The sequence below is a fragment of the Streptomyces sp. NPDC028907 genome (assembly GCF_055564995.1).
Window position 1 is genome coordinate 395101 of record NZ_JBVHVE010000007.1, and the last position, 56563, is coordinate 451663.

Here is a 56563-nt window from a genome sequence, read left to right on the forward strand (position 1 = left end):
GTTGCTCGGGCTCGCACGGGCCGTGGCCGACCGGTACGCCGGCGGGCTCGCCGATGTGCTCCAGCTGGCCGTGCCGCCGCGCAGCGCACGGGCCGAGCAGCGGCCGTCACCGGAGCCGCTCGCACCGCCCGACAGGCCCGAGGTGGGGTCCTGGGGTCGGTACGAGCGAGGAGCCGTCTTTCTGGAGTCGCTGGCCTCCGGGGGCGCGCCCCGTGCCGTGTGGAACGCGCTGCCCGGGCCCGACTGGAGCGAGGAGCTGGCGCGGGCCGTCGTCGCGACGCTGGCCTCCGGACGGGGAGCGCTGGTGGTGCTGCCGGACGGGCGTGCCGTCGCGCGGGTGGACGCCGCGCTGACGTCGCTCATGGGCAAGGGACGGCATGCGGTGCTGACCGCCGACGCCGGGCCCGAGAAACGGTATCGGGAGTGGCTCGCGGTACGCCGGGGGAGCGTACGTGCGGTCGTGGGGACCCGGGCGGCCATGTTCGCGCCCGTGCAGGATCTCGGGCTGGTCGCCCTCTGGGACGACGGCGACGACAGCCACAGCGAACTGCATGCTCCGCAGCCCCATGCGCGCGATGTGCTGTTGCTGCGCGCGGCGCAGGACAAGTGCGGCTTTCTGCTGGGGAGTTGGAGCTGCACCGTCGAGGCCGCCCAGCTCGTGGAGAGCGGGTGGGCCCGGCCGTTGGTCGCCGGGCGGGAGCAGGTGCGTGGCGCGGCTCCGCTCGTACGGACCGTGGGAGACGCAGATCTCGCACGGGACGAGGCCGCGCGGGCCGCTCGGCTGCCGACGCTCGCCTGGCAGGCGGTGCGGGAGGGACTGCGGCAGGGACCGGTACTGGTCCAGGTGCCCCGACGCGGCTATGTGCCGCGGATGGCCTGCGCCAACTGCCGGGCGCCCGCTCGGTGTCGGCACTGCTCCGGGCCACTGGAGGCGCAGGGCTCCGGAGCCGATCTGCGGTGCGGGTGGTGCGGACGCGAGGACGGGGCCTGGCACTGCTCCCAGTGCGGTGGGTTCCGGTTGCGGGCCCAGGTGGTGGGGGCGCGGCGCACCGCCGAGGAGTTGGGGCGGGCCTTTCCCGCCGTACCCGTTCGGACCTCCGGCCGTGAGCATGTGCTGGACACCGTGCCGGGGACGCCCTCGCTGGTCGTGAGCACGCCGGGCGCCGAACCCGTCGCCGAGGGCGGTTATGCGGCGGCCCTGCTGCTGGACGGCTGGGCCATGCTCGGGCGGCCCGATCTGCGGGCCGGGGAGGACGCGTTGCGCCGCTGGATCGCGGCCGCCTCGCTGGTGCGGCCGCAGAGCGCCGGTGGGACTGTGGTCGTCGTGGCCGAGCCCACGCTGCGGCCGGTGCAGGCGCTGGTGCGCTGGGACCCCGTCGGACATGCGGTACGCGAACTAGGGGAGCGTGCCGAGCTCGGGTTTCCGCCGGTGTCCCGGATGGCTTCCGTGGCCGGGCCCGGGGAGGCGGTCGCCGAGTTTCTTCGTACGGCCGAACTTCCGCCGGAGGCAGAGGTGTTGGGTCCCGTACCGGTGCCTGTCACGGCGGTGGGGCGACCGCGGCGGGTGGGGGCGCCTCCGCCGGGCGAGCAGTGGGAGCGGGCGTTGGTGCGGGTGCCGCCCGGGAGCGGGGCCGCGTTGGCGACCGCGTTGAAGGCTGCGCAGGCGGCGCGGATGGCGCGGGGAGGTGGGGAGGCTGCCGTGCGGGTTCGGATCGATCCGCCGGACATCGGGTGAGCCGCCGGCATCGAGTGAGCGCGATGGGCCCTGGGTTCTGAAGGTCGCGATGAGGGCGCGGCGCGGCTGAGGGCAGACGGGCTGCTGACCCGGTTCGGACATGCCTCTGGACATGCCTCTGCCCTCCCGGGTGCGCTTCGGGAGGGCAGAGCGTGAGGGGAGTCAGCCGTTGCGAGGGCCGGGGAACGCCGTGGGCCTGGCCTCGTCGCGGATGGCTGGACTGCCTGCCGTCGGCTGCGTCGGCATGGAGCGGGCCGCGGGGACGGTCGGCACCGTGGGGAGAGCGGTGGTGACGTTGACCGTCCGGGTGCCCGAGGGCTCGGTCGTCCGCTCGGCCTCGGCGGCCGCCTGGGTGGCCGCCCGGCGCGCGCCGTAGCGGCGATGCACGGCCTGCTTGGTGACGCCGAGGGCGGAACCGACCGCGTCCCAGGAGAAGCCGAGCGAGCGGTCGAAGTCCACGGCTGCCGTGACCAGGGTTTCGACACTGTCCCGTAGCTCCTGGGCGAGACGGACCGTCGGGGCGGGGGCGCGTCCGTAGACGACGAAGCCCGTGGAGGGGCCGGAGCGGCGCGGGCGGTAGACGTTGCCCAGCTGGGCGGTGAGCGTACGCAGTGCGTCCACCTGCCGGCGGACCCGCTCGATGTCCCGCACCAGCAAGTGCAGGCTGGCCCGAGCCTGGGCGTCGTGGGTTGCGTGGTCGGCCATGAACAAGCCTCTCGAACCGGCGTTGAAAAGGAGAGGGCCGCGCCGCGGAACGGCGGGTGTGGCGGGTGCGGCCCGTTGTGGTCAACTCTTTCTTGACCAACGCGGGAGCGGTCCGGGGGTCACGCACTGGGGGCGTATGGGCATATGCCTACGCCCCCGGGTGGGGGTGCGCGCCGCGGCCTTCGGCCTCGGTCGGCCCGTTGGGGACGGGGCAACCGTTCGTGGGGTTCCCCATGTGAGCCCCGTCCCGGGCACCCATAGACTTGTGCGTTGCCCAACCGACCCCGCCCGAGAGGCCCGTGTCCACCCATGAAGCTTGTCTTCGCCGGTACCCCTGAGGTTGCTGTTCCCGCTCTGGACGCTCTGATCGCCTCCGGGCGCCACGAGGTGGCCGCTGTCGTGACGCGGCCGGACGCGCAGGCGGGGCGTGGGCGTCGGATGGTGGCGAGTCCGGTGGCCGAGCGGGCCGAGGAAGCCGGGATCGAGGTGCTCAAGCCGGCCAGGCCGCGGGACCCCGAGTTCCTGGAGCGGCTCAGGGAGATCGCGCCCGACTGCTGTCCCGTCGTCGCCTACGGCGCCCTGCTGCCCCGCGTCGCCCTCGACATCCCGGCCCACGGCTGGGTCAACCTGCACTTCTCGCTGCTGCCGGCCTGGCGAGGGGCCGCGCCCGTGCAGCACGCCATCATGGCGGGCGACGAGATCACGGGGGCCTCCACCTTCCTCATCGAGGAAGGTCTCGACTCCGGGCCCGTCTACGGCACCGTCACCGAGGAGATCCGGCACACCGACACCAGCGGCGACCTGCTGACCAGGCTCGCCTTCGCCGGAGCCGGGCTGCTCGCCGCGACCATGGACGGGATCGCCGACGGCACCCTGAAGGCCGTGCCGCAGCCGGCCGACGGGATCACCCTCGCGCCCAAGGTCAACGTCGAGGACGCCCACATCGACTGGGCCGCCCCCTCCCTGCGCGTCGACCGTCTCGTCCGCGGGTGCACCCCGGCCCCGGGCGCCTGGACCACTTTCCGTGGCGAGCGGCTCAAGCTCATCCAGGTGCAGCCGGTGCCCGGGCGGGACGATCTCGCCCCGGGCGCGCTGTCCGTGGGGAAGAACAACGTGTACGTCGGGACCGGGTCGTACGCCGTGGAGTTGCTGTGGGTACAGGCCCAGGGCAAGAAGCCGATGCGGGCCGCCGACTGGGCGCGGGGCGTGCGGATCGGGGACGGCGAGAAGCTCGGGGTCTGACCGGCCGACGGAGCCACGGCCCCGGGGTGTACCGGCCATACGCCGGGGTCGTGGTGCGACGTAGGCTGGTCGTACATCTCTTCCCGCACATCCGGAGCACCTTTTTCGTGAGCGACACCTCCCGTCGGCCCCGCAGACCCGGCAAGCCCTATCGACGGCCTCAGAAGGACCCCGTCCGCGTGCTCGCCTTCGAGGCGCTGCGCGCCGTGGACGAGCGGGACGCCTACGCCAACCTCGTGTTGCCGCCACTGCTGCGCAAGGCGCGGGAGAAGGGCGACTTCGACGGGCGCGACGCCGCGCTCGCCACCGAGTTGGTGTACGGGACGCTGCGCCGGCAGGGGACGTACGACGCCGTCATCGGAGCCTGTGTGGACCGGCCGCTGCGTGAGGTCGATCCGCCGGTGCTCGACGTTCTCAGTCTGGGTGTGCACCAGCTGCTCGGGACGCGGATTCCGCCCCATGCCGCCGTGTCCGCGTCCGTGGAGCTCGCGCGGGTCGTTCTGGGCGACGGGCGGGCCAAGTTCGTCAACGCCGTGCTGCGGAAGGTCGCGCAGCACGATCTCGACGGGTGGATCCAGCGGGTCGCTCCGCCGTACGACGACGATCCCGAGGACCATCTCGCCGTCGTGCACTCGCATCCGCGGTGGGTCGTCTCGGCGCTCTGGGACTCGCTCGGTGGCGGACGGGCCGGGATCGAGCGGTTGCTGGCCGCCGACAACGAGCGGCCCGAGGTGACCCTCGTCGCTCGGCCGGGGCGGGCCACGACCGAGGAACTGCTCGGTGAGGAGGCGGCGGTGCCGGGGCGGTGGTCGCCGTATGCCGTGCGGCTCGCCGAGGGCGGGGAGCCGGGGGCCGTGGAGGCCGTACGGGAAGGGCGTGCGGGGGTGCAGGACGAGGGGAGTCAGCTGGTTGCCCTCGCGCTGGCCAACGCGCCGCTGGAGGGGCCCGACGAGAAGTGGCTCGACGGGTGTGCCGGGCCCGGCGGGAAGGCGGCGCTGCTCGGGGCGTTGGCCGCCGAGCGGGGGGCCGCGTTGCTGGCCTCCGAGAAGCAGCCGCATCGGGCGGGGCTTGTGGCGAAGGCTCTGGAGGGTAATCCGGGGCCGTATCAGGTGATCACCGCGGACGGGACTCGGCCGGCCTGGCGGGCGGGGAGCTTTGACCGGGTGCTGGTGGATGTGCCGTGTACGGGGCTGGGGGCCTTGCGGCGGCGGCCGGAGGCTCGGTGGCGGCGGCGGCCGGAGGATCTTGAGGGGTTTGCGCCGTTGCAGCGGGAGCTGCTGCGGGCGGCTCTTGATTCTGTCCGGGTGGGTGGGGTTGTGGGGTATGCGACGTGTTCGCCTCATCTTGCCGAGACTCGGGCAGTGGTGGGGGACGTGTTGAAGCAGCACGGTGGGGCTGAGTTGATCGATGCGCGGGGGTTGTTGGTGGGGGTGCCGGAGTTGGGGGAGGGGCCTGATGTGCAGTTGTGGCCTCATCTGCATGGGACGGATGCGATGTATTTGGCGCTGATTCGGCGGGTGGGCTGAACCGGAGGGTTTCGCCCCGCCGCCCCTACCCGTCCCATCCCTTGAAGGGGCTCCGCCCCTTCGACCCAGCCGTCGGCCCTTCGACCCAGCCGTCGCCCCTTCGACCCAGCCGTCGGCCCTTCGGGCCTCGTCCTCAAACGCCGGACGGGCTGAAGGGGCCTGGACGAAGCCGCGTGCCTCACGCGCCGGGCTGCCCGGTACCCCGGGACAGGCGATGTGGCCACCACACCTTCGGGCCCACGTCCAGGAACAGGGACGTCACCAGGATCGAGCGGACGATGAAGGTGTCCAGGAGGACGCCCAGGGCCACCGCGAAGCCTATTTCGGCGAAGGCGACCATGGGGAGGGTGCCGAGGGCGGCGAAGGTGCCGGCGAGGACCAGGCCGGCCGAGGTGATGACCGCGCCCGTGGCGGCGAGGCCCGTGACCACGCCGGCGCGGGTGCCCTGGTGGGCTGCCTCCTCGCGGATGCGGGTGGTGATGAAGATGTTGTAGTCGATGCCCAGGGCCACCAGGAAGACGAAGACGAAGAGGGGGAAGTCGGTCGACTCGCCCGCGTAGTCGAAGAGGTGGCGGAAGGCGAGCGCGCTGATGCCGAGGGCGGCCGTGAAGGACAGGATCACCGTGCCGATCAGAAGGAGCGGGGCGATCAGCGCGCGGAGCAGGGCGGTGAGGATGAGCAGGACGACCAGCAGGACCAACGGGATGATCAGTATGTTGTCGTGGGTCGTCGCCTCGTCCATGTCGAGCAGGGCCGCCGTGCCGCCGCCGACCTGCGCGTCCGCGTCCGGTACCGCGTGGACGGCGTCCCGGACTCGTTCGACGGTCTGTTTCGCGGCCTCGCTGTCGGCGGGGGCGGTCATCGTCGCCTCGAAGAGCACCTTGCCTTCGTAGGAGGGCTTTGTGCCTGGTGGGAGGCCGAGTGAGGTGGGGACGACGCCGTCCGTTCCGGCTACGGCACGGCCCACCTGTACGGCCTGGGCCTGGTTGCTGATGATGACCAGGGGGTCGCCGCTGCCAGCCGGGAAGTAGCGCTCGGAGATCTCCTGGCCGGTGATGGAGTCCGGTTTGTCGGTGAAGGCGTCGGCGTTGCTCAGGCCCTCGGCGCGGAGCTGGATCAGGCCGAGGGAGCAGACGGCGAGGGCGATGGCCGTGACGGTCCAGACCATGCGGGGGCGGTGGGAGATACGGCGGCCCATGCGGGCCCAGATGCCTCGGGTCTCCGGGTTGTCCGTGCCCAGGTGCGGGATCACCGGCCAGAAGATCCAGCGGCCGAAGATGACCAGGAGGGCGGGGAACAGGGTCAGCATCGCGATCAGTGCGACGGCGACTCCGATCGCCGCGACCGGGCCGAGGCCGCGTGTCGAGTTCATCTCCGCCGCCAGCAGTACCAGCATGCTCAGGACCACGGTGGCGCCGGAGGCGATCACCGCCGGGCCCGCGCGGTGCAGGGCCAGGGCCATCGCCTCGTGGCGGTCCTCGTGGCGGCGCAGCTCTTCTCGGTAGCGGGCCACGAGCAGGAGTGCGTAGTCCGTGCCCGCGCCGAAGACCAGGACCGTGAGGATGCCGGCGCTCTGGCCGTTCACCGTCAGGCCCGCGTGTTCCGCCAGCAGATAGATGAAGGACTGCGCGGTGAACAGGGCGACGATCACGGAGACGAGGGGGACCAGGAGCAGGGTCGGGCTGCGGTAGGTGATCAGGAGCATGACGATGACGACCGCCATCGCCGCGAGGAGGAGCGTGGAGTCGATGCCCTCGAAGGCTTCGGAAAAGTCGGCGGAGGTGCCGCCGGGGCCCGTGATGTGCACGGCGAGCCCGGCGCCGCCCGTGCCGACGACGTCCCTGATGGAGTCGACGGCGGGCGCGATGCGCTCCCAGCCCTTCTCGTCCATCGTGATCGGGACCTGGACCTGGGCCGCCTGCGGGTCCACCTCACGGTTGAGGACCGGGCCGCGGGTCTCGGCGCCGCGGATGCCGTGATCGGTGAGCTGCTTGAGCTGGGCGACGTCCTCGGTGATCGCCGCCCGGTCCCGGGCCGTCAGACCGCCGTCGCGGGCGTAGACGACGATCGCGGGGATCTGCTCCGGCCTGAAGTTCTCGGAGATCTCCAGGACTTGGGTGGATTCCGCGGAACCCGGCAGCCAGGACGCCGCGTCGTTGTCCTGCGCGTCGGTCAGCTTCTGTGCGAAGGGTGCCGTCAGGAACAACACCGCGAGCCACAGGACGAGCACCACCCACTTGGCGCGGCGCCCGCAGACCAGATGCGCGATGCCGCGCTGTCCGGATCCCGTCGGCCGCTGCTGCTGCCGCTGCGGCCACCGCTCGTCGTGGCTCTCCGTCATGGCCACCCCCGCAGCCGTCCAACGGTCCCGTCGGGCGCCCAGCATGGCACGGGCGAACCGGACACAACATCCGATGAACGTCTCAGGTCTGTACCGACGCGAACATTCGTGCCCGGACATGGCAGGCTTGGGTCATGGCCGTGCAGATCAACCCCAGCATCCTGTCCGCCGACTTCGCTCGCCTCGCGGACGAGGCGAAGGCGGTCGAAGGAGCCGACTACCTCCACGTCGACGTCATGGACAATCATTTCGTCCCGAACCTCACGCTCGGCGTGCCGGTCGTAGAGTCCTTGGCCCGTGCGACGGACACTCCGCTGGACTGCCATCTGATGATCGAGGCCCCCGATCGGTGGGCGCCCCAGTACGTGGAAGCGGGGGCGTCCTCCGTCACCTTCCATGTCGAGGCCGCCGCCGCACCGGTGCGGCTGGCCCGGGAGATCCGGGCCAAGGGTGCCCGCGCCTCCATGGCGCTCAAGCCCGCGACGCCCATCGAGCCGTACGAGGATCTGCTCCCCGAACTCGACATGCTGCTGATCATGACGGTCGAGCCGGGCTTCGGTGGTCAGGCGTTTCTCGACATCATGCTTCCGAAGATTCGCCGCACCCGCGAGTTGATCAGCAAGCACGGCCTCCAGCTGTGGCTCCAGGTGGACGGCGGAGTCTCCGCCTCGACCATCGAGCGATGTGCCGAGGCGGGTGCCGATGTGTTCGTCGCCGGTTCGGCGGTGTACGGGGCCGAGGACCCGGCCGAAGCGGTCCGTGGGCTGCGCGCTCAGGCGGAGGCGGTCACGAAGACCGCCGCCTGGGCATGCGACCACTGAGCCAAGGGAACGTGAACGGCGCCCATCAGGGCGGATCAAGAGCGCCGGATCTGCAAGGATGAACGGCGAATCCAGAGTGTGAACAGCAGTGAGGAGATCGCCGTGTCGGGTATGTCGGCGGGCCGGTCAGCCATGCGGATGGGACCCGCTGAGCTGGTGCAGGCGGCGGCCATGGCCCGCCGCTTCTACCTCGAGGGCAAGTCCAAGATCCAGATCGCGGAGGAGTTCGGCGTCAGCCGCTTCAAGGTGGCCCGGGTCCTGGAGACCGCCCTCGAACGGGATCTGGTGCGCATCGAGATCCGAGTCCCGGCCGAGCTGGACGCGGAGCGCTCGGACGCGCTGCGCGCCCGCTACGGCCTCAGGCACGCCGTCGTGGTCGAGTCCCCGGCCGAGGCCGAGGAGACGCCCGATCCCGAGAACCTGGGAGAAGTGGCCGCCGACCTGCTCGGCGAGCTGGTGAACGAAGGCGATGTGCTGGGCCTGGCCTGGGGCCGGTCCACCATCCACATGGCGGCCGCTCTCGACCGGCTGCCGCCGTGCACGGTGGTGCAGTTGACGGGCGTGTACGACGCCGGGACCGCCGAGCGCGGTTCCGTGGAGGCGGTGCGGCGGGCCGCGCAGGTCTCCGGCGGCGACGCGCACCCCATCTACGCGCCGATGCTGCTGCCGGACGCGGCCACCGCGGCGGCGCTGCGCCACCAGACCGGGATCGCCCGGGCCTTCGAGTACTTCGACAAGGTCACGGTCGCCTGTGTCTCCATCGGTTCCTGGGAGCCCGGTATCTCGACCGTGCACGACATGCTCAGCGACGAGGAGCGGGCCCACTACGCCTCGCTCGGGGTCGCAGCCGAGATGTCCGCGCACCTCTTCGACTCCGAGGGGCGCCGGGTCGGACGGGACCTCGGGGAGCGGTGCATCACCGTCAAGGCGGACCAGCTCCGCCGTATCCCGGAGGTCGTCGCCATCGCGGGCGGGGCGCGCAAGGCCGCCGCGATCGACGCGGTGCTGCGGTCCGGACTGGTCACCAGCCTGGTGACGGACACCTCGGCGGCGGACGTGCTGATGACGGCCGGGCCGACTCCGAGGTCGACGCTCAACAGGGCTGACCCGGACGGACAGTGACGGTATGTCAGGAGGGGGTGGCCGGTGGTCGCCCCCTCGTTCATCGACGATCACTACGAACTCGGCGGTACTGAGATGACGGACCTCGCGGTCACGCTGGACCTCGACGGGGTGACGGACAAGGCGGGCCTGATGGACCGCTGTGCCCTGACCCTGGAGTTCCCCGACTGGTTCGGCCGCAACTGGGACGCCCTCGCCGACAGCCTCTCCGATCCGACCGTGTGGCCCGCGGAGGCCGCGGACGGGTTGCTGGTCGTCGTACGGAACTGGCAGCCGTACGCGAAGGCCCGGCCCGAGGAGTGGGAGATCGCCCAGGAGGTGTTCTCCGCGGCGGTGGACCGGGCGCCGTCGCTCAATGTGATGCTCGCTCTCGGAGGATCCTCCTAAGGCCTCTCTGACCTGCTTGTATGAAGCGACCGTGCATCACGATCCGGTCAGCATGGGACAATGAAGTACGTGCTCTTCTCCCCTGGCTGACCTGTCCGGGGGCCACCTCTGATCGACTGGGATGTGCAGCACGTGCGTTTCCTCAATGACATCCAGCCCGCGTACGACCTGACGTACGACGACGTCTTCATGGTCCCGAGCCGCAGCGCGGTCGGCTCGCGGCAGGGCGTGGACCTCAGCTCCCCGGACGGCACGGGCACCACGATCCCGCTGGTCGTCGCCAACATGACCGCCATCGCCGGCCGCCGTATGGCCGAGACCATGGCCCGGCGCGGCGGCCTGGTCGTCATCCCGCAGGACATCCCGATCGACGTCGTCACGGACGTCGTCTCCTGGGTGAAGAGCCGCCACCACGTCCTCGACACCCCGATCGTGCTGGCCCCGCACCAGACCGTCGCCGACGCGCTGGCCCTGCTGCCCAAGCGCGCGCACAACGCCGGTGTGGTCGTCGACGACGACTTCAAGCCGATCGGCGTGGTCACCGACGCCGACCTGTCCGGCGTGGACCGCTTCACGCAGCTCGAAGTGGTCATGTCCCGGGACCTGCTCCTCCTCGACGCGGACCAGGACCCGCGTGAGGCCTTCAACACCCTGGACCACCACAACCGGCGCTACGCCCCCGCCGTCGACTCCGACGGCCGCCTCGCGGGCATCCTCACCCGCAAGGGCGCCCTGCGCGCCACGCTGTACACCCCGGCCGTCGACGCCGACGGCAAGCTGCGGGTCGCCGCCGCCGTCGGCATCAACGGCGACGTGGCGGGCAAGGCCAAGCAGCTGCTCGACGCGGGCGTCGACACGCTGGTCATCGACACGGCGCACGGCCACCAGGAGTCGATGATCGCCGCGATCCGCACGGTGCGTGCGCTCGACCCGCGGGTGCCGATCGTCGCGGGCAACATCGTCGCCGCCGAGGGTGTGCGGGATCTGATCGAGGCGGGCGCCGACATCATCAAGGTCGGTGTCGGTCCGGGTGCGATGTGCACGACGCGGATGATGACCGGCGTCGGCCGGCCGCAGTTCTCCGCGGTCCTGGAGTGCGCGGCCGAGGCGAGGAAGTACGGCAAGCACGTGTGGGCCGACGGCGGTGTCCGGCACCCGCGCGACGTCGCCATGGCGCTCGCGGCCGGTGCCTCCAACGTGATGGTCGGATCCTGGTTCGCGGGCACCTACGAGTCGCCGGGCGACCTTCAGCAGGACGCGGGCGGCCGGCTCTACAAGGAGTCGTTCGGCATGGCGTCCGCGCGGGCCGTGGCCAACCGCACGTCGGACGAGTCGGCGTACGACCGTGCCCGCAAGTCGCTGTTCGAGGAGGGCATCTCCACCTCCCGTATGTTCCTCGACCCGGCCCGGCCGGGCGTGGAGGACCTGATCGACTCGATCATCGCGGGTGTGCGGTCGTCCTGCACGTATGCCGGCGCCGGGTCTCTGGAGGAGTTCGCCGAGAAGGCGGTCGTCGGGATCCAGAGCGCGGCCGGGTACGCCGAGGGCAAGCCGCTGCACGCCAGCTGGAGCTGACGCTCGGTCAACGCCGGTGCGCCCAAGGGGCCGGGTACGGCTGCAGGCGGGCGGCCGCGGGTCGTCCGTGGCTGGTCGCGCGGTTCCCCGCGCCCCTGAGGTACCTGCAGTGGACGCCCCTCAAGGGCGCGGGGAACCGCGCGACCAGCCCCCACGCACCCGCACTGCGCAACGGTCGAAAGCCGTCGTGCAACGAACACCCATCCAGCCCCCATGAACGCAATGATCTTGCGGGCATGCGCAAGGTTGCTGCATTTCACCAGCAACGCCACTCCTCATAGGCTGTCGCCTCGTACGTGGCGTGGCAGGGACCCCGCTCGGTGGGTTCCTGCTGTCGCAGAGTGCCGCCGGTCCCTGCCGCCCTCACAGGCAGCGACGAAGGAGTCAGCGCGTGCTCGACCAAGGCGCACCCCCGCAGAACCGCCCCCAGACAGGCCCACCGTCCCCGGGTGTCGGCGCGCGCCTCATGCGTCGCAAGCCCGTGGAACACCTGGTCGCGGAGGGTGGCCAGGGCGAGGGAGGGTCCCTGCGGCGCTCGCTCGGCATGTGGCAGCTGACCATGATCAGCATCGGTGCCACCCTCGGCACCGGCATCTTCGTCGTCCTCGGCGACGCCGTTCCGGAGGCCGGCCCGGCCGTCACCCTCGCCTTCGTGATCGCCGGTCTCACGGCGCTCTTCTCGGCCCTGTCCTATGCCGAGCTGGCCGGCAGCATCCCGGTCGCCGGGTCCTCGTACTCGTATGCGTACGCAACGATGGGCGAGCTCGTCGCCTGGGTCTGCGGCTGGTGTCTGGTGCTGGAGTACGGCGTCTCGGTGGCCGCCGTCGCCGTCGGCTGGGGCGAGTACCTCAACGAGCTGCTCGACGGGACCATAGGCGTCACCATCCCGTCCGTGCTGTCCTCGGCGCCCGGCGAGGGCGGGATCATCAACCTGCCCGCGCTGATCGTCGTCCTGCTGGCGATGGTGTTCCTGCTCGGCGGAGTCCGCGAGTCCGCGCGCGCCAACACGATCATGGTGGCCGTCAAGATCGCCGCGCTGGTGCTGTTCTGCGCCGTCGGCTTCATGGGCTTCAAGTCCGGCAACTACTCCGACTTCATGCCGCTCGGCATGGCGGGTGTGAGCGCCGCGGGTGCGACGCTCTTCTTCTCGTACATCGGCTTCGACGCCGCCTCCACCGCCGGTGAGGAGGCCAAGGACCCCAAGAAGGACCTGCCGCGGGCGATCATGCTGTCGCTGATCATCGTGACCGCGCTGTACGTCCTGGTCGCGGGTGTCGCCGTCGGCGCCTGGAACTGGACCAAGTTCGAGGGCTCCGAGGCCTCCCTCGCCGCGATCATGAACGACGTCAGCGGCCAGAGCTTCTGGGGCACGCTGCTCGCCCTCGGCGCCGTGATCTCCATCGCGAGCGTCGTGCTGACCGTGCTCTACGGCCAGACCCGCATCCTGTTCGCGATGTCCCGGGACGGCCTGGTGCCGAAGGCGCTCGGCAAGGTCCACCGCAAGACCGGTGCGCCGCGGCTCAACACGATCATCGTGTCCTTGTTCTGCGGTGTGCTCGCCGCCGTCATCCCGCTGGGCAAGCTCGTCGACGCGACCAGCATCGGCACGCTGTTCGCCTTCGCCCTGGTCAACATCGCGGTGATCGTCCTGCGTGTGAAGCGCCCGGAGCTCGAGCGCACGTTCAGGGTGCCGTTCGGGCCGGTGCTGCCGGTGCTGGGCTTCCTGTTCTGCGCGTACAACATGTTCAGCCTGGACACCGTGACCTGGGTGGTCTTCGGATGCTGGATGGCCGCCGGACTCGTGTTCTACTTCCTGTACGGCTATCGCCGTTCCCGTCTTGCCACGCAAGCAGCCACACCAGAAGTGAAGTGAACCGCCCGCAGTGCTGAACGATCTCGACGAACGCATCGTGCACGCCCTCGCCGAGGACGCCCGCCGCTCCTACGCGGACATCGGGCAGCTAGTCGGCCTGTCCGCGCCCGCCGTGAAACGGCGCGTGGACAGGCTGCGCGCCACCGGTGCCATCACCGGGTTCACCGTCCGGGTGGACCCGTCGGCCCTGGGCTGGGAGACCGAGGGGTTCGTCGAGATCTACTGCCGGCACAACACCTCGCCGGAGACGATCCGGCGGGGTCTTGAGCGGTATCAGGAGGTCGTGGCCGCGTCCACCGTCACCGGGGAGGCGGATGCCGTGGTGCAGGTCTTCGCATCCGACATGCGGCACTTCGAGCGAGTGCTCGAGCGGATCGCCGGGGAGCCGTTCGTGGAGCGGACCAAGTCGGTGCTGGTGCTGTCGCCGCTGCTGCGGAGGTTTTCTTCCGGGTCGCCCACGTAGCGCCCCGCGGGTCGGGCGGGTGGGGGGTGCCTCGTCATGTCGTTCCTCGACTGCGGCTGCGGTGTGGCTGGTCGCGCAGTTCCCCGCGCCCCTGAAGGGCGCGTGTGCTGAGCGCGGGTGCCCGGCCGGCTATTTCGCCTGTGCTCCCACGCCAGGGGCGCCTACCATCGATGCCATGACCTGGCGACATTGATCCACCAGCCGTGCCTCCCGAGGGCCGCCTCGGACGCCGTACCTCCGGCGTCCGAACTGTCCCTGCGGGAAGGCCTCATGACACTCTCACCTGCACGCGTGCCCGTCACCGGCGTCCGCCGTATCACGGCCACGCTGTACGGCTACTCGTTCCTCGACGACTTCGTCCTGCTCTACCCGGTGTACGCGCTGCTGTTCGCAGACACCGGCATGTCGCTGTGGCAGATCTCCTCCCTGTTCGCCCTGTGGTCGATCACCGGCGTGCTGCTGGAGGTCCCCTCCGGTGCCTGGGCCGACACCGCGTCGCGGCGCCGGCTGCTGTGGATCGGCCCGCTGCTCACCGCCGTCGGCTTCGCGCTGTGGGTGGTCACCCCGTCGTACTGGGCCTTCGCAGTGGGCTTCGTGCTGTGGGGCGCCGGCGGAGCGCTCGGCTCCGGTGCGCTGGAGGCGCTGGTGTACGACGAGCTGGACCGGCTGGGCGCCGCCGACCGGTACGCACGGGTCATGGGCCGGGGCCGGGCCGCGCGACTGCTGGGCACGATGGCCTCGGCCGGTCTCGCGGGGCCGGCCTTCGCGCTCGGCGGCTACCCCGTCGTCGGCGCGGCCAGCGTCCTCGCCTGTCTGCTGACCGCCGCCACGGCGACCCGGTTCCCGGAGCACCGGGTGCGGCCGGAGGAGGCGGAGGACAGCTGGGCGGCGACCTTGCGGACCGGGCTCGCGGAGGTTCGCGAGGACCGTTCCGTGCGGGGTGCGCTGCTGCTGATCCCCGCGGTCGCCGCCGTATGGGGCGCGCTCGACGAGTACACCCCGCTGCTGGTCCGGGACATCGGCGTGGCCGAGGCCACCGTCCCCTATCTGATCCTGCTGATCTGGGCCGGCGTCACCGCCGGAAGCCTCCTGACCGGACCGGCCGAACGCCTCGGCACGACCGGGCTCGCGGCGCTCCTCGCGGCCGCCGCACTCGCCCTGGCCGTGGGAGCCGCCGCCGGCTCAGTGGCCGGCATCGCCCTCGTGGGCCTCGCCTTCGGCGGGTTCCAGGTGGCCGAGGTGCTCGCCGACGTCCGCCTCCAGCACCGCATCGACGAGTCCCGCCGGGCCACCCTCACCTCCGTCGCGAGCCTGGGCACCGAACTTGCCACCGTCGCCACCTTCGGCCTGTACGCGCTGCTCGGCACAGGTGCGTCGCACGGCACGGTGTTCGCCGTACTCGCGATTCCCTACCTGGTGACGGCGCTGGTGCTGGCTAGAGCTCGGGCTGCCACGGCACGACCGTGAAGTCCCCGGTGCCCTTCCTGACCGTCTCGAAGGGCGCCGAACTCACGCACTTGGGCAGCTCCTTCGTCTCGACGGGGCTGCCCGTCGACGCCCAGCTGTAGCCCAGCCGGTCGCGTCGGCCGAGGTCGTGGACGGTGACGCCGACCCGCTTGCCTTCGGCGCCCGGCAGGTCGGAGGAGGTGATGACGCCGGACACGACGGCCACCTTGCCACCCGTGAGCAGGCAGTCGACCTTCACCTTCGCCCGGGCGCCGTCGCCGTTCAGGTAGTGACTGAACTCGAAGGTGCCGGTCGCCTTCGTCGGGTCGGCGGTGTCCCTCGCCGCCAGATGCGCGTCGAAGGAGAAGGTGATGTCGTCCCCGGCTGAGCGGTACAGCTTGGCGGTGCCGGTGAGGGCGGCGGCTTCCCGTGGGCGCGGTTCGTCGGACAACGCCGAGGCCGAGGCCGCGACCCCGGCGGTGAGCAGCAGCGCGGAGCCCAGCACGACGATCTTCGTACGGCGGTTCATCGCGGTCCTTTCCGCTGGTCAAGTGGACGGTGACCACTCTCCCGGCCCGTCGCCCGCCCCACATCGCGCCGGGGGCGGGACCCCGTCTCCGCCGTCCGGCGGGAGAGGCCCGCCGCCGCTGCGCCGCGAGGTGGACCTGGCCTACGACCGGGGGCGCGCAACGAATCGCCGCCGACCTCCGCACGCACGCAACAAACCGCTCACCGGCGCGCAACGGCTCCTCCTTGTCCGCCCTGCTCAGCCGCCCGTACCGTCTACGTGGCCCCTACACGGCCCCCCGCCCCCCTTCCGCCCGGTGAGGAACACGCATGCGTACCGCCCTGCTCCAGAGCTCCGGCCGCCCCGGCTCGACCGTCGAGAACCTCAAGGTCCTCGACGAGGCCGCGGGGCGTGCGGCCGCCGCGGGCGCGGGGCTGCTGGTCGCGCCGGAGATGTTCCTGACCGGGTACGCGATCGGTGACGACATCGCCCGGCTCGCGGAGCCGGCCGACGGCGACTGCGCGGACGCCGTCGCCGAGAGCGCGACACGGCACGGTCTGGCCATCGCCTACGGCTACCCCGAGCGCGCGGGCGGGACGGTGTACAACTCCGCGCAGCTGATCTCCGCCGACGGCACCCGGCTCGCCAACTACCGCAAGACCCACCTCTTCGGCTGCTTCGAGCGCGACCACTTCACCCCGGGCGACCAGCAGGTCGTCCAGGCCGAGCTCGACGGCGTCCGCGTCGGCGTCCTGATCTGCTACGACGTGGAGTTCCCCGAGAACGTCCGCGCCCACGCCCTCGCCGGCACGGACCTGCTGATCGTGCCGACCGCGCAGATGCACCCGTTCCAGTTCGTCGCCGAGTCGATGATCCCGGTGCGCGCCTTCGAGAACCAGATGTACGTCGCGTACGTCAACCGGGTCGGGCAGGAAGGGGAGTTCGAGTTCGTCGGCCTCTCCACCCTCGCCGGCCCCGACGGAGTCGCCCGCACCCGGGCCGGCCGCGCCGAGGAACTCGTCCTCGCCGACGTCGACCCCGTCTTCCTCGCCGCATGCCGCGAGGAGAACCCGTATCTGAAGGACCGCCGCCCCGGTCTCTACGGGTCCCTGATCTGAGCCTCGCCCGCCCCCCGCAGTCCCTGTTTGTGCAAGGAGTCCGTACCCCATGACGTCCACGGTGCCCAACGCCGTCCAGCACGCCGACGAGCAGCAGCCGCCGATCACCATGTTCGGCCCGGACTTCCCGTACGCGTACGACGACTTCCTCGCCCACCCGGCGGGGCTGGGTCAGATACCGGCGACCGAGCACGGCACCGAGGTCGCGGTCATCGGCGGCGGGCTGTCCGGGATCGTGGCCGCTTACGAGCTGATGAAGATGGGTCTCAAGCCCGTCGTGTACGAGGCCGACCAGATCGGCGGGCGGCTGCGGACCGTCGGCTTCGAGGGCTGTGACCCGGCCCTGACCGCCGAGATGGGCGCGATGCGCTTCCCGCCGTCCTCCACGGCGCTCCAGCACTACATCGACCTGGTCGGCCTGGAGACCCAGCCCTTCCCCAACCCCCTTGCCGAGGCGACGCCTTCGACCGTCGTCGACCTCAAGGGCGAGTCGCACTACGCCGAGACCATCGACGACCTCCCGCAGGTCTACCGGGACGTCGCCGAGGCCTGGAACAAGTGCCTCGAAGAGGGCGCCGACTTCTCCGACATGAACCGGGCCATGCGCGAGCGGGACGTGCCGCGCATCCGCGAGATCTGGGCGAAGCTCGTCGAGAAGCTCGACAACCAGACCTTCTATGGCTTCCTCTGCGACTCCGAGGCCTTCAAGTCGTTCCGGCACCGCGAGATCTTCGGCCAGGTCGGCTTCGGCACCGGCGGCTGGGACACCGACTTCCCCAACTCCATCCTGGAGATCCTGCGCGTCGTCTACACCGAGGCCGACGACCACCACCGCGGCATCGTCGGCGGCTCGCAGCAGCTGCCGGTCAGGCTCTGGGAGCGCGAGCCGGAGAAGATCGTGCACTGGTCCTACGGCACCTCGCTCGCCAAGCTCCACGAGAACGGCGAGCCCCGCCCGGCCGTGACCCGGCTGCACCGCACCGCCGGCAACCGGATCACCGTGACCGACGCGAACGGCGACATCCGCACGTACCAGGCGGCCGTCTTCACCGCCCAGTCCTGGATGCTGCTGTCGAAGATCGCCTGCGACGACTCGCTCTTCCCGATCGACCACTGGACGGCGATCGAGCGGACCCACTACATGGAGAGCTCGAAGCTGTTCGTGCCGGTCGACCGGCCCTTCTGGCTGGACAAGGACGAGGAGACCGGGCGGGACGTCATGTCGATGACGCTCACCGACCGTATGACGCGCGGCACCTACCTTCTCGACGACGGCCCGGACAAGCCCGCCGTCATCTGCCTCTCCTACACCTGGTGCGACGACAGCCTGAAGTGGCTGCCGCTGTCCGCGAGCGAGCGGATGGAGGTCATGCTGAAGTCGCTCGGCGAGATCTACCCGAAGGTCGACATCCGGAAGCACGTCATCGGCAACCCGGTGACGGTGTCGTGGGAGAACGAGCCGTACTTCATGGGCGCGTTCAAGGCCAACCTGCCCGGCCACTACCGCTACCAGCGGCGCCTGTTCACGCACTTCATGCAGGACCGGCTGGACGAGGACAAGCGGGGCATCTTCCTCGCCGGCGACGACATCTCCTGGACGGCTGGCTGGGCCGAGGGCGCCGTCCAGACCGCGCTGAACGCGGTCTGGGGCGTCATGCACCACTTCGGCGGGGCCACCGACGCGACCAACCCGGGACCGGGCGACGTCTACGACGAGATCGCGCCGGTCGAGCTGCCCGAGGACTGAGGCCCCGAGACCAGGCTCAGATCCCGGCCGCCCGCGCCTTCTCGTACACCTCCGCCGCGACGTCCTTGAGCTCCTGGGCGTCGCGCACGGAGCTCTGGAGGTCGACGAAGATCTCGTCCAGGCCCACCTCGGCGTACGCGGCCAGGTCCTCGACGATCTGGTCGACGCTGCCGTGGAAGGGCGCGCGGTCGGAGCCCTCGTACCCCTTGGCGGTGTAGCGCGCGTTGGTGCGTACCACCGTCTGCAGCGGCTCCGTACGACCCCGCTCGGCGGCCAGGTCCCGCAGCTCCTGCCACTGCTTGGCCAGCGACTCGGCGTTCATGGCGACGGGCATCCAGCCGTCGGCGTGGTCCACGAGCCGGCGCTGGGCCTTGCGGGTGGCGGCGGCGAGCAGGATGGGGATGGGCCGGGCGGGCTTGGGGCCGACCACGGCGGGGGCGATCCTCGTGGTGCGGCCGTCGTAGGACACCGGGTCCGGGCCCCACACCGCGCGGCAGACCTCGATCACCTCGTCGAGGACCTGGCCGCGCTCCTCGAAGGGTCGGACGGAGGCGGCCGCGTACTCGTCGTGCGACCAGCCGGTGCCGAGGCCCGCCACGACCCGGCCGCCGCTCGCCGCGTCCAGGGTGGCGAGGGTCTTGGCGAGCTGGAAGGGCACGTGCAACGGGGCCACCAGCACGCTGGTGCCGAGCCGGGCCCGCTCGGTGGCCGCGGCCGCCAGCGTCAACGTGACCAGCGGGTCGGCGACCCCGCGGTAGGCGTCCGGCCAGGGCAGGCCCTCGATGCCGTACAGCCCCTGGGTGGCCGGCTCGGGGAACAGGGCCCGCTCGTACAACCCACAGGCTCTCGTAGCCGACCGCCTCCGCGGCGCGTGCCACGTCCGGGACGTCCCTGCCGAGGTCGTACTGCTTGTTCTGCGGGAGTGCCAGTCCGAGCCGAGTCGCCATGCCTGTGCTCCTTCGCAAGAGGTCCACTCCTGTCGAACGTACAACGTTCATCCACCAGTTGAGGGGACCCGTCACAGGAGTGGCCGAATCACTCCGGCAGTGGCGTGAGCATCATGCGTCCGGCGAACCCCACGGCCGCGTCCAGCCGCTCGGTGAACTCCTCGGCGACATCGGGCAGTCGGCGCAGCGCCCACAGCGCCCGCGCCGCCGACCAGGTCGCGTCCCGGGCCCGCTCCAGGCTCCAGGAGCCGAGCAGATGGGTGAGCGGGTCGGCGATCTGGAGCAGGTCGGGACCCGGCATCAGCTCTTCGCGGACGCGCTCCTCCAGCGAGACGAGGAGATCACCCACCCGGTCGAACTCGTCCTCCAGGTCGACGGGTTCGCAGTCGAGGCTACGACAGGCGTCCACCACGGCGAGCGCCAGATCGTGGCCGATGTGCGCGTTGATGCCCGCGAGCGCGAACTGCAACGGACGTACGCCGGGATGCCGGCGCATCTGGAACAGGGGCCGCCAGCAGGCGGGCGGGCGCCGCTCGTCCTCGGCCCGCTCCACCGCCGTGAGATACCGCTCCGCGAACCGCACGTCCAGCGTGATCGCCGCCCCCGCGTCCGCGAACCGGCCCTCGTCGATGTGCCGGTCGACGGCCTCCGTGACGGTGAGGTAGACGCGGTTGAAGACGGCCACTCCGTCGCGCTCGGGCAGGGCCGCGTGGAGGGCGCGCATACGGGAGATGACGGCGTCCACGGGTGTGGTGAATTGTTCGCATTGCGCCATGGGGGCAGAGTCCCAGCTTTAGGCTGGCGCAGGTGTCGGCGGGCCCGGCGCTTCCCCAGAACGGGGGAACGCGCCCGCTGTCGGGGGAGGGGGAGCAGGACGGTGCCAGGCTTACGTGCCCAGCGACTGGCCGCACGCAGGTCCGAGCGCAGGAGGGCGGCCCGGCGCCATGCCATGGTCGTGGCGGCCTGCGTCGTGGTCGCCGTCGGCACCGCGACCGGCATGATCTCCGCGCTCGACGGCAGAGGGCGCTCCGACGAGGCCGGGCGGCCCGAGGTGACGCGCTCGCCGAGCCTGGACTCCCTGCCGCTCGTGCCTTCATCGTCCCCGTCGGCCTCGAAGTCCCCGTCCCCGTCCCCGACGCCGACTTCACCGACCCCGAAGGAGAAGAAGGCCGGCCCCGCGAGCCCCGTGCCCGCCCCGACCAGGACCGAGAGGAGCCGGCAGCCGACCGTGGTCTCCGCCCGCCTCTACCGCCACCCCGACTCCCAGGTGCTGGAGTGGGTCCGCGGCAATACCGGCGACCCGCGCCACGCGGTCATCGCGTCGCGGATCGCCGCTCAGCCAGCCGCCGTGTGGTTCGCCGACTTCACGCCGGACACCATCACCGCCCGGGTCCGCGCGGTCACTTCGGGAGGCTCGGCGCTGGGGCGGGTGCCCGTGGTGGTGCCGTACGCGATACCGGACCGTGACTGCGGCGGGCACTCCCAGGGCGGGGCACCCGACCTCGACGCGTACGACGCCTGGATCGACAGGTTCGCCGCCGGGCTAGGCTCCTCCGACGTCATCGTGGTCCTGGAGCCCGACTCGGTCGCCCAGTCCGAGTGCCTCTCCGCCGCCGGACGCGCCGACCGCTTCGCCTCGTTGGCCCGCGCCGGCCGCGCCTTCAAGACGGCGAACCCCAGGGCGCGCGTCTACTACGACGCCGGGCACTCCGGCTGGCACGCGCCCGGCAAACAGGCCGAGTGGCTGCGACAGGCCGGCGCCGCCTCGACCGCCTCCTCCGACGGCGTCTTCAGCAACGTCTCCAACTTCCACGCCACGACCGACGAGATCGCCTACGACCGACAGGTCCTCGACGCCCTCGGCGGCCCCGCGAGCCTCGGCGCCGTCATCGACACCAGCCGCAACGGCGCCGGCGTCCCGGCCGACGGGGAGTGGTGCGACCCCGCCGGCCGCAAACTGGGCCGGGCGCCGACACTCAGCACGGGGGAGGCGCGGATCGACGGCTACCTGTGGGTGAAGCTGCCGGGGGAGTCGGACGGCTGCAAGGGGAGGCCGGGGACCTTCACCGCGTCGTACGCCTACGACTTGGCGCGCTGAGCCCCGTCTCGGCTGTCACTCTCGTTGCCGGGCCGGCCCTCCTCGTCGTAGGAGGACGTGCCCTCGTCGAGCAGCGGCTCCTGCGTCTTGAGGTGGGCCGGGGCGAAGGCGCGTAGCGCGTGGTAGCCGGTGATGACGACGAGCGTGCCCAGTGCGATCCCGCTGAGCTCGAAGGTGTCGGTGAACTCCATGGTGACGTTGCCGACGCCGATGATGATGCCCGCCGCCGCCGGGACGAGGTTGAGCGGGTTGCGCAGGTCGACCTTGGCGTTGATCCAGATCTGCGCGCCGAGCAGGCCGATCATGCCGTACAGGATGACCGTGATGCCGCCGAGGACGCCGCCTGGGATCGCGGCCACGACCGCGCCGAACTTGGGGCAGACGCCGAAGAGCAGGGCGAAGCCGGCGGCGGCCCAGTAGGCGGCGGTGGAGTAGACGCGGGTCGCGGCCATCACGCCGATGTTCTCGGAGTAGGTGGTGTTGGGCGGGCCGCCCACCGCCGTGGAGAGCATCGAGGCGACGCCGTCCGCGGAGATCGCGGTGCCCAGCTTGTCGTCCAGGTTGTCGCCGGTCATCTCGCCGACCGCCTTGACGTGCCCGGCGTTCTCGGCGACCAGGGCGATGACGACCGGCAGGGCCACCAGGATCGCCGACCACTGGAAGGACGGGCCGTGCAGGTCGGGCAGCCCGATCCAGTCGGCCTTCGAGACCCCGGAGAGGTCGAGCCGCCAGTGGTCGGTGAGCTTGCCGCTCGCGTCGACCGAGTGGATCTTCCCGAATATCCGGTCGAACGCCCAGGAGATGCCGTAGCCGAAGACCAGGCCCAGGAAGATCGCGATGCGGGACCAGAACCCGCGCAGACAGACCACCGCGAGCCCGGTGAACAGCATCACCAGCAGCGCCGTCCACTGGTCCTGCGGCCAGTACGTCGAGGCCGTCACCGGGGCGAGGTTGAAGCCGATCAGCATCACCACGGCGCCGGTGACGATCGGCGGCATCGTGGCGTGGATGATCCGAGCGCCGAACTTCCGCACGGCGAGACCGACCAGGAACAGCACGGCGCCGACGACCAGGACCGCGCCGGTGACGGTCGCGCTCGTACCGCCGTCGGCCCGGATGACCGCGGCGACCCCGACGAAGGAGAGGGAGCAGCCGAGATAGCTGGGCACCCGGCCACGGGTCGCGAGCAGGAAGACGAGCGTCGCGACGCCGGACATCATGATCGCCAGGTTGGGGTCGAGCCCCATCAGGACCGGCGCCACGAAGGAGGCGCCGAACATGGCCACCACATGCTGGGCGCCGAGTCCGACGGTACGGGGCCACGAGAGCCGTTCGTCGGGGCGGACCACCGCTCCGGGTGCCGGCGTGCGTCCGTCGCCGTGCAGTTTCCAGCGGACGCCGAGATCCATGGTGCGGTTTCGCTTTCGTCGTGCGGGTGGGTGACCGGACCATTGTCAGGTACGTGGGGAACCGCACCGACCAGGGCTGATCGCACGTACGAAGCGACTGCTCGAGGGCCTCAGGGGCGTGGGTCGGGAACCGCCGTGTCCGGTCGGCTGACCTTCGGGCGCTCGCGGTCACCGGCGCGCAGGACGCGTGCGAACACCACCAGGCCGAAGGACAGCACCGTCACCAGGCAGAAGGACACCATCAGACTGGTGGCCTGGGCGATCCCGCCGATCGCGCTCGGGGCGATCAGACCCGAGGTGTACGTGATGGTCGCGACGCCCGCGATGGCCAGCGAGGGATTGCTGCCGCTGCGGCCCGCGGCCGCGAAGCAGAGCGGCACGACCACCGCGATGCCCAGACCCAGCAGCGCGAACCCGGCCATCGCCACGGCCGGCTGGTCCGACAGCACGATCAGCAGGCCGCCCAGCGTCGCGAGGACACCGCTGAACCGGACCGTGCGCACGGCGCCGTAGCGGTCCACGATCCTGTCCCCGGCGATCCGGGCGAGCGCCATGGTGAGAGTGAAGCCGGTCGTGCACGCCGCCGCGAGTCCGGCCGAGGTGTCCAGCTGGTCCCGCAGATAGACCGCCGACCAGTCCAGGCTCGCGCCCTCCGCGAAGACCGCGCAGAACCCGACCGCGCCGATGAGCAGCGCCGACCTGGGCGGCAGCGCGAACCGGGGCGGCGGCTCCTCGTCCTCGGCGGGCTGGAGGTCGAGCACCCACCGGCACGCCAGGACGCCGAGGAAGGTCAGGGTGGCCGCGGCGAGCGCGTGGTGCAGCCGGGCGTCGCCGCCCAGGTGAGCCGCGACTGTGCCGGCCGCCGAGCCGATCAGGGCGCCCGCGCTCCACATGCCGTGCAGCCCGGACATGATCGACCGGTCCAGGCGGTTCTCGACCTCGACGCCGAGCGCGTTCATCGCCACGTCCGCCATGCCCGCCGTGGCGCCGAACGTGAACAGCGCCAGGCACAGGGTCAGCAGGTTGGGGGCGAGGGAGGGCAGGACGAGGGCGAGGGTCCACAGGGCGATCAGTCCGCGCAGGGCGTTCCGGGCGCCGAAGCGGTGGGTGACGCTGCCCGCCAGCGGCATCGCGAGGGAGGCGCCGAGCGCGGGGAAGGCGAGCGCCAGCCCCAGCTGGCCCGCGCTGACCCCGGCATGGTCCTGGATCCAGGGCACCCGTGTCGCGAACGAACCGGTGACGGCGCCGTGCACGGCGAAGACGGCCGCCACGGCGTACCGGGCGCGCTTCACCTCGCGCAGGTCGTAGACCACCTCACCCATTGTCCGGCCCCTCCTGGTCCTCGCTCCGTGCGGACTGCGTGCTGCGCGCGTCGCACTCTGTGTTGACGCCGCGCGTAAACTATCAGGGTCCCTGCCTGATAGATAGGGGATATCCCGGCCGCCCACCGCACGGCCCCGCCGATCTGGAAGGATCCCGGCATGCCCGCATCCCCGAGCACCGCCCGGGCCATCAACGACCGGCTCGCCCTGCGACTGCTCCAGCAGGAGGGCCCGCTGACGGCAGGGCAGTTGAAGCAGTTGACCGGCCTGTCCCGGCCGACCGTCGCCGACCTCGTCGAACGCCTCACGGCCGCCGACCTGATCGCGGTCGTCGGCGAGGCAGGCGAGCAGCGGCGCGGCCCGAACGCCAAGCTGTACGGCATCGTCGCCGACCGCGCCCATCTGGCGGCGCTGGACGTCCGTACCGAAGGTGTCTCCGTCGTCGTGTCCGACCTGGTCGGGGCCGTGCTCGCGGAGGCGTCGGTGCCGATCGGCGGCGACACGGGGACCGGGCCCGCGGTGGAGCAGGCGGTCACGCTCGTGGAGCGGGTCGCGAAGGAGGCGGGGGCGGACCGGCTTCATACGGTGGGGATAGGCGCCCCGGGCCTGATCGACCCGGCGAGCGGCGAGCTCCGCGACTCCACCGGCCTGCCCGAATGGCACCGCCGTCTGGTCGCGACCCTCCAGGAACGGCTCCCCGAGGCCCGCGTCAGCGTCGAGAACGAGACCAACCTCGCCGCCCTCGCCGAACAGCGCGACGGCGTGGCCCGCGACCGCGACACCTTCGTCCTGCTCTGGCTCGGCCACGGTACGGGGGCTGCCGTGGTCCTCGACGGTGCCCTGCGCCGAGGAGCCTCCGGCGGCACCGGCGAGATCGGCTTCCTGCCCGTACCGGGCACGTCGGGACTGCCCACGGCGGTGGACTGCGAGGGCGGGTTCCACTCCCTGGCGGGGGCGGCGGCGATCGTGGAGCTGGCGCGGGCGTACGGCTTTCCGGTCGAGGGCGCGTCCGCGCACGAGCCGCTCGCCGCCGGGGTCGTCAGGGAGGCTGTGGCGCTGGTGGCGGGGGCCGGGGGCGAAGCCGGTGTGGTCGGCGACGCCGCCTCCGCCGACCGTTTCCTCGACGCCTTCGCCGATCGCCTCGCCGTGGGCGTCGCCTCCGTCGTCGCCATCCTCGACCCCGGCTGTGTGGTGCTCGGCGGGGAGGTCGGGCAGGCCGGCGGGGAGGCGCTCGCAGAGCGGGTGGAGGAGCGGATCCGACGGATGTCGCCGTTGGCGACCGTGGTTCGGCCCACCGGTCTGGGCGGCGGCGCCGTCCTGCGCGGAGCGCTGCTCACGGCGCGGGACGCCGCGCAGGACGAGCTGTTCGGGCCGCCGGACCGGTGACCGGACCTGGGAAGCCCGGGTCAAACGCCCTGCCCGCCCCCGAACCGCCGCCCCAGGTACTCCTCGAACGTCCCCTTGCCCACCGCATGCCCCGGCGCCAGATGACCGCCCGAGCGGAAGCCGTCGTACGCCTTGCCCCGCAGCGGCACGCGCAGCACGACTCGCCTGCGACCCGTGGCCTTGAGGTAGGCACGGGCCAGCGAGTCGAAGGTCCGCACCTCGGGGCCGCCCATGTCGTCGACGCGTCCGGCCGGGTCGTCCAGCGCCAGTTCGGCGAGGCGGGCCGCGACCTCCGCCACCTCGATCGGCTGGTCCTTCACCCGGGCCGGGAGCAGCACGACCGGCGACTTGGCCAGCATCCCGAGCACCCGCACCAGCAGATCGTGGAACTGGGTCGCGCGCAGCACGGTCCAGCCGAGCCCCGACTCCTCGACCAGCCGCTCCACGGCGAGCTTGCTCCGGTAGTAGCCGAACGGCACCCGGTCGACGCCGACGATCGAGATGTACACCAGGTGCCGTACGCCGGCCCTGCGCGCCGCCGCGATCAGACGCGCCGCGGCCTCCTCGTCACCGCCGCCCGCCGAGGTCGCGCAGTGCACGACCGTGTCCACCGACTCCAGGGCCGCGTCCAGGGCAGGGCCACCCTTGCGCAGGTCGACGGCGTACGGCTGGGCGTGCCGGCTGAGCACCCGCACCTCGTGGCCGTCCGCCCGCAACCGCTCGGTGACGAGCCTGCCGAGTGTGCCGGTACCGCCGGTCACCAGGATCGTGGTCATGCCGTTCAGCCCCTTCGGACGCCGGGCGCTCCCGGCTGGAGCGCCCCTCGTCAGCTGGGACCGAGTACCCCGCGTGAAATGTGACAGCCGCGGACGATCTCGCCGCCGGCTCCGCTACGCCCGCGCAAGCTGCCGGCGTACGAAGTCCAGCTTGTCCGGGTTCACCACGGCCCACGCATGCGTGACCAGCCCGTCCCGCACGTCGAACGCCGTCACCGAGAGCAGTGTGTCGCCCTCCCACACGGCCAGCGCGGTCGCGCCGTTGATCTCGACCGCGGTGAAGTCCACGCCCGCCAGGAACGTGCGCGTCGCGCCCGCCAGGAAACGGAACACCTTGTCCCGGCCCTCGATCGGCCGTCGGGCCGCCGAGACCTTGCCGCCGCCGTCGCTCGACCAGACGACATCGGCCGCCAGCAGCTTCTCCAGCCCACCGAGGTCGCCGTCGCGGGCCGCCGTGAGGAACGACCTGACCAGCTCCTCCTGCCGCTCCGGAGACGGCTCGAACCGCGTCCGCTCCTCACCCACCCGCTGGACCGCCCGCCGGTACAGCTGCCGGCAGTTCGCCTCGGTCAGATCCAGCGTCTCGGCGATCTCCCGGTGCCCGTAGGCGAAGGCCTCCCGCAGCACGTACACGGCACGCTCGGTCGGCGTGAGCCGCTCCAGCAGCACCAGCATCGCCATGGACACGGCGTCCCGCTGCTCGGCGGACTCCAGCGGTCCGAGTACGCCGTCCGAGGTGACCACGGGCTCGGGCAGCCAGGGCCCGACGTACTGCTCGCGCCGGGCCCTGGCCGAGGTCAGCCGGGTGAGACAGAGGTTGGTGACGACCTTGGCGAGCCAGGCCGCCGGGTACTCGATCGCGGTGCGGTCGGCGCCGCTGAAGCGCAGATACGCGTCCTGCACGGTGTCCTCGGCCTCGTCGGCGGAGCCGAGCATGCGATAGGCCAGGCCGAACAGCCGGGGGCGATAGGTCTCGAACTCGTCGGCGATCGCGGTGGTCATGTCCTCACCCTGCCAGAACGGCAGATGGCGGGAGCTGGGAGACCCGGCGGCGGGCAAGGGCCGTCGTCACCGCCGCCGGGCCGACTGGGCGGGGTTCAGCAGGCTCCCAGGTCCTGCCACACGCCCCACTCGCCGGTGGTGTCGGGCTCCTCGCCCTTCGTCCACCACCTGGCCTTCCACCCGTGCCCCTCATGGGACACGGTGCTGCCCCCGCCGTACTCCGTCGTGGCGCTCCAGGCGGGGTTCGCGCACTCTCCACTGGAAGAGGTGGGGGAGGGGGACGGGGTTCCCGATCCCGGCTCCACCACGGTCGTGCCGCGTGTGAGGTCCCCGGCCAGCGCGTAGGTCCTCCCGCCGAACGTCACCGTCCAGTCGGACGGCGTCGACACCGGCAGGTAGTACACGAGGTCCAGCTCCGCCGACGCCCCCGGCGCCAGCGTCTGCCGGCCCGGCAGCTTCAGCGACACCCGGTGGTGGTCGCCCTTCAGCCCGCCGACGTTGCTCCCCGTGTGATCGCTGCGGATCACCGAAGTCCCCCAGCCCGACTGGTCCTTGGCGTTTCCGGGTGCCGAGGTGCCGTAGTCGAACTGGAACTCCGTGCCGCCGGGCAGTGTCGCCGTCGAGTTGTTGGTGATCCTCAGCTTGGGGCTGATCGGGTAGTTGGAGTCGCCGAGCGGGAACTGCCCGAAGTCGACGTCGATGTCCAGCGCCTCGGCCGGCAGATCGACCGTGGAGCGCTTCGCGCCGTACGGGGACGCCGACCTGAACTTCTCGTACATCGCGGAGGTCAGCGTCGAGCCCGGCTCGTACTGCCCCCTGCCCGCGTTCCAGCCGTAGTCCCCGGCCAGCTCCCACACCATCGTGCCGCCGATGCCGTGGTCGACGACGTAGTCGGCCTTGGCGTTCACCGACTGCTCGTCCTCGGTGGACAGGAACACCTTCTTCTCCGCGTTCCACAGCCAGGGCGCGACCAGGGTCGAGTCGTACTTGCGGGCGTACGTACCGGTCAGCCGCGTCCCGGCCGGGAAGCCGTAGTCGGTGACGTAGTCCCCGACGATCCCCTTCTCCAGGTTCTTGGCGTGCCACATCGGGTTCGAACCCGCCGGTGACTCCTTGCCGTCGGTGTCGAGGTCGTGCCAGAGGTTGTCGATCCCGACGGCTCCGTCACCGCACTTGGTCAGCCCGGAGCCCGCCGGACAGGCCGTCGAGGGCGCCCTGCCCCACAGTCCGTCCGTGCCGCCCGTGACGTTCTTGAATCCCCGGGTGTAGTAGGGGAGCCCGATGTTGATACGGCCCGCCGGCATCGAACCGCGGAAGTAGTGGTACGCCCAGTCGGTGTTCAGATAGCCGATTCCGCCGTACTGGGACGTGGAATACACGCCCGCCGCGGCGAGTTCGGCGTCCTTACCGTCGTCGTAGAGGGAGGCGTTCGGACCGACGTACTCGTTCCAGGCGCCGTGCAGGTCGTAGGACATGATGTTGACGTAGTCCAGGTACTTCTGGACCTGGAAGGTCTCCATGCCGCGCAGCAGATATCCGGAGGAGGGCGCGGCGACGGAGAGGAGATAGTGCCGGCCGTCCGCCGCGCCCGCGCGGTCGAGCTTCTCGCGCAGGGTCTTCATCAGGGCCGCGTAGCCCTTGACCAGGCCGGACCTGCGGGCGTTGGAGAGGGGCCGGTCGAGCGGGTGGCCCGCGTCCGTCATGGACGTCGGGTACTCGTAGTCGATGTCGACGCCGTTGAAGCCGTACTTCCTGAGGAACGCGATCGCCGAATCCGCGAACGTGTCGATGCCCGACTGATTGACCGAGCCGTCGGCGTTCGTGGCCATCGAGTAGAAGCCGCCCGAGTTCACGCGTGTGCCGCTGTCGTCGAAATAGCCGCCGGTCTCGGCCCAACCGCCCACCGATATCAGCGTCTTGACGTCCGGGTGCTGCTTCTTGAATTTGTTCAGCAGATTGAAGTGGCCCTTGTAGGAGAAGGCGGGGTCCATGTCCGCGCCGCTCACACCGGGCCAGGTCATTCCCGTCGCCGGGTTCGTCGCCCCGTCCGTGCCGACGGAGATCCGGTTGCCGCCGTCGACATGGGCGAAGGCGTAGTTGAGGTGGGTGACCTTGTCCCGCGGGATGTCCGGCGCCAGATAGGCGGGCGTGCCGTCCTTGCCGGTGCGCCAGCCGGTGAAGTAGCCGATCACCCGGCGCCGGTGGTCGGCGCCCATCTCCTCCCGGCCGGCCGCGTCGTAGACCGAGCAGTACGGGACGTCGACGCCGGGCGTCCGGTAGAGGCCGTCGGGGCGGCAGGACTCCTGGTCGGCGGCGTGCGAGACGGTCGCCGGGAGGCCGGCGAGCACCAGGCCGGCGATGGTGCCGAGGGCGGCGAGCAGAGCGGGTCTCGCCCGGTTGCGTGAAAGGGACAGCAAGTCGGTTCCTCTCCACGGAAGTTGCGCAGACCCTAGAGAGGACTAGACCAGTGCGTCAATAGGTATGGACCAATCCCGAAAGGGCTTGGTCGAAGTGGCCTGTGAGCCACCCCACAACATTCACCCGCATGGACGTGGATCGGGCGTGGCACACTGGCTCTGTACCAGAAGCAGCGCACTCCGGGGTCGGTGAAAGTCCGAACCGGCGGTTACAGTCCGCGACCCGGTCGCCTCCAGCGGCCGGTTGACCAGGTGAAATTCCTGGACCGACGGTTAAAGTCCGGATGGGAGGCAGTGCGCGGCGGGCGGGCATTCGTGCGCGCCGCCGTATTGGTTCGCCCCCGTGGCGAGCCCTGTATCGGCGTCGCCCTCGGTGTCCCTGCTCGTACATTCTGTCGTCATCGACAGCCCCGGAGTCCGTGCCCGAATGAGGCAGGAGGACCCGGGAAGTGTTCACCGGAATCGTCGAAGAGCTGGGCCACGTCACGGCCGTCGAGACCCTCGACGACGCCTGTCGCTTCCGACTGCGCGGCCCCGTCGTCACCGAAGGCGCACAGCACGGGGACTCCATCGCGGTCAACGGCGTCTGCCTCACGGTCGTCGAGCACGAAGGCGACGAGTTCACCGCCGACGTCATGGCCGAGACCCTGAACCGCTCCAGCCTGGGCGTCCTCACCGTCGGCTCCCGAGTCAACCTGGAACGCCCCACCGCCGTGGGCGCCCGCCTCGGCGGGCACATCGTGCAGGGCCACGTCGACGGCACCGGAGAGGTGCTGGAGCGCAAGCCCTCCGAGAACTGGGAGATCGTCAAGGTCTCGCTCCCCGCCGACCTCTCCCGGTACGTCGTCGAGAAGGGCTCCATCACCGTCGACGGCATCAGCCTCACCGTCGTCGACGCCGGCCCCGACTACTTCACCGTCAGCCTCATCCCCACCACCCTCGACCTGACGACGCTCGGCCTGAAGCAGCCCGGCGACCCGGTCAACCTCGAGGTCGACGTCATCGCCAAGTACGTCGAGCGGATGCTGGGCGACCGGCTCTCCTCCGAAGGGACGAGTGCCCGGTGAACTCGCTGAACTCCGAGGCCTTCACCCTGTTCGGCCAGCACATCCTCTGGTCGGACATGGTCGGCAACCTCTTCGGCCTCGCCGCCCTCGCCCTCGGCTGGCGGCGCTCCATATGGACCTGGCCCGTGCAGTTCCTGGCCGGCTTGATCCTCTTCGGCGCCTTCTTCGGCCACCTCACCGGCAGCGCCGGCAAGCAGGCGGTCGTCATGCTCGTCGCCCTCTACGGCTGGTGGCAGTGGCAGCGCGGCAAGGGGCAGACGGAGGACGGCCACATCGCCGTACGGTTCGCCACCTGGCGCGAGCGCGGCGCGATGGTCGCCGCGGCCGCCGCCGGCACGGTCGCGGTGGCACTGCTGTTCAAGGCGTACCCGACCCTGTCCTGGGACCCGTGGCCCGACGCCTACATATTCGTCGGCACCATCGTCGCCATGTACGCCCAGGCACGCGGCATGGTCGAGTTCTGGTTCGCCTGGCTCCTCGTCGACCTGGTCGGCGTCCCCCTCAACTTCGCCAACGGCTACGCCTTCTCCGGCTTCGTCTACGTCATCTACGGCGCACTCGTCCTGTGGGGCATGCGCGACTGGTGGCTGCGCTCCCGCAAGGACGCGCGGCCCGTTCTGGAAGGAGCGCCGGCATGACCACGGCACCCGTTCTGTACCGCACCGAAGGCGTCGAGGACCTCACGCTCGACCCGATCGAGCAGGCCATCGCCGACATCGCCGCGGGCCGCCCCATCGTGGTCGTCGACGACGAGGACCGCGAGAACGAGGGCGACCTCGTCATCGCCGCCGAGCACGCGACCCCCGAGATCGTCGCCTTCATGATGAGCGAGTGCCGCGGCCTGATCTGCGCCCCCATGGAGCCCGAGGAGCTGGACCGGCTCGAACTGCCGCAGATGGTCGCGGACAACACCGAGTCGATGAAGACCGCCTTCACCGTCTCCGTGGACGCCTCCGCCGCGCACGGCGTGACCACGGGCATCTCGGCCTCCGACCGGGCGACCACGCTCCAGCTCCTCGCGAGCGGCAAGGCGGAGCCCTCGGATCTCGTCCGCCCCGGCCACATCTTCCCGCTGCGCGCCCGGCCCGGCGGCGTCCTCGTCCGTGACGGCCACACCGAGGCCGCCGTCGACCTCGCCCGCCTCGCGGGCCTGCGCCCGGCCGGCGCCATCGTCGAGATCGCCGGCGAGGACGGAGAGATGCTGCGGCTGCCCGAGCTGATCCCGTTCGCCCGCAAGCACGGCCTGACGATCATCTCCATCGAGGACCTGATCGCCTACCGCCGCGCCGCCGAACACCCGGCGCCGACCGAGCAGGAGCCGACCCCCGCCGAGCAGCGACCGGCCCTCGTCGAGCAGCGGGTGCCGAGCCGGCAGGCCGTCCGCCGCGAGGCCGAGGTCCACCTGCCCACGGCCCACGGCGCCTTCACGGCGTACGGCTACCGCTCCACCGTCGACGGCGTCGAGCACGTCGCCCTCGTCCACGGCGAGATCGGTGACGGCGAGGACGTCGTCGTCCGCGTCCACTCCGAATGCCTCACCGGCGACGTCTTCCACTCCCTGCGCTGCGACTGCGGCCCCCAGCTGGAGGCCGCCCTGCAGCGCATCCAGGACGAGGGCCGCGGAGTCGTCGTCTACCTGCGCGGACACGAGGGCCGGGGCATCGGCCTGATGTCCAAGCTGCGCGCCTACGAACTCCAGGAGCGCGGCCGCGACACGCTCGACGCCAACCTCGAACTCGGCCTGCCCGCAGACGCCCGCGACTACGGCGCCGGCGCACAGATCCTGGTCGACCTGGGCGTGCACAGCGTGCGCCTGCTGACCAACAACCCCGACAAGACCGACGCCCTCACCGGCCACGGCCTCAAGGTCACCGAGCGGGAGCCGATGCCCGTACAGGCGGGCGAGCACAACCTGACGTACCTGCGCACCAAGCGCGACCGGATGGGGCACGACCTGCCCTGGCTGGACCCGGCACCCGGGGCCCCGGCCACCCTGTCCACCTGCACCAACCAGTAAGAGCACACGAGGAGACTCAGGAACGTGAGCGGCAAGGGCGCACCGGAGCTGTCCGTACGCAATGTGGGCGACCTGCGGGTCGCGGTCATCGCGGCGCAGTGGCACGAGAAGGTGATGGATGGTCTGGTGGACGGCGCGCTGCGCGCCCTGCACGACCTGGGGATCGACGAGCCGACCCTGCTCAGGGTCCCCGGCAGCTGGGAACTCCCGGTGGTCGCCAAGGTCCTCGCGGGCCGCGGCTACGACGCCATCGTGGCGCTCGGCGTGGTCATCCGCGGCGGCACCCCGCACTTCGAGTACGTGTGCCAGGGCGTGACCCAGGGCCTCACCCAGGTCTCGGTCGACACCGGGGTCCCCGTCGGCTTCGGCGTGCTGACCTGCGACACCGAGGAGCAGGCCCTGGACCGGGCCGGCATCGAGGGCTCCAACGAGGACAAGGGACACGAGGCGGTGACGGCGGCGGTGGCCACGGCGGCGACCCTCCGCTCAGTATCTGAACCATGGCGTTAAGTGGACGGGCACTACGCGTAAAGTGGGCGCCACCATGTCCAAGAAGACTTTCGAGGAGCTCTTCACCGAGCTCCAGCACAAGGCCGTAAGCGGCGACCCCGCCACTTCCCGCACCGCAGAGCTGGTCGGCAAGGGCGTCCATGCCATCGGCAAGAAGGTCGTCGAGGAGGCCGCCGAGGTCTGGATGGCCGCCGAGTACGAGGGCAAGGAAGCCGCCGCCGAGGAGATCTCGCAGCTGCTCTACCACGTCCAGGTGATGATGGTCGCGCGCGGGATCTCCCTGGACGACGTCTACGCCCACCTCTGAGCACCAGCAACCCAGCACACCCGTAACAGCGAACGAAGGAAGCCGACCTCATGCTGCGCATCGCCGTCCCCAACAAGGGTTCCCTGTCCGGCCCTGCGGCGGAGATGCTGCATGAGGCCGGCTACCTCCAGCGCCGCGAGTCCAAGGAACTGCGGATCGTCGACCCCGGCAACGACGTCGAGTTCTTCTACCTCCGCCCCCGCGACATCGCCATCTACGTCGCCTCCGGGCAGCTCGACATCGGCCTGACCGGCCGTGACCTGCTGATCGACTCCGGTGCCAACGCCGAGGAGATCCTGGCCCTCGGCTTCGCCCGCTCCACCTTCCGCTTCGCCACCAGGCCGGGCACCGTCGGCGACGACCTGGCGGACCTGAACGGCAAGACAGTCGCCACCTCTTACGAGGGCATCGTCGCCAAGCACCTCGCCGACCACGGCATCGACGCCTCCGTCGTCCACCTCGACGGCGCCGTCGAGACCGCCATCCAGCTCGGTGTCGCCCAGGTCATCGCGGACGTCGTCGAGACCGGCACTTCGCTGCGCAACGCCGGCCTGGAAGTCGTCGGCGACCCGATCATGAAGTCCGAGGCCGTCGTCATCCGCCGCACCGGCGCGGACGGCGAGGAGCCCAAGGTCCAGCAGTTCCTGCGCCGCCTCCAGGGCGTCCTGGTCGCGCGGACGTACGTGATGATGGACTACGACTGCCGCGTCGAGCAGCTGGAGAAGGCGGTCGCCCTCACGCCCGGCCTGGAGTCGCCGACCGTCTCGCCGCTGCACAACGAGGGCTGGGTCGCCGTGCGGGCCATGGTTCCGGCCAAGGAAGCCCAGCGCATCATGGACGACCTGTACGACATCGGCGCGCGGGCCATCCTGACCACGGCCATCCACGCCTGCCGCCTCTGACCACCCCGAGGGTCCGTACACCGATGTCCTCCGAACTGCCCGCCCTGCCCGTCACGTTCCGGCCGGGCCGCACCCGGGCCGTGCTGCTCACCGCGGGTGTCGCGATCTTCGTCGTCATCACGGCGGTCGCGCTGCTGCTGGAGAAGCTCGGCCCCGGCGAGCGCCTCAGCTTCGTCTTCACCGGCGCCCTGATGTTCGGCGTGCTGGCCATGCTGGCGCGCGTGAAGGTCGTCGCCGACGAGTCCGGCGTCACCGTGGTGAACATCGCCACCAGGCGCCGACTGGAGTGGGCCGAGATCGTCCAGGTGAACCTCCGTCCGGGCGACCCCTGGGTGTTCCTCAACCTCAGCGACGGCACCAGCCTGCCCGCGCTCGGCATCCAGCCCGGCATCGCAAAACAGCGGGCCATCGCCGACGCGCGCGCTCTGCGGGCGCTCGCCGAGGCCCGTGCCCTCAGGGATCCGGAGGAGCATCAGGGCTGACTCAGGGGGCCATCGGGGCTCACTGAGTGACGTTCACCCTGACGTAAATCGCCATGTCTTGATTAATCTGTTGGCGGAGGCGTTTTCCGACGCCTCCGCCTTTGATGTCCCAGCCGGCCCTCAGAGGCCCCCTGCTACCCGAGGAGTGATTCCCTCCAGCGATGGACGGATCGTCCTGTAGTACCTGCGCCGCCCCCTCCCGACATACCGGGGCGGCGGCATCATGAGCATCCCCTTGCTGCTTCTGGCAGCCGCGTTCCTCCTGATTCTCGCCAACGGCTTCTTCGTGGCCGCCGAGTTCGGCCTGGTCACGGTCGAGGCGACGGACGCCGAGAAGGCCGCCGCCGAGGGCGACCGACGGGCCCACCGGGTCGTCGAGTCACTGAAGGAACTGTCCTTCCAGCTCTCCGGCACCCAGCTCGGCATCACCATCACCTCCCTCGTCGTCGGCATGCTCGCCGAACCGGCGCTCGCCGAGCTGCTCGGCGGCCCCTTCACCGCCATCGGCGTCCCCGATGGCGCGGTGTCCGGGGTGGCCGTGGTCGTCGGCATGCTGCTGGCCTCGGCCGTGCAGATGGTGATCGGCGAGCTCGTGCCCAAGAACTGGGCGGTGTCCCGGCCGATGCAGGTCGCGCGCTTCGTCGCCGGCCCGCAGCACGTCTTCGCACGTCTGTTCCGGCCGGTGATCGCCGCGCTGAACTCCGTCGCCAACCGTCTCGTGCGCTCCCTGGGCATCGAGCCGACCGAGGAGCTGGCCTCCGCCCGCACACCGGGCGAGCTCGTCTCCCTGGCCCGCCACTCCGCCCAGGCCGGCGCCCTGGAGCAGGACACCGCGGATCTCTTCGTACGGACCCTGTCGCTCGCCGAGCTGACCGCGCAGCACGTGATGACCCCGCGCGTGAAGGTCAGCGCGCTCCAGTCGTCGGCGACCGCCGAGGACGTGGTGAACCTGACCCGTGCCACCGGTCTGTCCCGCTTCCCGGTCTACCGGGAGAGGATCGACGAGATCGTCGGCATGGTCCATCTGAAGGACGCCCTGGCGATCCGTTCGAGTGAACGGCTGCGCACCCCCGTCGGCCGTATCGCCCGCCCGGCCCTGCTGGTCCCCGAGACCCTGCCGGTCCAGCCGCTCCTCGCGCAGCTGCGCAGCGAGCAGCCCATCGCGGTCGTCGTCGACGAGTACGGCGGTACGGCCGGGGTCGTCACCCTGGAGGACATCGTCGAGGAGATCGTCGGCGAGGTCCGCGACGAACACGACGGGCAGGACCTGCCCGAACTCGCCGCCGCCCCGCCGGAGGACGGCCGGCCCGCCTGGGACGCCGACGGCAGCTGCCGGGTCGACATCCTCCAGCGCATAGGACTCGACGTGCCCGAGGGGCCGTACGAGACCGTCGCCGGGCTGGTCGCCGATCAGCTCGGCCGTATCCCGGCCGTCGGCGACAAGGCGGAACTGCCGGGCTGGCGGCTTTCGGTGCGCCGGGTCGGTCACTACCGTGCCGAGCGCGTCCGGCTGGTCCGGACCGGGGCCGTGGTGGAGGTCGCCCGATGAGCGTGCTCCAACTTCTCTTCGCGGCGCTGCTGGTCCTGGCCAACGGGTTCTTCGTGGGCGCAGAGTTCGCCCTTGTGTCGGTCCGCCGCAGCCAGATCGAACCGCTCGGCACGGCCCGCGCACGCCAGGTCCTGTACGGCCTGGAGCGGCTGCCGCAGATGATGGCGGCGGCCCAGTTCGGCATCACGGTGTGCTCGCTGACGCTGGGCGCGGTGGCGGAGCCCACGGTGGCGCACCTGCTGGAGCCGTTGTTCGAGTGGGTTCACATGCCGGAGGGCATGATCCACCCCCTCACCTATGTCATCGCGCTGGCCGCGGTCGTCTTCTTCCACCTGGTCATCGGCGAGATGCTGCCGAAGAACCTGGCGATGGCGGCGCCGGAGAAGGTCGCGCTGTGGCTCAGCCCCGGCCTGGTCTACTTCGCCCGCTTCTGCCGCCCGATCACGGTGGCCCTCGGCGCCGTCGCCCAGGCCATCCTGCGGCTTTTCCGCGTCGAACCGAAGGACGAGGTCGAGGCGGTCTTCACCAGCGAGCAGCTCAACCGGCTCGTCGAGGACTCCGGCCAGGCCGGGCTGCTCGACCCCGAGGAGCAGGAACGTTTGGGGGACGCCCTGGAACTGGGCTCGCGCCCGGTGACGGACGTCCTGCTGAAGCGGGATTCCCTGGTCACGGTCAGCCCCTCGGTAACCCCCGGCCAGATCGTCGCCCTCACCGCCCGCACCGGCTACTCCCGTTTCCCGGTGGCCGCGGAGACCGGCGCCTTCATGGGCTACCTCCATGTGAAGGACGTCCTGGACCTGGAGGAGTCCGAACGCGCGGTGCCCCAGCACGTCTGGCGCCCGATGACGACCCTCCGCTCGGAACTCCCCCTGGACGACGCCCTCACCGTCATGCGCCGAGCCGCCACCCACCTCGCCCAGGTGGCCGACGCCTCCGGCCGGGTCCTCGGCCTCGTCGCCCTGGAGGACGTCCTGGAACTCCTGGTCGGCGAGGTCCGCGACCCGGCCCACCGGGAACTGCCGGAGGTACGGGTGACGGGGCCGCGCCTGAGCACGGGGGAGCCGGAGGGAGCACTGACGGGCTGAACCCAGCCTGACTCCAGCCGCTTCGGCGTTTGGCCAATGCAGCCCCTCCGGCGTTTGAGGAGCGGGGGTCCAGGGGGCGGAGCCCCTTGGCGGGGTCGAAGGGGCGGAGCCCCTTCAGGGATGGGACGGGTAGGGGCGGCGGGGGCGAGAACCTCACATGGCCGAAGGATCCTGCGGCCCCCGCCCCGACAACACTTCCCCGTACGCCTGCATCAGATCCGGCAGTCGAAGTGTCGACAAGTCGTCCCTGGTCAGTGCCCCGGGGTAGGTCGACAACCGCAGATCCCGGTACGCACAGCTCTTCTCGTACAGCGTCCGCAGGAACCGCCCGTTCCCCAGCTCGTCGATCCACCCCTGATCGACCACGTGCCCCGCGATGGAACGCAGCTCATCCAGAGCCTCCTCGTCCCAGACATCACCGTTCTCCGCGGCGAGCACCTCGCCGATGGAGGTCAGTTCGAGAGGACGGTACGAGGGGAAGTCGACGCGGGTCGTGAACCGCGAGGAGAGCCCGGGGTTGGCGGCCAGCAGACGGTCCATGCCCTCGGGGTAGCCGGCGAGGATCACCACCAGGTGGTCCCGGTTGTCCTCGGCCCGCTTCAGCAGCACCTGGAGGGCCTCGTCGCCGTACGCGTCGCCTTTGCCGTAGCCGGTGTTGGAGAGCGAGTAGGCCTCGTCGACGAAGAGGACGCCACCGAGCGCGGAGTCGATGAGCTCGTTGGCCTTCACGGCCGTCTGGCCCAGATACTCGCCGACCAGATCGGCCCGCTGGGCCTCCACGAGATGGTCGCCGCCGAGAAGCCCGAGGGCGTAGAACACGCGGCCCAGGATGCGCGCGACCGTGGTCTTGCCGGTGCCCGAGGGCCCGGAGAAGACGAAGTGCCGTTTGGGCGGCTGTACCGGCAGCCCCTGCCCGGCGCGCAGCCGGGCCATGTTCAACTGGGCGGACAGCGCCTTGACCTGCCGCTTGACGGGTTCAAGACCTACCATGCGCTCGAGCTCGGCGAGCGCCTCCTCGAGTAACTGGGGGTCGGTCGGCCCGGCGGGCAACGGCTGCGACGACACCGCGGTCTTCTCGCGCACCGTCGGATCCACCACCGACGGCAGCGGCCCGGTGGGCGGTAGGTCCGGGTCGGACAGCTTCAGGTCCCGCCCCTCGGCGCCGAAGAGCGGATCGAGCCCGTCGGGCCCGTCGCCCATGTCCCCGCCGAACCCGGTCAGCGTGATCGCCGCGAGGTCGGTGGTGTCGTCATAGCCGTCGCCCTCGGCGATGGCCGCGAGTCTGGCCGAGGTGTCCATGAAGGCGGGGTCGACGCGGTGCACCGCGCGGTAGAGGGGGAGCGCGGCGGCGGACCGGCCCGTGCCCTCGTGCGCCCGCGCCAGCCAGTACCGAAGCTCCTTGCGCTGCGGCTGCTCGCTGCGGCATCGCATCAGTGCGGCCGAGAGCAGGGGTTCGGCCTGCCCGTACATCTCGAGCCGGACCCGCGCCATGCCGCCGAACAGGCCCGCCTCGATGCCGAGCATCGTGTCGTCGAGCAGCGGGTCGGTGTGCCGCACGAGCTGTTCCCAGTCCTTGACCAGATAGGCGCGGCACGCGTGCAGAAAGCGGACCTGGTGGTCGGTGTCGACGGGGGGCAGCCCGGCCAGTGCCCGGTCCAGCTCCGGCACATGCCGTCCGTCCAGCCAGTGCGAGGCGTGGGCGAGGAGCAGATCGCGCGGGCTCTCCAGCACCGGCTGCACCCACCAGCCCAGCCAGTACCAGGAGTTTATGGCCCGCCGATGCCGGGCGCGCTGTTCCCCGAAGCGCTCCCGGTGCCGGAACATCCGCAGCAGCGCGGTCGTCGTGTCGACGCGCAGCGCGTGCAGACCGAGCCAGCCGTCGGCCATCCCGGGGTCGATCCGCACCGCGGTGCGGAACTCCTCCTCCGCCTGCGGATAGGCCCCCATCGTGTAGGCATCCACACCTCGCAACCAGGCGAGGTCGGCCGGGGCCTCGGGGCCCTGCGTGCCGAAGTCCATCACGTCCCCCACAAACCGTGCCCCCGTCGGTTGGCCGACCGCTCGTCCGTCGGCCGCCTTGATCGGATCGATCGAACCGCCGTGCCGCGGACCGGAGTTGCAACGGTGCGCGAGCAGCCGTCCGTACGTCGCACCGAGGGCATCGTACCTGCGGGGGTGTCGCCCGCCCCAGGGTGCCGCACCGGCCGTTTGGCGAGGTGGGAGCGGATCGGGCGGAGAGCGCTCGGTGACCCAGGGTGAGCGAATCGCGCCTCTCGGCGCCCGAAAAGGGGAATCAGGGCAGAACGAAGCCCCCGATCACGGGGGAACAACCGGGGGCTTCGCGTCAGTGGGCGGCTTCGATTGACCGCACATTGAGAACGTAAGTCCTGTACGGCCCCCGGGTCAAGCGGAGTTGAGGCACTCCGCGAACTTGCCCGAGCAGGCTCTTCACAAGTTCAGCACATTGCCGATGGGTCGTCACCGTGCGTGATCGCGTGGTCCGGTCCAACAGTCCCGGCAGGCCCAGGAATCACCTCGTACCCCTTGCTGCTCTGTCGAACCAGAAGGTCGGCGAAGGGCCGGGACGGGTCCTCCGCGAAGTGACTCAGCTCCGCCCTGACCCACCCGTCCCAGAACTCCCGCTGCTCCGCCCCGTCCCGTGAGCGTCCCCGGGTCCAGGACTCCTCGTGCGCCAGCTCCATCCACAGCAACTGGGCGAGATGCGGGCGCAGCGCGCGGCGGCCGGCGCCCACGCCCTCGACGACGACGACCGGGGCGGGCGGCACCGCGACGGGCGGTCCGAAGAGACGGGCCCTCCAGTCGTAGGGGGTGTAGTGGGCGGCCTCTCCTCGTGTGAGCGGTTCGATCACCTGGGCCAGCAGGCGCTCGGTCCACTCGAACAGTTCGTCATGGCTCGCGATGTCGTCGAGGTGCAGCACCGGGGCGTCGCCCAGCGCCCGGGCCAACTGCCCGGCGAACGTGGACTTTCCGGAGCCGGCGTGTCCGTCCACGGCGATCAGGCGGACCGGGCCGCAGGACGGAGGGAGGCGGCGGAGCCGGGTGGCGAGGCTGTGAATCGTTTTTCCTGAAGTGAGACGGGGTGGTGGGCATATTTCTTTGGAACATTCTAGTAGGGGCCGAAAGCGGTTGTGGAGACAGGGTGGGAGGGGGGTGCGAGAACGAGATGAGAAAAGGTGTCACTTTGAACTAGCCGACGGCTGCCCGCAATCCCGCCGAAAAACTCCGGCCACCCCGGTGAAATCCACGTTCCGGTTGAGTCGAACGCTGAGTAAGGTGCCTGGAGTGCAACTGTGAGGTGTCGCAACGGGGATGGGCTGGGACAGATGGCCGCGGGGTTATTCGAGGGGCAGTACGTGTGGCATCCGGCGGCCGACGACCGTGTGCTCGGGAGCGTATGCGTCGATGTCCGGGCCGGCCGATATCTGAGCTCCCTCGACGCCCTGGCCGAAACCCGCGGTGACTTCGCCCTGCGTGCCCACCGCTCTCTCGTGCTCGCCTCGGAGGCCGCCGACTCCGACCTCGTCGAGCGCTGGCTGCACGAGGATCCCGGCCCCGAGGCGCAGCTGATGTGGGCGAGGGTGGCCGTGCTGCGGGCGCTGCGCGCGGCCGACGCGCGCGACCCGCGGACCGAGGCGCTGGAGCGGATAGCGCTGGCCGCCTGCGATCGGGCCGCCGCGGCGGCCCCCGCCGATCCCACGCCCCTGGTGGCCAAACTGGCCATGGCCCGGCTGCACCGGCTGCGCGACCGGGCGCCGCGCGGACTGCTGACGGCACCGCCCGGCCCCTGGCGGCTGTTCGCCCACATCCTCTCCCTCGACCCCTGGCACCGCGAGGCCCACCACCGGTTTCTGGCCTGCTTCTTCACCCGCTACGGCGGCTCCGTGACCGCCGCCTGGGACGTCGCCGCCTTCCTCGGCCAGCGGGCGCCCGCCGACTCACCGCTGCGCCTGCTGCCCCTGGTCGCCCTGGTCGAGTGCTACGACCCGACCCAACTGCTCGCCGACCGGGTCTGGGAGCAGCCGCAGTGGCGTTCGACCTCGCTGTCGATCCACCAGAACTGGCTGCCCGCGGTGGCCGACTACCCCTTCACTCCGGTCCTCGACCTGGCCTACCTCGCGCACGCCCTGGTCATGGCCCGGTGCGAGGAGGAGGCACGCGCCGTCTTCACGGCGATGGGGCCGTACGCCTCGCGCATGCCCTGGTCCGTCTTCGGTGACCCGGCCGCGCAGCTGTCCCGGGCGCGCCGCGCCTGCGGCCTGCCCGTGCCGAGCGCCTGACGGACCGCAACCCCCCACCGAGAGAAAGGCCCGACCCGTGTCAGAACGGATATCGGTCCCGCGTGCCGTGGCGCGCCGGGGAACCGATCCGATCGCGCTCGACGACGACGCGACCCTGCATGCGATGGGTTATCCGAGAAAACTCACCCGCCGCTTTCAGGCATTCGACAATTTCGCCATCTCCTTCACCATCATCAACATCATCTCGGGTATCTTCTCGGGTTTCGGATTCGGTCTGAACGCGGGTGGCCCGAGCGTTCTCGTCTTTGGCTGGATCGGCGTGTCCGTCATGGTGCTCTTCGTGGGGGCATCGATGGCGGAGGTTGCCTCCGCCTATCCGACGAGCGGCGCGCTGTATTTCTCCGCGGGGAAACTCGCCAAGCGGCACAAGGGTGCCTGGTCCTGGTACACGGGCTGGCTGAACTTCGTGGGCCAGGTGGGCGGCACGGCCGCCACCGGATACGCCGCCGCCACCTTCGGCCAGGCCTTCATCGCCCTCCAGTGGCCGTCGTACGAGCCGACCGGGCACCGAACGGTACTGATCACGGCGCTGATCATCGTGCTCCAGGGGCTCGCCAACACCTACACCGTCCAGTTGGTCGCCGTACTGAACCGGATTTCCGTGTGGTGGCTGCTGATCGGACTCGTGATCATCGTGACCGCCCTGATGGTCATGCCCGATCACCATCAGTCGGCTTCGTTCGTCACGCATTTCGCGAACAACACCGGTTTCACCAGTGGCCTTTATGGCGGCATGCTCGGTCTGCTGGTCACCAGCTGGACCTTCACCGGCTTCGACGGCAGCTTCCACATGTCCGAGGAAACGGTCCGGGCGACGGTCAATGCACCGCGCGGGATCACCCGTGCCATCGCCTACTCGGCGATAGCGGGACTGCTGCTGATGCTCGCGTTGGTCTACAGCATTCGTGACTACGACCGGGTGGCGAGCGCCGACGCGCCGCCCGTGCAGATCCTGATCGACGGGCTGGGCGCGGGCACCGCGAAGGTGCTGCTGCTGATCGTGATCGGCGCCATGCTCTTCTGCGGCCTCGCCAATCTCACCAGCAACACCCGGCAGATCTTCGCCTTCTCCCGGGACGGAGCGATGCCCGGTTCCCGATGGTGGCACTCGGTCTCGCCCCGCACCCGTACCCCCGTGAAGGCGGTGTGGCTGGCGGTCGCCTGCTCGCTGGCGCTCGTCGTGCCCGGCTGGTGGTCGCACACCGCGTTCACCGCCATCGTCAGCGTCAACGTGGTCGGGCTGTTCCTCGCGTACGCCGTCCCGATCCTGCTCCGGCTGCGGCTCGGGGACGAGTTCCAGCCCGGGCCCTGGCACCTGGGGCGCTGGGGACGGCCGGTCGGGGTCGTATCGGTGGTCTGGATCCTGCTCAGCAGCGTCCTGTTCATGCTGCCGCACGCCTCGCCGGTCACCGCCGACACCTTCAACTACGCGCCGGTCGCCCTGGCCGTCGTCCTGGCCGTGGCCACGGTGTGGTGGTTCACCAGCGCCCGGCGCCGCTTCCACGGCCCGGTCAGCTACGGCCGCCCCGATGAGGTCGCGGCGATGGATCTCGTCTGACCCTGGTCCGACAGTCGTCCGGCGCCCTCGCCTGACGACTCGTCACCCTCCCGGCGTCCGAAGCCGCACGGCAGCGGACGCCGGGAACCTCGTTCGGTCGTCCGTCCGCCGATCCGTCCGCACATCCCACCCCGCCCGTACGGCGATTGGGCCATTCGGCCTCCGCCCAGGTCATGCCATTGGTCGACACCAATATTCGTAGGCGCGTCCGGGCCGAAGTGCTGGCAGACGCCCGCCCCTGCGGCCATAGTGGGCGGACAGCCGTGCACTGGACCCGCCCGACCCGGACACCTGGGGGTCTTCCGCCCATGAGCAGAGCCGAGCAGCCGTCCCGCAGGATCGTTCTGGCAGCAGCGGTGGCCGCGACCGTCACCGCAAGCGCGGGCGCGGCGGTCGCACTCGACGCCCCCGCCGAGCCCGAGGCCCCCGCGCAGGCCCCGGCCCGCACTGTCGACAACCGCGCCTGGACCACGTACACCGACTGGCGCGGCGGCACCGCCCAGGGCACCCGGGCCGTCGCCGGCGCCCGCCCCGGCCTCGTCATCGCCGCGGCCACGGGCACCCGCGACTACACGGACCCGCACACCGGCGAGAGCGCCCCCTGGGAGTACGCGACCTGGACGTCCCCCGTCCATCGGCTCACCGTCCCGGCGACCGAGGTGATCGCCTCCTGGAACGCGCACACCCCCGCCGGCACCTGGATCCAGATCGAACTCAAGGGGACGTACTCGGACGGCACCGCCAGCCCCTGGTACGTGCTGGGCCGCTGGGCGGCCGGCGACCAGGACATCAGGCGCACCTCGGTCGACGACCAGAAGGACGGCAGGAGCACGGTCTGGACGGACACCATCGCCGTCGACGACCCGTCCGGCGGACTGCGCGTCGCCTCCTACCGGCTGCGGCTGACCCTGTACCGCAGGCCCGGAACGAAGCTCACCCCCGTCGTGTGGCGGGCCGGCGCGATGGGCTCCGACGTCCCCGACCGCTTCACCGTCCCGGCCTCCACCCCCGGCCTCGACCGCGAGCTGATCGTCCCGCGCTACTCGCAGGAGATCCACATCGGCCAGTACCCGGAGTACGACAACGGCGGGGAGGCCTGGTGCAGCCCCACCTCCTCGCAGATGATCGTCGAGTACTGGGGTGGCTGGCTCACCCCGGAGCAGCTGGCCTGGGTCGACCCGGCGTTCGCCGATCCGCAGGTCTGCCACGCGGCCCGGTACACCTTCGACTACCAGTACAACGGCTGCGGGAACTGGCCGTTCAACGCCGCCTACGCGGCCACCTTCAAGGACCTTCAGGGCGTGGTCACCCGCCTCCGCTCGCTCGCCGACCTGGAGACGCTGATCGCGGCCGGGATCCCGGCCATAACGTCCCAGTCCTTTCTGAAGGGGGAGCTGACCGGGGCGGGGTACGGCACCGCCGGGCATCTCATGACGGTCATTGGCTTCACCTCCGACGGCGACGTGATCGCCAACGACCCGAACTCGCCGAGCAACGAGGCCGTGCGCCGCGTCTACAAGCGGCGCGAGTGGGAGAACATCTGGCTGCGGACCAAGCGGTACAACGCCGAGGGCAAGGTCGCCTCCGGCACCGGCGGCGTCTGCTACCTCTACTTCCCGGCGCGTCCGACCCCGCGCCAGCGGGCGGCGCTCGCGGCGGTGGGCGTGGTGTGAACGCCGGGCGCGCTGTGAGCAACGTCTCCGCCACGCACGCCGTCGTCGGTGGCAGGGTGGGCCTATGACGACGCACTCCGCCACCGCAGCGCGCCTTCGAACCGGCGGCCCCGAGGAAGACGGCCCGAAGATCCTCGAGCACGTCATGGGCTGGACCCTCGTCGTGGTCGTCGCCATGCTGATCACACAGCTCGGGCTGCTGTGAGCTGACACACACAGAGACACAGAGCTCTTTGGTCGGACATATCCCGACCCTGTTGTCGGCCGGACTCACCAAACCCGATCAGACTCGAACGAGCAGCTGGTGCAGGTCTGCCATACTGCGGATGTCCCGCCGCCCGTTGAACAACAGGGTCTAAATTGAATATTAGTCAACAGCGTGACGCGGCCCGGCCTCGGGCGCGCGGTACCGAGCGCTCGATGGCGCGCCGTGCCGAACTCATCAGCATCGGGCGGAAGCTGTTCGCCGACACGTCCTACGACGCGCTCTCCATGGACGACATCGCCCGCCAGGCCCATGTCGCCAAGGGGCTGATCTACTACTACTTCCAGTCCAAGCGCGGCTACTACCTGGCGATCATCCAGGACTCCGTCGCCGACCTGGTCACCTTCGCCGCGAGCGGCCTCGAACTCCAGCCGGTCGACCGGGTGCACCGCACCATCGACAGCTACCTGCGCTACGCCGAGCACAACCGGGCCGCCTACCGCACCATCGTCAGCGGCGGCGTCGGCTTCGACACCGAGGTGCACGCGATCCGGGACGGTGTGCGCGAGGCCATCGTGGCGACCATCGCCGAGGGGGCGTACGGCCGTACCGACATCGCTCCGCTCGCCCGCATGGGCCTGCTCGCCTGGGTGTGCAGCGTGGAGGGCGCCACCCTGGACTGGACCGAGCGCCCCGACCTGCCGCGCGACACCATGCGCGAGCTGCTGGTGAAGACGCTGGGCGGCGCCCTGCGCGTCATCGAGGAGATGGACCCCGCCTACCCGGCCCCGGAGCCCGCACGCCGGGAGATCTGACGCGGCGAGCGACAGCACGCGGGGGCGGAGGCTCGTGGCCCTCCGCCCCCGCGTCCCCCCGTGTGACCCGCTACTTGATGGACTTGATCAGTTCACCGCCGGACGTGTCCCCGCTCAGCTCCCAGAAGAAGGTCCCGCCCAGCCCCTGCTGGTTCTTGTACGTCATCTTCGCCGCGATGGTCGCGGGGGTGTCGTAACTCCACCACTGGCTCCCGCACTTGGCGTAAGCCGTGCCGCCCACGGTCCCGGTCGCCGGGCACCTGGTCTTGAGCACCTTGTAGTCCTCGATGCCCGCCTCGTAGGTGCCGGGGGCCGCCCCGGTCGCCGTGCCGCCGGGGGCCGACCGGGTGACGCCGGTCCAGCCTCGGCCGTAGAAGCCGATGCCGAGCAGCAGCTTGGACGACGGGATGCCGAGGCCCTTGAGCTTGGCGATGGTCGCCGAGGTGTGGAAGTCGGCCTTCGGGATGCCGGAGTAGGAGTTCAGCGCCGAGTGCGGAGCCGTGGGGCCGGTCGCGTCCCAGGCGCCGAAGAAGTCGTACGTCATCGGGTTGTACCAGTCGACGTACTGGGCCGCGCCCGCGTAGTTCGCCGCGTCGATCTTGCCGCCGCTCGTGGCGTCGGCCGTGATCGCCGCGGTGACCAGGTTGCCGGAGCCGAACTTGGCGCGCACCGCCGCCATCAGGTTCTTGAAGGCCTCCCGTCCGCTGGTGTCGCAGGTGGCGCCGCAGGCGTTCGGGTACTCCCAGTCGATGTCGATGCCGTCGAAGACGTCGGCCCACTTGGAGTTCTCGACCAGGTCGTAGCAGGACTGGGCGAAGGCGGCCGGATTGCGCGCGGCCTCGCCGAAGCCGGTGGACCAGGTCCAGCCGCCGAAGGACCACAGGACCTTCAGGCCCGGGTGTTTCTTCTTCAGCTCCCGCAGCTGGTTGAAGGTGCCCCGCAGCGGCTGGTCCCAGGCGTCGGCGACGCCGTCCACGGACTCGGCGGCGGTGTAGGTGCGTTCGGTCGCCGCGTAGGAGTCGCCCATCGCGCACTTGCCGCCGGTGACGTTGCCGAAGGCGTAGTTGATGTGGGTGAGCCTGGCCGCCGATCCGGACGTCTCGATGTTCTTGACGTAGTACTTGCGGTCGTACGTACCCCATTCCGTGAAGTAGCCGACGACCTTGGAGCCGGCGGCGAGCTTCGGCCTGGCGGCGGGTTCGGCGGTGGCGGTGCCCGCGCCGACGAGCAGCCCGGCGCCGAGGACGGCCGCGCACGCGGCGGAGACGAGCGCCATGAGCCGGGCGCGGGGGCGGTGCGAGAGGTGCATCGGGTGTCTCCTCGTGGGGGAGAGGGGAGCATGCTCCGATTGGCATGGACGCGCTGATGCGTTGATCCGTCACCGTAGGAGGACTAGACCAGTCAGTCAATGGTTCGGACCAATTTCGTTGCCGCGGATAACGTGCTGGATACTTCTTTTAGTGAGCGGTCGTTAACCGGTGACGCGATGCCTCCGATCGGGCATACTCACAGCGCACAGCCGCTGGTCAGCAGCTTCCGAGACCCGGAAATGCGAGCATCGGCCCGGCACCAGAGAGACCCGGCGGAGCCGCCCCACCCAAGGCGGATGCCCGCCGAAGTGCCCGACAGGGAGGATCGTCGCCATGCCCGACCGCGCCCCGCAGTCCGTGGACCGCCAACTGCCCACGGACGAGGCCCGGGATCTGATCTCGCTCGTCCGCGACATCGCGCAGCGCGAGATCGCCCCGAAGGCGGCCGAGGAGGAGGACGCCGGCCGCTTCCCGCGCGAGGTCTTCACCCTGCTCTCCGAATCGGGACTGCTCGGCCTGCCGTACGACTCCGAGTACGGCGGCGGTGACCAGCCGTACGAGGTCTACCTCCAGGTCCTCGAAGAGCTCGCCGCGGTCCGCCTCACCGTCGGCCTCGGCGTCAGCGTGCACACCCTGGCCTCCTACTCCCTCGCCGCCTACGGCACCAAGCAGCAGCAGGTCGAGCATCTGCCCGCGATGCTCGGCGGCGGGCTGCTCGGCGCGTACTGCCTCTCCGAGCCCGCGTCGGGATCGGACGCGGCCTCGCTGCGCACCAAGGCGGTACGCGACGGCGGCGACTGGGTGATCACCGGCACCAAGGCCTGGATCACCCACGGCGGCATCGCCGACTTCTACACGGTCATGGCGCGCACCGGCGAGGAGGGCCCGCGCGGGATCACCGCGTTCCTGGTGCCCGGCGACGCGGAGGGGGTGAGCGCGGCGGCGCCCGAGAAGAAGATGGGCATGAAGGGATCACCCACCGCCCAGGTCCACTTCGACGGTGTCCGGGTCGGCGACGAGCGGCGCATCGGCGACGAGGGACAGGGCTTCGCCATCGCCCTGTCCGCCCTCGACTCCGGCCGGCTCGGCATCGCGGCCTGCGCGATCGGCGTGGCCCAGGCCGCGCTGGACGAGGCGGTGACGTACGCGACCGAGCGCCGGCAGTTCGGCAAGCCCATCGCCGACTTCCAGGGCCTGCGCTTCATGCTCGCCGACATGGCGACCCAGATCGAGGCGGGCCGCGCGCTCTACCTCGCGGCGGCACGGCTGCGCGACGCGGGACGGCCGTTCGCCAAGCAGGCGGCGATGGCCAAGCTGCACTGCACCGACACCGCGATGAAGGTCACCACCGACGCCGTCCAGATCCTCGGCGGATACGGCTACACCGCGGACTTCCCGGCCGAACGCTATATGCGCGAGGCCAAGGTCCTGCAGATCGTCGAGGGCACCAATCAGATTCAGCGGATGGTCATCGCCCGTCACCTAGCAGGTCCCGAGGGACGCTGAACTGACCGTGCTTGACCGTCGGCGCCGCGAGCCGGATCCACTCCGGGTCGTGGCGCCCCGGCAGGGTGCGGCCACGGTCGGCCCAGGTGCGCATCAGCTCGCGGTAGATGGGTGGATCCGGTTGCTGCGGAGGTGCCGGCGCCAGCGATCCCGCGGGGCGCGGCACGAAGACGCGGCGCTGAGGCCCGGTCGCTGAATAGGTGGGGGGCATACCAGGGCAACGCGGAGGTGGCGGGACAAGTCACCGCCCGCGGGAATCGGGCGTGAGTTCACGGCCGTCCGGCTCCCGCTCTGGTCACCTGCCGATGCCTGACGTACCGTCAGCCCAGCCGCCTCCAGGGAGGTATGCCGTGGCCGACGACGACCGCCCCGTCGCTCTCGACGAGTACCCGGTGCACCAGGTGCCGCTGTCCATGAAGTACGTCGCGACCAGCGACCGCAACGCCTACGACCGCTGCATCTTCCACGTCCTCGACCACCAGGGACGCGCCCTGCTGATCCTCGGCCTCGGGGTGTACCCGAACGCCGGCGTGATGGACGCGTACGCGACCCTGCGCGTGAGGGACCGGCTGCACGCCGTGCGGGCGTCGGACGCCCTCGGCGCGGACCGGATGCGGCTCGCCGTCGGACCGCTGCGCATCGAGGTCGAGGAACCCCTGCGACGGCTGCGGCTGACCTGCGACGACGAGGAGTTGTCGTACGACCTCACCTGGACCGCGGACTTCCCCGCGCTCTGGGAACCCCACCACCTCCAGCGCCGTGGCGACCGGCTCACCCTCGAAGGGCGCCGCTTCGTCCAGGCCGGCGGTGTCGCGGGCGTCGTGCGCGCGGGCGGCGAGGAGTTCCGCGTCACCCCCACCGAGTGGACCGGCACCCGTGACCGCAGCTGGGGAGTGCGCCCCATACCCGGGGAGGAGGGCGGGCGGTTCGCCGAGGAGCACCCGACCGAGGGCTTCCACTGGATCTGGTGCCCGGTGCGCTTCGAGGACCGGTTCCTGATGGTGATCGTCCAGGAGGACGCCGACGGACACCGCACGCTGAGCGAGGCGACGATGGTCCGCCCCGGTCACCGTGACCGCCAACTGGGCTGGCCCCAGGCCGAGATCACCTACCGCCCCGGCACCCGCCACCCCGAACGCGCCCTCATCCACCTCGGCGACGTCCGCAAACCCGAGGAGCTCCAGGTGGAGATCCTGGCCTCCTCCCCGCTCGCCGTGGGCGCCGGCTACCCGCCCGCCGACGACTGGCAGCACGGCACCTGGCGCGGCCGGGGGTGGACGGATCGCCGTACCTACGACCTCGCCGACGCAACCGCCCACCCGCTCGCCGCGTACGGCGTCACCGACCACGCCGCGCGCTTTTGCCTCGACGACCGCGTCGGGCACGGCATCTTCGAGCACGGCTCGTTCGGACGGCACGACCCGAGCGGGTTCACGGACTTCGAGTCGGTCGCACCGTAGGGGGTTCGCTCCATGGCAGCCACGGCACCCCGTCCGCGCACCAGCACCCGCGACCCCGAGGAACTCGCCCGCCGCCTCACCGCCTGGCTCGGCACCCGGCTGCCGGGCGCCAAGGCGGTCGGCGTCACCGTTCCCGAGTCGAACGGCATGTCCAGCGAGACCCTGCTCTTCGACATCGAGCACCCCGAACCCCCGCTACACACCTGCGCGTTGCGGCTCGCGGCGGACCCGGCGGCGTACACCGTCTTCCCGGTGTACGACATGCCGCGCCAGTACCGCACGATGCGCGTCGTCGCCGAGCACACGGACGTGCCGGTGCCGAAAGTGCTCTGGCTGGAGGAGGACCCCGGTCCGCTGGGCGCGCCCTTCTTCGTCATGGAGCGCGTCGACGGCCGGGTGCCGCCTGATGTCATGCCCTACACCTACGAGGGCAACTGGCTGCACGCGGCGAGCGACGAGGAGCGCGAGCACCTGGAAGCGGCCACGATCGGGGTGCTGGCCCGGCTGCACGACCAAGTCCCGGCGGAGCAGGTCGAGTTCCTCACCCTTTCGGGCGAGGGTGACGCGCTGCGGCGACACGTCACGGCCCAACGCGGGTACTACGAATGGGTGGTTGACGGACGTGCTCGCTCACCGCTGATCGAGGACGCGTTCGCCCGCCTGGAAGAGCTGTGGCCGCGTGACCCGGGCGCACCGGTGCTCAACTGGGGCGACGCACGCATCGGGAACATCGTCTACGACGGGTTCGAACCCGCCGCCGTCCTCGACTGGGAGATGGCGGCCCTGGCACCGCGCGAGGTCGACCTCGGCTGGACGGTGTATCTGCACCGCTTCTTCCAGGATCTGACGGCCGCCTTCGGACAGCGCGGACTGCCGGACTTCCTGCGCCGCGACCGGATCGAGGCCCGCTACGCCGAACTCACCGGCCACACGCCGCACGCCATGGACTTCCACACGCTGTACGCCGCCCTGCGACACGCGATCGTCATGCTGCGGATCGCCTACCGCCAGGCCCACTTCGGCGAAGTCGCGGTACCGGCGGACCCGGACACACTGATCCTGCACCACGGCAGCCTGCGAGCCATGGTGCAGGGCAGCTACTGGAAATGAGCGATGCGAGGCCGGCGCCGTCGCGCGGAGCGGCGTGCGCTCAGGCGGCCTGCCGACGCATGACCGGGACCCTGATGGGGCGCGAGCCCGGGCCGCCGACGTGCGAGAAGGGCTGGGTCCGCCAGTTCAGCCCCTGAGGGAGCGTCAACAGGAGGGCGGTGTCCTGCTCCTGGGGCTCCAGCGACTCGTCCGCGGAGCGGGCCTCGGCGGCCCTGCGACCCGTACCCGCGCAGACCGTGAGGCCGAACGGGTTCCACGGCGAGGCGCACAGCGCGTGCTCCGGCAGGACCTCCTCGTCGGCCAGCAGGGCGATGGGCTGCGCGCAGTCCGGGCAGATCACCCGGAACATCTCGAAGGTGTCGTACGCGTCGAGTTCGTCGTCGAAGGCGTCGGGTTCGACGCCCTCCGGCTCGGGCTCGACGACTGCCTGGAGGCGCTTGGGTGCGGTTCGACCAGGGCGCTTAAGACTCTGCATTGGGTTCTCCCCCTCGGGCTGGGCCGTGACGGCACTGCGGCCTCGACCACAGCAAGCACTTCCCGCCTGCTCTCGGCGTTAATCACGGGAGCATCACGGAGGCCGTTCGGGGCCTGTGGCCTTCGTCACATGCCGCCCGCAGGTGCCCGTGGCGGCCGGTTTGTCCCCCGGTCGGCTCGCAACCGCTTGCCGCGGACATCACGAACCGGGCATGACCTGGACTCCTCAGGTATCCGAGGAGATCAAGCGCACTGTAGGTTCTTGCGCCATGGAGGAGCTGGACCGACAAATCGTGCAGCTGCTCGTCAAGGACGGGCGGATGAGCTACACCGATCTGGGCAAGGCCACGGGGTTGTCCACGTCTGCCGTGCACCAGCGGGTGCGGCGGCTGGAGCAGCGTGGCGTCATCCGGGGCTACGCCGCGGTCGTGGACCCCGAGGCCGTGGGGTTGCCCATGACCGCGTTCATCTCGGTGAAACCGTTCGATCCAAGCGCGCCGGACGACATCGCCGACCGGCTGGCCGGTGTGCCCGAAATCGAGGCCTGTCACAGCGTGGCCGGCGACGAGAACTACATCCTCAAGGTACGGGTGGCCACGCCGCACGAGCTGGAGGAACTGCTGGCCCGGCTCCGGTCGTTGGCCGGGGTGTCCACGCGGACGACGGTGGTGCTGTCCACACCGTACGAGGCGCGGCCGCCGCGGGTTTGACTGACAGGGGACTCATCGCCGTTGGGCTGTCCGTCGTTCGTCGGCTGCGGGTGTCCCGTGGCTGGTCGCGCCCACATGGCGGAGCCGCATGTCGACACAGCCCCGTGCCCCTCTGGCGGTGTTGAGGGCGCCCCGTGTTCTGAGTGCGCGGGGTGAGGCGGGAAACTGGTCTCCATGATTGCGCACAGCCCCGAGCCGAAGACCGTCCTGCTCCGTCGAGGAGAGGTCCACAGCCCCGCCGATCCCTTCGCCACCGCCATGGTCGTGGAGCGGGGGCAGGTGGCCTGGGTCGGGTCCGAGGGGGCCGCCGACGCCTTCGCCGACGGGGTGGACGATGTCGTCGACCTGGACGGTGCGCTGGTCACGCCCGCGTTCACCGATGCTCATGTGCACACCACCGCCACGGGCCTCGCCCTCACCGGTCTCGATCTGTCCGGCGCGCCCTCGCTGGAGGCGGCTCTCGGCCTCGTGCGCGAGTTCGCCGCCGCCCGGCCCGACGACCGCGTGCTCCTCGGGCACGGCTGGGACGCCGCCCGCTGGCCCGGTGGCCGCCCCCCGACGCGCGCCGAGCTCGACGAGGCCACCGGCGGCCGTCCCCTCTACCTCTCCCGGATCGACGTCCACTCCGCGGTCGTCACCACGGCCCTGCTGGACATGACACCGGGCGGCCCCGGCCCGGTCGACGGGCCGCTCGTCGCCGACGCCCATCACGCCGTACGCGCCACCGCGCTGGCCTCCATCACGCCCGCCCAGCGCGTCGAGGCCCAGCGGGCCGCGCTCGCACACGCCGCGTCCCTCGGGATCGGCACCGTCCATGAGTGCGGGGGGCCGGACATCTCCTCCGAGGACGACTTCAGCGGCCTGCTCGGGCTGGCCGGCGACGAGGCCGGGCCGCGCGTCGTCGGCTACTGGGCCGAGCAGGACGTGCGCAAGGCGCGGGAGCTGGGCGCGGTCGGCGCCGCCGGTGACCTCTTCGTCGACGGCGCCCTCGGCTCGCACACCGCCTGTCTGCACCAGCCGTACACCGACGCGGGCCACACCGGCACCGCCTACCTGGACGCGGCCGCCGTCGCCGCCCATGTCGTCGCCTGCACCGAGGCCGGCCTCCAGGCGGGCTTCCACGCGATCGGCGACGCCGCCGTGACCGCCGTCGTGGAGGGTGTGCGGGCCGCCGCCGAGAAGGCCGGCCTCGCCCGTGTCCGCGCCGCCCGGCATCGCGTCGAGCACGCCGAGATGCTCACCCCCGAGACCATCGCGGCCTTCGCCGAGCTGGGCCTGACCGCTTCCGTCCAGCCCGCCTTCGACGCGCTGTGGGGCGGCGAGGACGGCATGTACGCCCACCGCCTGGGTGCCGAACGCGCCCGCACCCTCAACCCGTTCGCGGCCCTGCTGCGCGCCGGCGTACCCCTCGCCTTCGGCTCCGACAGCCCCGTCACACCGCTCGACCCGTGGGGCACGGTCCGCGCGGCTGCCTTCCATCACACGCCCGAGCACCGGGTCTCCGTGCGCGCCGCGTTCACGGCGCACACGCGCGGCGGCTGGCGGGCGATCGGGCGCGACGACGCGGGCGTCCTGGTGCCGGGGGCGCCCGCCGACTACGCCGTGTGGCGCACCGACGAACTCGTGGTCCAGGCCCCCGACGACCGGGTCGCGCGCTGGTCCACCGACCCCCGCTCCGGCACGCCCGGACTGCCCGACCTGAGCCCGGGGCGGGACCTTCCCACCTGCCTGCGCACGGTGGTGGGCGGACGAACGGTCTTCGTACGGCCGGGCGAGTGATCTACCGGGGTGGCGCGAACCCGATCATCGCGCGCCGCCCCTTGGCGCGACCTGCGCATCCTCTGCGCTGACCAGCGAATTGGGTGAATACCCGCAGGTCAAAGGGCTGTTGACAGGCGGATGCCCGGGGCCGGTAGGTTCGGCCGGGTCCACCACCGGACGCCCGACCGGACAACCGCGGAACTTCCGGGAACCCGTCGCAACGCCGCTGGGTCAGGGACGGTGTGCCGCACCGGGGCACCGTCACTGGGAGCCAGGCTCAGTGCCAGCGCGGCGACGACGGAACGTTCCGGCCGGTTGGGGAGGTGTGACCCGGGTGGGGCCCGGGAGCTCAGTAGACAACGGCTTTCGGTCGATCCGCAGCCAGCGGGTCCCAGGTCGGCCCGAAGGGCGCCGGGCCCCCATCCGCTGCGGACGCGCGACGGCGTCCGCACACAGAAATCGCATGCATACCCCGCGCTTGTGGAATCGACACCACCATACGAACGTGCTGTCGCGTCAGCGCAGGCCGCGACCACTATGGTGGACGTCTGCGTACGGACATGAAGGGGCAGCAGTGAACGACGGCGACGGGACTCTCGGGGCACAGCACCGGGGGAGGCAGTTCGGGCCGCTCGGCACGGCGTTGGTGATCATTCCGACCTACAACGAGGCGGAGAACATCAAGAGCATCGTCGGCCGGGTCCGCAAGGCGGTCCCCGACGCGCACGTGCTGGTCGCCGACGACAACAGCCCCGACGGCACCGGCAAGCTCGCGGACGAACTGGCCGTCGAGGACGACCACGTCCAGGTCCTGCACCGCAAGGGCAAGGAGGGCCTCGGCGCCGCCTATCTCGCCGGCTTCCGCTGGGGCATCGAGCACGACTACGGCGTCCTGATCGAGATGGACGCCGACGGCTCCCACCAGCCCGAGGAACTGCCCCGTCTGCTGACCGCCCTCAAGGGTGCCGACCTCGTCCTCGGCTCCCGCTGGGTGCCCGGCGGCCGGGTCGTGAACTGGCCCAAGTCCCGCGAGTTCATCTCCCGCGGAGGCAGCCTCTACTCCCGGCTCGCCCTGGACCTGCCGCTGCGCGACATCACCGGCGGCTACCGCGCTTTCCGCCGCGAGACCCTGGAGGGCCTCGGCCTCGACGACGTCGCCTCCCAGGGCTACTGCTTCCAGGTCGACCTCGCCCGCCGCGCGGTCAAGGCCGGCTTCCATGTCGTCGAGGTGCCGATCACCTTCGTCGAGCGGGAGCTCGGTGACTCGAAGATGAGCCGGGACATCCTGGTCGAGGCGCTGTGGCGGGTCACTTCATGGGGCGCGCGGGAGCGGGTCGGCAAACTGGTGAGCCGTACGAAACCGTCGTCACCGCCCCGGCAGCCGTAGCTCCGGCCCTCCGGTCCCGCTCGTCACGTCCCCTTATCCCGCTCTGAGCCGGGCCCAGGCACACTGGACGCATGACGACTGGCGCACCGACCCCCACCTACCCCGCCCGGCCCCGACGTTCCCGGCTGCGCACGTTCCTGCCGCTGGGTGTCGCCGCCTGGCTGGTGCTGGAGATCTGGCTGCTCACCGTGGTCGCGGGCGCGACGAGCGGGTTCGTGGTGTTCCTGCTGCTGCTCGCCGGTCTCGTGCTCGGCTCGGTGGTGATCAAGCGGGCGGGCCGACGCGCCTTCCAGGCCCTGAACGAGGCGCTTCAGCGCGGCGGCACCCCGACCAGTGGTGGTGGCAACGGCCTGATGATGCTGGGCGGCCTGCTGATCATGCTGCCGGGCC

49 protein-coding genes, 1 pseudogene and 1 riboswitch (2 of these 51 running past the window's edge) are annotated in these 56563 nt (G+C 71.0%); of the genes and pseudogenes, 35 read left to right on the forward strand and 15 right to left on the reverse strand.

Annotated features, from left to right (window positions below; all coding sequences use genetic code 11):
- On the forward strand, positions 1 to 1735 hold the 3' portion of the coding sequence (locus ACZ4UU_RS23960) for a primosomal protein N' (protein ID WP_471905407.1). It extends 419 nt beyond the left edge of the window; only the last 1735 of its 2154 coding nucleotides appear in the window; its start codon lies beyond the left edge, outside the window; its stop codon occupies positions 1733 to 1735.
- A 162-nt stretch (positions 1736 to 1897) separates the two neighbouring features.
- On the opposite strand, the gene ACZ4UU_RS23965 is transcribed toward ACZ4UU_RS23960, so the two are convergent.
- Positions 1898 to 2440 carry a hypothetical protein gene (locus tag ACZ4UU_RS23965; RefSeq protein WP_234768592.1) on the reverse strand — a complete coding sequence of 181 codons (543 nt, stop codon included), beginning with the start codon at positions 2438 to 2440 and terminating at the stop codon, positions 1898 to 1900.
- A gap of 309 nt (positions 2441 to 2749) precedes the next feature.
- Between ACZ4UU_RS23965 and fmt the strand changes: the two genes are divergently transcribed.
- Both fmt and ACZ4UU_RS23975 read left to right on the forward strand, forming a co-directional pair.
- On the forward strand, positions 2750 to 3682 hold the full coding sequence (gene fmt / locus ACZ4UU_RS23970; RefSeq protein ID WP_471905408.1) for a methionyl-tRNA formyltransferase: 933 nt from the start codon (positions 2750 to 2752) through the stop codon (positions 3680 to 3682).
- Between the two features lie 107 nt (positions 3683 to 3789).
- Positions 3790 to 5208, forward strand: coding sequence for an RsmB/NOP family class I SAM-dependent RNA methyltransferase (locus ACZ4UU_RS23975; protein WP_471905409.1), 1419 nt, complete (start codon positions 3790 to 3792; stop codon positions 5206 to 5208).
- A gap of 178 nt (positions 5209 to 5386) precedes the next feature.
- Here the strand turns inward: ACZ4UU_RS23975 and ACZ4UU_RS23980 are convergent, their stop codons facing one another.
- Entirely contained in the window at positions 5387 to 7549 is a 2163-nt protein-coding gene (locus ACZ4UU_RS23980) for an MMPL family transporter (RefSeq protein ID WP_471905410.1), read from the reverse strand.
- Positions 7550 to 7683: 134 nt separating this feature from the next.
- Here ACZ4UU_RS23980 and rpe point away from each other — a divergent pair, with 134 nt between their 5' ends.
- From rpe to ACZ4UU_RS24015, 7 genes are all read left to right on the forward strand, one after another.
- Entirely contained in the window at positions 7684 to 8370 is a 687-nt protein-coding gene (gene rpe / locus ACZ4UU_RS23985; RefSeq protein WP_471905411.1) for a ribulose-phosphate 3-epimerase, read from the forward strand.
- Positions 8371 to 8448: 78 nt separating this feature from the next.
- Complete coding sequence (locus ACZ4UU_RS23990) at positions 8449 to 9492, forward strand: sugar-binding transcriptional regulator (RefSeq protein WP_471905412.1); 1044 nt, start codon at positions 8449 to 8451, stop codon at positions 9490 to 9492.
- Between the two features lie 75 nt (positions 9493 to 9567).
- On the forward strand, positions 9568 to 9879 hold the full coding sequence (locus tag ACZ4UU_RS23995; protein WP_471905491.1) for a barstar family protein: 312 nt from the start codon (positions 9568 to 9570) through the stop codon (positions 9877 to 9879).
- Between the two features lie 132 nt (positions 9880 to 10011).
- Complete coding sequence (locus ACZ4UU_RS24000) at positions 10012 to 11454, forward strand: GuaB1 family IMP dehydrogenase-related protein (protein ID WP_471905413.1); 1443 nt, start codon at positions 10012 to 10014, stop codon at positions 11452 to 11454.
- A gap of 391 nt (positions 11455 to 11845) precedes the next feature.
- Positions 11846 to 13327 carry an amino acid permease gene (locus ACZ4UU_RS24005; protein ID WP_471905414.1) on the forward strand — a complete coding sequence of 494 codons (1482 nt, stop codon included), beginning with the start codon at positions 11846 to 11848 and terminating at the stop codon, positions 13325 to 13327.
- A 10-nt stretch (positions 13328 to 13337) separates the two neighbouring features.
- On the forward strand, positions 13338 to 13790 hold the full coding sequence (locus tag ACZ4UU_RS24010; protein WP_030947984.1) for an Lrp/AsnC family transcriptional regulator: 453 nt from the start codon (positions 13338 to 13340) through the stop codon (positions 13788 to 13790).
- A gap of 270 nt (positions 13791 to 14060) precedes the next feature.
- Positions 14061 to 15257, forward strand: coding sequence for an MFS transporter (locus ACZ4UU_RS24015; protein WP_471905415.1), 1197 nt, complete (start codon positions 14061 to 14063; stop codon positions 15255 to 15257).
- On the opposite strand, the gene ACZ4UU_RS24020 is transcribed toward ACZ4UU_RS24015, so the two are convergent.
- Positions 15226 to 15765, reverse strand: coding sequence for a Repetin (locus tag ACZ4UU_RS24020; RefSeq protein ID WP_471905416.1), 540 nt, complete (start codon positions 15763 to 15765; stop codon positions 15226 to 15228). The two genes, ACZ4UU_RS24015 and ACZ4UU_RS24020, sit on opposite strands and share 32 nt — an antisense overlap.
- A 308-nt stretch (positions 15766 to 16073) precedes the next feature.
- On the opposite strand from ACZ4UU_RS24020, the gene ACZ4UU_RS24025 reads away from it, so the two are divergent.
- Together ACZ4UU_RS24025 and ACZ4UU_RS24030 are read left to right on the forward strand one after the other, a co-directional pair.
- Positions 16074 to 16862, forward strand: a complete 789-nt coding sequence (locus tag ACZ4UU_RS24025) for a carbon-nitrogen hydrolase family protein (protein WP_471905417.1) — start codon at positions 16074 to 16076, stop codon at positions 16860 to 16862.
- 49 nt (positions 16863 to 16911) lie between these two features.
- Positions 16912 to 18609 carry a flavin monoamine oxidase family protein gene (locus ACZ4UU_RS24030; protein ID WP_471905418.1) on the forward strand — a complete coding sequence of 566 codons (1698 nt, stop codon included), beginning with the start codon at positions 16912 to 16914 and terminating at the stop codon, positions 18607 to 18609.
- 16 nt (positions 18610 to 18625) lie between these two features.
- Here the strand turns inward: ACZ4UU_RS24030 and ACZ4UU_RS24035 are convergent.
- A pseudogene (locus ACZ4UU_RS24035) lies at positions 18626 to 19556 on the reverse strand (LLM class F420-dependent oxidoreductase).
- An 88-nt stretch (positions 19557 to 19644) separates the two neighbouring features.
- A complete protein-coding gene (locus ACZ4UU_RS24040; protein ID WP_471905419.1) occupies positions 19645 to 20331 on the reverse strand; it encodes a DUF5995 family protein in 687 nt (228 codons plus the stop codon).
- Between the two features lie 174 nt (positions 20332 to 20505).
- On the opposite strand from ACZ4UU_RS24040, the gene ACZ4UU_RS24045 reads away from it, so the two are divergent.
- On the forward strand, positions 20506 to 21654 hold the full coding sequence (locus ACZ4UU_RS24045) for a glycoside hydrolase family 6 protein (protein WP_471905492.1): 1149 nt from the start codon (positions 20506 to 20508) through the stop codon (positions 21652 to 21654).
- Here the strand turns inward: ACZ4UU_RS24045 and ACZ4UU_RS24050 are convergent.
- Positions 21636 to 23063 carry a uracil-xanthine permease family protein gene (locus tag ACZ4UU_RS24050; RefSeq protein ID WP_471905420.1) on the reverse strand — a complete coding sequence of 476 codons (1428 nt, stop codon included), beginning with the start codon at positions 23061 to 23063 and terminating at the stop codon, positions 21636 to 21638. The two genes, ACZ4UU_RS24045 and ACZ4UU_RS24050, sit on opposite strands and share 19 nt — an antisense overlap.
- A 110-nt stretch (positions 23064 to 23173) precedes the next feature.
- Complete coding sequence (locus tag ACZ4UU_RS24055; protein ID WP_471905421.1) at positions 23174 to 24385, reverse strand: MFS transporter; 1212 nt, start codon at positions 24383 to 24385, stop codon at positions 23174 to 23176.
- Between the two features lie 159 nt (positions 24386 to 24544).
- Between ACZ4UU_RS24055 and ACZ4UU_RS24060 the strand changes: the two genes are divergently transcribed.
- On the forward strand, positions 24545 to 25771 hold the full coding sequence (locus tag ACZ4UU_RS24060) for an ROK family transcriptional regulator (RefSeq protein ID WP_471905422.1): 1227 nt from the start codon (positions 24545 to 24547) through the stop codon (positions 25769 to 25771).
- 20 nt (positions 25772 to 25791) lie between these two features.
- Here ACZ4UU_RS24060 and ACZ4UU_RS24065 read toward each other — a convergent pair whose 3' ends face one another.
- The 3 genes from ACZ4UU_RS24065 to ACZ4UU_RS24075 all read right to left on the reverse strand — a co-directional run bounded on the left by ACZ4UU_RS24065 (position 25792) and on the right by ACZ4UU_RS24075 (position 29966).
- Positions 25792 to 26547, reverse strand: a complete 756-nt coding sequence (locus tag ACZ4UU_RS24065; protein WP_471905423.1) for an SDR family oxidoreductase — start codon at positions 26545 to 26547, stop codon at positions 25792 to 25794.
- A 114-nt stretch (positions 26548 to 26661) separates the two neighbouring features.
- A complete protein-coding gene (locus ACZ4UU_RS24070) occupies positions 26662 to 27549 on the reverse strand; it encodes an RNA polymerase sigma-70 factor (RefSeq protein ID WP_471905424.1) in 888 nt (295 codons plus the stop codon).
- A gap of 95 nt (positions 27550 to 27644) precedes the next feature.
- Positions 27645 to 29966: a chitinase C-terminal domain-containing protein gene (locus tag ACZ4UU_RS24075; RefSeq protein WP_471905425.1), complete on the reverse strand. Its 2322-nt coding sequence runs from the start codon at positions 29964 to 29966 to the stop codon at positions 27645 to 27647.
- A 171-nt stretch (positions 29967 to 30137) separates the two neighbouring features.
- A riboswitch (FMN riboswitch) is annotated at positions 30138 to 30268 on the forward strand.
- A 147-nt stretch (positions 30269 to 30415) separates the two neighbouring features.
- Here ACZ4UU_RS24075 and ACZ4UU_RS24080 point away from each other — a divergent pair.
- From ACZ4UU_RS24080 to ACZ4UU_RS24120, 9 genes are all read left to right on the forward strand, one after another.
- A complete protein-coding gene (locus tag ACZ4UU_RS24080; protein ID WP_471905426.1) occupies positions 30416 to 31033 on the forward strand; it encodes a riboflavin synthase in 618 nt (205 codons plus the stop codon).
- Positions 31030 to 31671 carry a nicotinamide mononucleotide transporter family protein gene (locus ACZ4UU_RS24085; RefSeq protein ID WP_471905427.1) on the forward strand — a complete coding sequence of 214 codons (642 nt, stop codon included), beginning with the start codon at positions 31030 to 31032 and terminating at the stop codon, positions 31669 to 31671. Before ACZ4UU_RS24080 ends, ACZ4UU_RS24085 begins: the two co-directional genes overlap by 4 nt.
- Positions 31668 to 33050: a GTP cyclohydrolase II gene (ribA, locus tag ACZ4UU_RS24090; protein WP_471905428.1), complete on the forward strand. Its 1383-nt coding sequence runs from the start codon at positions 31668 to 31670 to the stop codon at positions 33048 to 33050. Before ACZ4UU_RS24085 ends, ribA begins: the two co-directional genes overlap by 4 nt.
- 24 nt (positions 33051 to 33074) lie before the next feature.
- The gene (gene ribH / locus ACZ4UU_RS24095) at positions 33075 to 33560 is read left to right on the forward strand and encodes a 6,7-dimethyl-8-ribityllumazine synthase (protein WP_030038615.1); all 486 of its coding nucleotides are present in this window, start codon (positions 33075 to 33077) and stop codon (positions 33558 to 33560) included.
- 34 nt (positions 33561 to 33594) lie between these two features.
- Entirely contained in the window at positions 33595 to 33867 is a 273-nt protein-coding gene (locus ACZ4UU_RS24100; RefSeq protein WP_062722778.1) for a phosphoribosyl-ATP diphosphatase, read from the forward strand.
- A gap of 50 nt (positions 33868 to 33917) precedes the next feature.
- The gene (hisG, locus tag ACZ4UU_RS24105; RefSeq protein ID WP_471905429.1) at positions 33918 to 34769 is read left to right on the forward strand and encodes an ATP phosphoribosyltransferase; all 852 of its coding nucleotides are present in this window, start codon (positions 33918 to 33920) and stop codon (positions 34767 to 34769) included.
- Between the two features lie 23 nt (positions 34770 to 34792).
- Entirely contained in the window at positions 34793 to 35251 is a 459-nt protein-coding gene (locus tag ACZ4UU_RS24110; protein ID WP_471905430.1) for a PH domain-containing protein, read from the forward strand.
- A gap of 223 nt (positions 35252 to 35474) precedes the next feature.
- Positions 35475 to 36800, forward strand: coding sequence for a hemolysin family protein (locus ACZ4UU_RS24115; RefSeq protein WP_471905431.1), 1326 nt, complete (start codon positions 35475 to 35477; stop codon positions 36798 to 36800).
- Positions 36797 to 37885 carry a hemolysin family protein gene (locus tag ACZ4UU_RS24120; protein WP_471905432.1) on the forward strand — a complete coding sequence of 363 codons (1089 nt, stop codon included), beginning with the start codon at positions 36797 to 36799 and terminating at the stop codon, positions 37883 to 37885. Before ACZ4UU_RS24115 ends, ACZ4UU_RS24120 begins: the two co-directional genes overlap by 4 nt.
- A gap of 153 nt (positions 37886 to 38038) precedes the next feature.
- Here ACZ4UU_RS24120 and ACZ4UU_RS24125 read toward each other — a convergent pair whose 3' ends face one another.
- Both ACZ4UU_RS24125 and ACZ4UU_RS24130 read right to left on the reverse strand, forming a co-directional pair.
- Complete coding sequence (locus ACZ4UU_RS24125; protein ID WP_471905433.1) at positions 38039 to 39904, reverse strand: AAA family ATPase; 1866 nt, start codon at positions 39902 to 39904, stop codon at positions 38039 to 38041.
- A 437-nt stretch (positions 39905 to 40341) separates the two neighbouring features.
- A complete protein-coding gene (locus tag ACZ4UU_RS24130; RefSeq protein ID WP_471905493.1) occupies positions 40342 to 40962 on the reverse strand; it encodes a hypothetical protein in 621 nt (206 codons plus the stop codon).
- Positions 40963 to 41229: 267 nt separating this feature from the next.
- Between ACZ4UU_RS24130 and ACZ4UU_RS24135 the strand changes: the two genes are divergently transcribed.
- From ACZ4UU_RS24135 to ACZ4UU_RS24155, 5 genes are all read left to right on the forward strand, one after another.
- A complete protein-coding gene (locus tag ACZ4UU_RS24135; protein WP_471905434.1) occupies positions 41230 to 42183 on the forward strand; it encodes a hypothetical protein in 954 nt (317 codons plus the stop codon).
- Between the two features lie 37 nt (positions 42184 to 42220).
- Positions 42221 to 43762 (forward strand): amino acid permease, encoded by a 1542-nt coding sequence (locus ACZ4UU_RS24140; RefSeq protein ID WP_471905435.1) that lies wholly within the window; start codon positions 42221 to 42223, stop codon positions 43760 to 43762.
- 308 nt (positions 43763 to 44070) lie between these two features.
- Positions 44071 to 45435: a peptidase C39 family protein gene (locus ACZ4UU_RS24145; RefSeq protein ID WP_471905436.1), complete on the forward strand. Its 1365-nt coding sequence runs from the start codon at positions 44071 to 44073 to the stop codon at positions 45433 to 45435.
- 64 nt (positions 45436 to 45499) lie between these two features.
- Positions 45500 to 45640 carry an SCO1431 family membrane protein gene (locus ACZ4UU_RS24150; protein WP_471905437.1) on the forward strand — a complete coding sequence of 47 codons (141 nt, stop codon included), beginning with the start codon at positions 45500 to 45502 and terminating at the stop codon, positions 45638 to 45640.
- 155 nt (positions 45641 to 45795) lie between these two features.
- Positions 45796 to 46455: a TetR/AcrR family transcriptional regulator gene (locus ACZ4UU_RS24155; RefSeq protein ID WP_471905438.1), complete on the forward strand. Its 660-nt coding sequence runs from the start codon at positions 45796 to 45798 to the stop codon at positions 46453 to 46455.
- A 70-nt stretch (positions 46456 to 46525) separates the two neighbouring features.
- Here the strand turns inward: ACZ4UU_RS24155 and ACZ4UU_RS24160 are convergent, their stop codons facing one another.
- Complete coding sequence (locus tag ACZ4UU_RS24160; protein ID WP_471905439.1) at positions 46526 to 47764, reverse strand: glycoside hydrolase family 18 protein; 1239 nt, start codon at positions 47762 to 47764, stop codon at positions 46526 to 46528.
- A 334-nt stretch (positions 47765 to 48098) separates the two neighbouring features.
- Between ACZ4UU_RS24160 and ACZ4UU_RS24165 the strand changes: the two genes are divergently transcribed.
- Positions 48099 to 49271, forward strand: coding sequence for an acyl-CoA dehydrogenase family protein (locus tag ACZ4UU_RS24165; protein WP_471905440.1), 1173 nt, complete (start codon positions 48099 to 48101; stop codon positions 49269 to 49271).
- On the opposite strand, the gene ACZ4UU_RS24170 is transcribed toward ACZ4UU_RS24165, so the two are convergent.
- Positions 49234 to 49482: a hypothetical protein gene (locus tag ACZ4UU_RS24170; RefSeq protein WP_471905441.1), complete on the reverse strand. Its 249-nt coding sequence runs from the start codon at positions 49480 to 49482 to the stop codon at positions 49234 to 49236. The genes ACZ4UU_RS24165 and ACZ4UU_RS24170 overlap by 38 nt on opposite strands.
- Before the next feature lie 94 nt (positions 49483 to 49576).
- On the opposite strand from ACZ4UU_RS24170, the gene ACZ4UU_RS24175 reads away from it, so the two are divergent.
- Together ACZ4UU_RS24175 and ACZ4UU_RS24180 are read left to right on the forward strand one after the other, a co-directional pair.
- Positions 49577 to 50731 (forward strand): Rv3169 family protein, encoded by a 1155-nt coding sequence (locus ACZ4UU_RS24175; RefSeq protein ID WP_471905442.1) that lies wholly within the window; start codon positions 49577 to 49579, stop codon positions 50729 to 50731.
- A gap of 12 nt (positions 50732 to 50743) precedes the next feature.
- A complete protein-coding gene (locus ACZ4UU_RS24180) occupies positions 50744 to 51841 on the forward strand; it encodes a phosphotransferase family protein (RefSeq protein WP_471905443.1) in 1098 nt (365 codons plus the stop codon).
- A gap of 40 nt (positions 51842 to 51881) precedes the next feature.
- On the opposite strand, the gene ACZ4UU_RS24185 is transcribed toward ACZ4UU_RS24180, so the two are convergent.
- Complete coding sequence (locus ACZ4UU_RS24185; RefSeq protein WP_471905444.1) at positions 51882 to 52316, reverse strand: hypothetical protein; 435 nt, start codon at positions 52314 to 52316, stop codon at positions 51882 to 51884.
- A gap of 268 nt (positions 52317 to 52584) precedes the next feature.
- Between ACZ4UU_RS24185 and ACZ4UU_RS24190 the strand changes: the two genes are divergently transcribed.
- The 4 genes from ACZ4UU_RS24190 to fxsA all read left to right on the forward strand — a co-directional run.
- Positions 52585 to 53025, forward strand: a complete 441-nt coding sequence (locus ACZ4UU_RS24190) for an Lrp/AsnC family transcriptional regulator (RefSeq protein ID WP_016434164.1) — start codon at positions 52585 to 52587, stop codon at positions 53023 to 53025.
- Positions 53026 to 53199: 174 nt separating this feature from the next.
- Positions 53200 to 54804 (forward strand): amidohydrolase, encoded by a 1605-nt coding sequence (locus tag ACZ4UU_RS24195; RefSeq protein ID WP_471905445.1) that lies wholly within the window; start codon positions 53200 to 53202, stop codon positions 54802 to 54804.
- A 556-nt stretch (positions 54805 to 55360) separates the two neighbouring features.
- Positions 55361 to 56173, forward strand: a complete 813-nt coding sequence (locus ACZ4UU_RS24200) for a polyprenol monophosphomannose synthase (RefSeq protein WP_471905446.1) — start codon at positions 55361 to 55363, stop codon at positions 56171 to 56173.
- A 71-nt stretch (positions 56174 to 56244) separates the two neighbouring features.
- Positions 56245 to 56563, forward strand: partial view of an FxsA family membrane protein gene (gene fxsA / locus ACZ4UU_RS24205; RefSeq protein ID WP_471905447.1) — the 5' portion only. It continues 236 nt past the right edge of the window; the window shows 319 of its 555 coding nt (coding positions 1–319); it begins with the start codon at positions 56245 to 56247; its stop codon lies off the right edge, out of view.

What these genes read in the sequence shown, in the direction of transcription:
- ACZ4UU_RS23965 (WP_234768592.1), bottom strand. Translation starts at nt 2,440, where the DNA reads ATGGCCGACCACGCAACCCACGACGCCCAGGCTCGGGCCAGCCTGCAC.
- fmt (WP_471905408.1), top strand. Translation starts at nt 2,750, where the DNA reads ATGAAGCTTGTCTTCGCCGGTACCCCTGAGGTTGCTGTTCCCGCTCTG.
- ACZ4UU_RS23980 (WP_471905410.1), bottom strand. Translation starts at nt 7,549, where the DNA reads ATGACGGAGAGCCACGACGAGCGGTGGCCGCAGCGGCAGCAGCAGCGG.
- rpe (WP_471905411.1), top strand. Translation starts at nt 7,684, where the DNA reads ATGGCCGTGCAGATCAACCCCAGCATCCTGTCCGCCGACTTCGCTCGC.
- ACZ4UU_RS23995 (WP_471905491.1), top strand. Translation starts at nt 9,568, where the DNA reads ATGACGGACCTCGCGGTCACGCTGGACCTCGACGGGGTGACGGACAAG.
- ACZ4UU_RS24015 (WP_471905415.1), top strand. Translation starts at nt 14,061, where the DNA reads ATGACACTCTCACCTGCACGCGTGCCCGTCACCGGCGTCCGCCGTATC.
- ACZ4UU_RS24020 (WP_471905416.1), bottom strand. Translation starts at nt 15,765, where the DNA reads ATGAACCGCCGTACGAAGATCGTCGTGCTGGGCTCCGCGCTGCTGCTC.
- ACZ4UU_RS24025 (WP_471905417.1), top strand. Translation starts at nt 16,074, where the DNA reads ATGCGTACCGCCCTGCTCCAGAGCTCCGGCCGCCCCGGCTCGACCGTC.
- ACZ4UU_RS24030 (WP_471905418.1), top strand. Translation starts at nt 16,912, where the DNA reads ATGACGTCCACGGTGCCCAACGCCGTCCAGCACGCCGACGAGCAGCAG.
- ACZ4UU_RS24040 (WP_471905419.1), bottom strand. Translation starts at nt 20,331, where the DNA reads ATGGCGCAATGCGAACAATTCACCACACCCGTGGACGCCGTCATCTCC.
- ACZ4UU_RS24045 (WP_471905492.1), top strand. Translation starts at nt 20,506, where the DNA reads ATGGTCGTGGCGGCCTGCGTCGTGGTCGCCGTCGGCACCGCGACCGGC.
- ACZ4UU_RS24050 (WP_471905420.1), bottom strand. Translation starts at nt 23,063, where the DNA reads ATGGATCTCGGCGTCCGCTGGAAACTGCACGGCGACGGACGCACGCCG.
- ACZ4UU_RS24055 (WP_471905421.1), bottom strand. Translation starts at nt 24,385, where the DNA reads ATGGGTGAGGTGGTCTACGACCTGCGCGAGGTGAAGCGCGCCCGGTAC.
- ACZ4UU_RS24060 (WP_471905422.1), top strand. Translation starts at nt 24,545, where the DNA reads ATGCCCGCATCCCCGAGCACCGCCCGGGCCATCAACGACCGGCTCGCC.
- ACZ4UU_RS24065 (WP_471905423.1), bottom strand. Translation starts at nt 26,547, where the DNA reads ATGACCACGATCCTGGTGACCGGCGGTACCGGCACACTCGGCAGGCTC.
- ACZ4UU_RS24070 (WP_471905424.1), bottom strand. Translation starts at nt 27,549, where the DNA reads ATGACCACCGCGATCGCCGACGAGTTCGAGACCTATCGCCCCCGGCTG.
- ribA (WP_471905428.1), top strand. Translation starts at nt 31,668, where the DNA reads ATGACCACGGCACCCGTTCTGTACCGCACCGAAGGCGTCGAGGACCTC.
- ACZ4UU_RS24100 (WP_062722778.1), top strand. Translation starts at nt 33,595, where the DNA reads ATGTCCAAGAAGACTTTCGAGGAGCTCTTCACCGAGCTCCAGCACAAG.
- hisG (WP_471905429.1), top strand. Translation starts at nt 33,918, where the DNA reads ATGCTGCGCATCGCCGTCCCCAACAAGGGTTCCCTGTCCGGCCCTGCG.
- ACZ4UU_RS24110 (WP_471905430.1), top strand. Translation starts at nt 34,793, where the DNA reads ATGTCCTCCGAACTGCCCGCCCTGCCCGTCACGTTCCGGCCGGGCCGC.
- ACZ4UU_RS24115 (WP_471905431.1), top strand. Translation starts at nt 35,475, where the DNA reads ATGAGCATCCCCTTGCTGCTTCTGGCAGCCGCGTTCCTCCTGATTCTC.
- ACZ4UU_RS24120 (WP_471905432.1), top strand. Translation starts at nt 36,797, where the DNA reads ATGAGCGTGCTCCAACTTCTCTTCGCGGCGCTGCTGGTCCTGGCCAAC.
- ACZ4UU_RS24125 (WP_471905433.1), bottom strand. Translation starts at nt 39,904, where the DNA reads ATGGACTTCGGCACGCAGGGCCCCGAGGCCCCGGCCGACCTCGCCTGG.
- ACZ4UU_RS24135 (WP_471905434.1), top strand. Translation starts at nt 41,230, where the DNA reads ATGGCCGCGGGGTTATTCGAGGGGCAGTACGTGTGGCATCCGGCGGCC.
- ACZ4UU_RS24145 (WP_471905436.1), top strand. Translation starts at nt 44,071, where the DNA reads ATGAGCAGAGCCGAGCAGCCGTCCCGCAGGATCGTTCTGGCAGCAGCG.
- ACZ4UU_RS24150 (WP_471905437.1), top strand. Translation starts at nt 45,500, where the DNA reads ATGACGACGCACTCCGCCACCGCAGCGCGCCTTCGAACCGGCGGCCCC.
- ACZ4UU_RS24160 (WP_471905439.1), bottom strand. Translation starts at nt 47,764, where the DNA reads ATGCACCTCTCGCACCGCCCCCGCGCCCGGCTCATGGCGCTCGTCTCC.
- ACZ4UU_RS24165 (WP_471905440.1), top strand. Translation starts at nt 48,099, where the DNA reads ATGCCCGACCGCGCCCCGCAGTCCGTGGACCGCCAACTGCCCACGGAC.
- ACZ4UU_RS24170 (WP_471905441.1), bottom strand. Translation starts at nt 49,482, where the DNA reads ATGCCCCCCACCTATTCAGCGACCGGGCCTCAGCGCCGCGTCTTCGTG.
- ACZ4UU_RS24175 (WP_471905442.1), top strand. Translation starts at nt 49,577, where the DNA reads ATGCCTGACGTACCGTCAGCCCAGCCGCCTCCAGGGAGGTATGCCGTG.
- ACZ4UU_RS24180 (WP_471905443.1), top strand. Translation starts at nt 50,744, where the DNA reads ATGGCAGCCACGGCACCCCGTCCGCGCACCAGCACCCGCGACCCCGAG.
- ACZ4UU_RS24185 (WP_471905444.1), bottom strand. Translation starts at nt 52,316, where the DNA reads ATGCAGAGTCTTAAGCGCCCTGGTCGAACCGCACCCAAGCGCCTCCAG.
- ACZ4UU_RS24190 (WP_016434164.1), top strand. Translation starts at nt 52,585, where the DNA reads ATGGAGGAGCTGGACCGACAAATCGTGCAGCTGCTCGTCAAGGACGGG.
- ACZ4UU_RS24195 (WP_471905445.1), top strand. Translation starts at nt 53,200, where the DNA reads ATGATTGCGCACAGCCCCGAGCCGAAGACCGTCCTGCTCCGTCGAGGA.